This window comes from Corallococcus sp. AS-1-6, from assembly GCF_020037015.1.
Taxonomy (GTDB): domain Bacteria; phylum Myxococcota; class Myxococcia; order Myxococcales; family Myxococcaceae; genus Corallococcus.
This window is the reverse complement of record NZ_JAIQDE010000003.1, coordinates 343,870-400,545: the sequence shown is the minus strand read 5'-3', so window position 1 is coordinate 400,545 and position 56,676 is coordinate 343,870. Positions and strand designations below refer to the sequence as shown.

At 71.5% G+C, this 56,676-nt stretch carries 32 protein-coding genes (1 of these 32 only partly in view); 12 read left to right on the top strand and 20 right to left on the bottom strand.

The window, feature by feature from the left end:
* Window positions 1–274: 274 nt before the first annotated feature.
* The 6 genes from K8612_RS06980 to K8612_RS06955 all read right to left on the bottom strand — a co-directional run bounded on the left by K8612_RS06980 (window position 275) and on the right by K8612_RS06955 (window position 7,148).
* A complete protein-coding gene (locus K8612_RS06980; protein ID WP_223740214.1) occupies window positions 275–643 on the bottom strand; it encodes a two-component system response regulator in 369 nt (122 codons plus the stop codon).
* A gap of 2 nt (window positions 644–645) precedes the next feature.
* Entirely contained in the window at window positions 646–2,214 is a 1,569-nt protein-coding gene (locus tag K8612_RS06975) for an ATPase domain-containing protein (protein ID WP_223740508.1), read from the bottom strand.
* Between the two features lie 148 nt (window positions 2,215–2,362).
* On the bottom strand, window positions 2,363–3,142 hold the full coding sequence (locus K8612_RS06970) for a 1-acyl-sn-glycerol-3-phosphate acyltransferase (RefSeq protein WP_223761684.1): 780 nt from the start codon (window positions 3,140–3,142) through the stop codon (window positions 2,363–2,365).
* Between the two features lie 28 nt (window positions 3,143–3,170).
* Window positions 3,171–3,956, bottom strand: coding sequence for an exodeoxyribonuclease III (locus K8612_RS06965; RefSeq protein ID WP_223761683.1), 786 nt, complete (start codon window positions 3,954–3,956; stop codon window positions 3,171–3,173).
* Between the two features lie 86 nt (window positions 3,957–4,042).
* Window positions 4,043–6,025: a lamin tail domain-containing protein gene (locus K8612_RS06960; protein WP_223761682.1), complete on the bottom strand. Its 1,983-nt coding sequence runs from the start codon at window positions 6,023–6,025 to the stop codon at window positions 4,043–4,045.
* Window positions 6,026–6,185: 160 nt separating this feature from the next.
* On the bottom strand, window positions 6,186–7,148 hold the full coding sequence (locus tag K8612_RS06955) for an alpha/beta fold hydrolase (protein WP_223761681.1): 963 nt from the start codon (window positions 7,146–7,148) through the stop codon (window positions 6,186–6,188).
* A gap of 128 nt (window positions 7,149–7,276) precedes the next feature.
* On the opposite strand from K8612_RS06955, the gene K8612_RS06950 reads away from it, so the two are divergent.
* Entirely contained in the window at window positions 7,277–8,074 is a 798-nt protein-coding gene (locus K8612_RS06950) for a phytanoyl-CoA dioxygenase family protein (RefSeq protein WP_223761680.1), read from the top strand.
* Between the two features lie 20 nt (window positions 8,075–8,094).
* Window positions 8,095–8,943 carry a WbqC family protein gene (locus tag K8612_RS06945; protein WP_223761679.1) on the top strand — a complete coding sequence of 283 codons (849 nt, stop codon included), beginning with the start codon at window positions 8,095–8,097 and terminating at the stop codon, window positions 8,941–8,943.
* On the opposite strand, the gene K8612_RS06940 is transcribed toward K8612_RS06945, so the two are convergent.
* The gene (locus K8612_RS06940; RefSeq protein ID WP_223761678.1) at window positions 8,883–10,763 is read right to left on the bottom strand and encodes an ATPase; all 1,881 of its coding nucleotides are present in this window, start codon (window positions 10,761–10,763) and stop codon (window positions 8,883–8,885) included. The two genes, K8612_RS06945 and K8612_RS06940, sit on opposite strands and share 61 nt — an antisense overlap.
* Window positions 10,764–10,830: 67 nt before the next feature.
* Here K8612_RS06940 and K8612_RS06935 point away from each other — a divergent pair, with 67 nt between their 5' ends.
* Together K8612_RS06935 and K8612_RS06930 are read left to right on the top strand one after the other, a co-directional pair.
* A complete protein-coding gene (locus K8612_RS06935) occupies window positions 10,831–12,492 on the top strand; it encodes an acyl-CoA dehydrogenase family protein (protein ID WP_223740222.1) in 1,662 nt (553 codons plus the stop codon).
* 50 nt (window positions 12,493–12,542) lie between these two features.
* Entirely contained in the window at window positions 12,543–13,286 is a 744-nt protein-coding gene (locus K8612_RS06930) for a phytanoyl-CoA dioxygenase family protein (RefSeq protein ID WP_223761677.1), read from the top strand.
* A gap of 8 nt (window positions 13,287–13,294) precedes the next feature.
* Here the strand turns inward: K8612_RS06930 and K8612_RS06925 are convergent, their stop codons facing one another.
* From K8612_RS06925 to K8612_RS06915, 3 genes are all read right to left on the bottom strand, one after another.
* The gene (locus tag K8612_RS06925) at window positions 13,295–13,576 is read right to left on the bottom strand and encodes a hypothetical protein (protein ID WP_223761676.1); all 282 of its coding nucleotides are present in this window, start codon (window positions 13,574–13,576) and stop codon (window positions 13,295–13,297) included.
* Window positions 13,577–13,762: 186 nt separating this feature from the next.
* Complete coding sequence (locus K8612_RS06920) at window positions 13,763–14,518, bottom strand: hypothetical protein (RefSeq protein ID WP_223740225.1); 756 nt, start codon at window positions 14,516–14,518, stop codon at window positions 13,763–13,765.
* Between the two features lie 159 nt (window positions 14,519–14,677).
* A complete protein-coding gene (locus K8612_RS06915; RefSeq protein WP_223761675.1) occupies window positions 14,678–17,692 on the bottom strand; it encodes an error-prone DNA polymerase in 3,015 nt (1,004 codons plus the stop codon).
* Between the two features lie 295 nt (window positions 17,693–17,987).
* Here K8612_RS06915 and K8612_RS06910 point away from each other — a divergent pair, with 295 nt between their 5' ends.
* Complete coding sequence (locus tag K8612_RS06910) at window positions 17,988–18,266, top strand: hypothetical protein (protein ID WP_223740227.1); 279 nt, start codon at window positions 17,988–17,990, stop codon at window positions 18,264–18,266.
* Here K8612_RS06910 and K8612_RS06905 read toward each other — a convergent pair.
* Window positions 18,263–19,108: an alpha/beta fold hydrolase gene (locus K8612_RS06905; RefSeq protein ID WP_223761674.1), complete on the bottom strand. Its 846-nt coding sequence runs from the start codon at window positions 19,106–19,108 to the stop codon at window positions 18,263–18,265. The genes K8612_RS06910 and K8612_RS06905 overlap by 4 nt on opposite strands.
* Before the next feature lie 126 nt (window positions 19,109–19,234).
* Between K8612_RS06905 and K8612_RS06900 the strand changes: the two genes are divergently transcribed.
* From K8612_RS06900 to K8612_RS06880, 5 genes are all read left to right on the top strand, one after another.
* A complete protein-coding gene (locus tag K8612_RS06900) occupies window positions 19,235–19,738 on the top strand; it encodes an NfeD family protein (RefSeq protein ID WP_223740229.1) in 504 nt (167 codons plus the stop codon).
* Window positions 19,729–20,826, top strand: coding sequence for an SPFH domain-containing protein (locus K8612_RS06895; protein ID WP_223761673.1), 1,098 nt, complete (start codon window positions 19,729–19,731; stop codon window positions 20,824–20,826). The genes K8612_RS06900 and K8612_RS06895 overlap by 10 nt, the downstream gene beginning before the upstream one ends.
* 282 nt (window positions 20,827–21,108) lie before the next feature.
* Window positions 21,109–22,614 (top strand): ATP-binding cassette domain-containing protein, encoded by a 1,506-nt coding sequence (locus K8612_RS06890; RefSeq protein WP_223761672.1) that lies wholly within the window; start codon window positions 21,109–21,111, stop codon window positions 22,612–22,614.
* A 153-nt stretch (window positions 22,615–22,767) separates the two neighbouring features.
* A complete protein-coding gene (locus K8612_RS06885) occupies window positions 22,768–25,659 on the top strand; it encodes a CARDB domain-containing protein (protein ID WP_223761671.1) in 2,892 nt (963 codons plus the stop codon).
* Window positions 25,660–26,037: 378 nt separating this feature from the next.
* Window positions 26,038–30,168 (top strand): CARDB domain-containing protein, encoded by a 4,131-nt coding sequence (locus K8612_RS06880; RefSeq protein ID WP_223761670.1) that lies wholly within the window; start codon window positions 26,038–26,040, stop codon window positions 30,166–30,168.
* An 88-nt stretch (window positions 30,169–30,256) separates the two neighbouring features.
* On the opposite strand, the gene K8612_RS06875 is transcribed toward K8612_RS06880, so the two are convergent.
* From K8612_RS06875 to K8612_RS06855, 5 genes are all read right to left on the bottom strand, one after another.
* Window positions 30,257–31,231 (bottom strand): NAD-dependent epimerase/dehydratase family protein, encoded by a 975-nt coding sequence (locus tag K8612_RS06875; RefSeq protein ID WP_223740234.1) that lies wholly within the window; start codon window positions 31,229–31,231, stop codon window positions 30,257–30,259.
* A 1-nt stretch (window position 31,232) separates the two neighbouring features.
* Complete coding sequence (locus tag K8612_RS06870; RefSeq protein ID WP_223740235.1) at window positions 31,233–31,769, bottom strand: hypothetical protein; 537 nt, start codon at window positions 31,767–31,769, stop codon at window positions 31,233–31,235.
* A gap of 58 nt (window positions 31,770–31,827) precedes the next feature.
* Window positions 31,828–33,372, bottom strand: coding sequence for a DNA polymerase Y family protein (locus K8612_RS06865; RefSeq protein ID WP_223761669.1), 1,545 nt, complete (start codon window positions 33,370–33,372; stop codon window positions 31,828–31,830).
* 19 nt (window positions 33,373–33,391) lie between these two features.
* A complete protein-coding gene (locus K8612_RS06860) occupies window positions 33,392–34,246 on the bottom strand; it encodes an ImuA family protein (protein ID WP_223761668.1) in 855 nt (284 codons plus the stop codon).
* Window positions 34,247–34,502: 256 nt separating this feature from the next.
* Window positions 34,503–35,720 (bottom strand): vWA domain-containing protein, encoded by a 1,218-nt coding sequence (locus K8612_RS06855; RefSeq protein WP_223761667.1) that lies wholly within the window; start codon window positions 35,718–35,720, stop codon window positions 34,503–34,505.
* A gap of 270 nt (window positions 35,721–35,990) precedes the next feature.
* Between K8612_RS06855 and lon the strand changes: the two genes are divergently transcribed.
* Both lon and K8612_RS06845 read left to right on the top strand, forming a co-directional pair.
* Complete coding sequence (lon, locus tag K8612_RS06850; protein WP_223740239.1) at window positions 35,991–38,450, top strand: endopeptidase La; 2,460 nt, start codon at window positions 35,991–35,993, stop codon at window positions 38,448–38,450.
* 103 nt (window positions 38,451–38,553) lie between these two features.
* The gene (locus K8612_RS06845; protein ID WP_223761666.1) at window positions 38,554–39,534 is read left to right on the top strand and encodes an aldo/keto reductase; all 981 of its coding nucleotides are present in this window, start codon (window positions 38,554–38,556) and stop codon (window positions 39,532–39,534) included.
* Between the two features lie 25 nt (window positions 39,535–39,559).
* Here the strand turns inward: K8612_RS06845 and K8612_RS06840 are convergent, their stop codons facing one another.
* The 4 genes from K8612_RS06840 to K8612_RS06825 all read right to left on the bottom strand — a co-directional run.
* On the bottom strand, window positions 39,560–40,528 hold the full coding sequence (locus K8612_RS06840) for an FHA domain-containing protein (RefSeq protein WP_223761665.1): 969 nt from the start codon (window positions 40,526–40,528) through the stop codon (window positions 39,560–39,562).
* Entirely contained in the window at window positions 40,516–41,862 is a 1,347-nt protein-coding gene (locus K8612_RS06835; protein WP_223761664.1) for a serine protease, read from the bottom strand. Before K8612_RS06835 ends, K8612_RS06840 begins: the two co-directional genes overlap by 13 nt.
* 67 nt (window positions 41,863–41,929) lie before the next feature.
* On the bottom strand, window positions 41,930–42,598 hold the full coding sequence (locus K8612_RS06830) for a hypothetical protein (protein ID WP_223761663.1): 669 nt from the start codon (window positions 42,596–42,598) through the stop codon (window positions 41,930–41,932).
* Between the two features lie 54 nt (window positions 42,599–42,652).
* Window positions 42,653–56,676, bottom strand: partial view of a non-ribosomal peptide synthase/polyketide synthase gene (locus K8612_RS06825; RefSeq protein ID WP_223761662.1) — the final stretch only. 17,479 nt of this gene lie beyond the right edge of the window; 14,024 of the gene's 31,503 nt are visible here — the last part of the coding sequence; its start codon lies beyond the right edge, outside the window; it ends in the stop codon at window positions 42,653–42,655.

Sequence of the window (56,676 nt, the reverse complement as noted above, 5' to 3'; positions counted from 1 at the left end):
CTCCGTTTCGACGGGCCTGCCTGCTCGGCTGCACCTATGTCTTTGATTCTGCTTTGCTTTTCGCCGCCGCGTTAAACGGACGCGGATGCCCAGGAGCCAGGAGGACCGGAGACACACACACCAGAGAGATTTCAAGACGCCTTCCCAGTCGCTGACGGACGTGAGGGCGCCAATGATTGAAGTGTCCCCCAGTGAACACGGCGGCATAGATTGCCCATGACCTGGATGTCAAGGTCACGGACCACGTCTGCCTGCAATCCCTGGCAGGCGCACCTCAGTGCGTCAGCGGCGGTGGACCGCCCAGGCGCCGGACGATGGCGAGCAGTTGCTCGATGTCGAAGGGCTTGGGCAGGAAGCCCGCGCACGGCAGGTGCTGCCAGAAGTCCGGCGGGCTCGCGCTCATCATCACCACCGGGACGTCGCGCAAGGCCGGGTCCTTCTGCATCGACTCCAGCACCCCGGGCCCGTTGAGCACCGGCATCATGTAGTCGAGCAACACCAACGACGGACGCTCCTGGCGCATCCGCTCCAGAGCCTCGCGGCCGTTGAGCGCCGTGGCCGTGCGGTAGCCCTCGTCGGACAAGAGGTCCCGGACGGCCTCCACGATGCCGAACTCGTCGTCGACGATGAGGACGGGCCCCATGGTCACGTGCCTCGATGCTTGCGGACGTTCCGGCGCGACTTGGTCGGGGTCGCCCTGGCGGCGGACGTGGTGCCCGCGCGCGGCTTGCGGCGAGGCTTCGGCAACGGGGTCGGCTCCGGAGTCCGCGTGCGCGCGAGCCCCGTCATCAACATCTGCCCTTCCGCGAAGGGCTCGCCGACCTTGATCCCCTTGCCCGTGATCTCCAGCTCGCGCAGGGCGGGATCGTACGCGCTGTTGCGCACCTTGAGCGCCGCGATGAAGCGGCGCAGCCCGGAGTGCAGCTCCACCATGCGCAGGAACAGGATGTTCTCCGCCACCATGGAGATGCCCTTGAGCGGGAACTTCACCTCGGGGCCGAACGCGGCGGTCGCCTCCGCCGAGTAGAGGAGCGTCACCTCGCGCACCCGGCACTCGTTGACGAGCGCCGCCAGGAAGCGGGCCACCCGCGCGCGCCGCGTGGAGGCCCGGCGGAGCGCCTCGTAGCCGTCCAGGAAGATGCGGCGCACCCGGCCGCTGCGGACGATGGTCAACAGCTCCATGCCCAGCTTGTCGAGGATGTTCTCCGTGGGCGGCCGGAAGCTCACCTCCAGGTCCCCGCGCTCCATCAGGGGTTGCAGGTGCAGCCCCACGCCCGCCGCCTGCGCGAGCATCCGCTCCGGCGCGTCGTAGAAGGCGAAGTAGTGGCTGCGCTCCCCCTGGCGCGCGCCTTCCGCCAGGAAGCTCAGGCCCAGCAGCGTCTTGCCGCTGCCCGGCGGCCCCAGGAGGATGGTCGTGGAGCCCGCGGGCACGCCGCCCTTGAGCATCATGTCCAGGCCGGCAATGCCAAAGGCGTCGCGCTCCCGCGTCCCCGCCCCGGGCACCAGGTTGCCGTCCACCAGGGACTCCAGGCGGGGATAGACGGTGAGCCCGTCGCCGGTGATCTCGAAGCCGTGCTGCCCCAGCTTGTACGCGCTGCCCCGGAACTTGCGCACGCTCAGCTCGCGCAGGGTGCGCACCCCGAAGATCCGCTGCTGGAGCACCAGCAGGCCATCCACCATGGTGTGCTCCGCGCGCAGGCCCTTTTCGCCCCCGGTGGTGAGCACGATGGTGGTGCAGCCGATGAGGCCCGTCACGACCTGGAGGCCGTGGATGAACTTCTTGAGCGCCTGCCGCGACGGCGCCAGCTCCTCCGCCGCCAGCAGTCCGTCCAGCACGAGCAGCGAGGCCTTGTGCGCCTTGATCTCCTTGCGCACCAACTCCGCGAGCGCGTCCAGCCCGCCCTGCTCCAGCACGGTGAAGGCGCTCAGGTAGCTGATCTTCCCCGGCACGCAGGACGGGTCGAAGAACGACAGCGTCTGCAGGTTGCTCACCAGCTCGGTGTGCGACTCGGCCAGGAGCGTGAGGTAGAGGACGCGGTGGCCCTGGGCCGCCTGCTGGAAGCAGATCTGGTTGGCCAGGATGGTCTTGCCCGCGCCAGGCAGGCCCAGGACCATGTACATGCGGCCCTTGCGCAGGCCGCCGCACAGGACGGTGTCCAGGCCGGGAATGCCCGTGGCCACCCGCTGCTCTTCACGTGCACCGCCCGGCGTCATCACGCGCTTCCTTCCTGGGCGCCATGCGCCGAGCCGGACCGAGAGGAACAGCCCCGTGGGGACTCCATAGTCCAGGCCCCGCGTGAAGGTTCAACAATCTGGGATGCGTGCGTTCCTGGACAACACGCGGCCCCGGCCCGCCGGCCGCTCAGCGGGCGGCGTTGGCGTCCGTCGCCGGCACGGGGGCCGCGCTCCCCGTCAGCGGCTTGAGCGACGCCCGCAGCGCTTCAATCTGGGCACGCGCCTGGTTCTTGAGCGACTCCACGTCGTCCAACGTCATCCCCTTCGTGGAGATGGGCGTGCCCACGGTCACCAGCCCGCGCGACGTGGCGAAGCGCCACGAGTGCTTGGGCAGCGCGAGCCGCGTGCCGCTCACCGCCAGGGGCAGCACGTCCGCCTGCATCTCGATGGCGAGCCGGAAGGCGCCGTCCTTGAAGGGCAGCAGCTCGTCCGTCTTGGAGCGCGTGCCCTCCGGGAAGATCATCACCGGCATCCCCTTGAGCATCCACTCCTTGCAGCGCGCCATGGCGCCGGTGGCCGAGTCGCGGTCGCCGCGCTCCACCGGGATGTCGCCGGCGATGCCCATCATCCAGCCCACCACGGGCACCTTGAAGAGGCTCTTCTTGCCCAGCCACTTCATCTCCCACGGCAGGTGGGAGATGAGGAACGGATCCGCGTTGGACTCGTGGTTGCTCACCACCACGGTGTTGGCCGCCACGTGGTCCGGCACGTTGCCGTGCACGCCGAAGCGCCAGTAGGGCGTGAGCTTCGCGGCGGTGACGCCGACCAGGCGGAAGCAGCGGCCCACCACGTAGCGGCGCTTGTCGAACAGGAACGTGAAGATGAACAGGAAGAGCTGGACGAAGAAGCCCACCAGGGCGACGAGGCCCACCTCGACCCAGGTCCAGATGGAGAGCAGTGCGTTCATGAGGGGTGTCCCTTGGGCATGAGGGGTTTCAGGTGAGGACCGAGGGGTCCAGGTCCACGCTCACCGGGCAGTGATCCGACCCGTGGACGTCCGCGTGCACGGAGGCCTTCTTCACGAAGGCGAGCGCCGCGGGAGTGGCGAGCACGTAGTCGATGCGCCAGCCGATGTTCTTCTCGCGCACGCCGGCGCGCTGGCTCCACCAGGAGTAGTGGCCGCCCTCGGCGTTGAAGTGGCGGAAGGTGTCCACCCAGCCCGCGCGGATCCACCGGTCGAACTCCTCGCGCTCCTCCGGGCGGAAGCCGCTCGTCTCCCGGTTCTCTCGCGGGCGCGCCAGGTCGATGGCCTGGTGGGCGGTGTTGAAGTCCCCCATCACCAGCACGCGCTGGTTGTCACGCAGCGGCTTCTCCAGGCGCGCGAAGAGGCGGCGGTAGAAGTCCAGCTTGAAGGGGATGCGGGAGAGGTCCCGGTCCTTCCCGTTGCCGTTGGGGAAGTAGCCGTTGACCACGGTGAGCCTACCGAAGCGGGCGAACTGGAGGCGGCCCTCCGCGTCCACCTCCGGCGCGTCCAGGGTGGTGGTGAGCTCGTCCGGTTCGTGGCGGCTGAAGAGGCCCACGCCGCTGTAGCCGGGGCGCTCCGCGGCCACGAAGTGGGTCTTCCAACGGCGGGGGGCGCGCACCTCCGCGGGGAGCTGCTCCACGCGGGCGCGCACCTCCTGCAGCCCCACGATGTCCGCCCGGGCCTTGGACAGCCACGGGAGGAAGCCCTTGCGGTGGATGGAGCGCAGACCGTTGACGTTCCAGGAGACGACTCGCACGCCCCCGCTTATGGCGAAAGCGCGCGGGTATTTCCAGCCCCCACCGTTCCTGGACGGACGGTGGGGGCCGGTCACTGCTCAGTGCGTCAAGGGACTTCGAGCGCGCTGGCCTTGTTCTGCGGGCCGCGCGTGGTGCGGATGATGAAGTCCGCGCTGTTCACGTCCGTGTCCCGGCTGTTGCCCTTCGTCGCGTCCACGCCGCTGCCTTCCATGGTCGCGGCGGACGAGCCGGCGTTGGCCTTGCGCTCGTAGCTGCCGGCGGCGGCAGGGGTGCCGTTGATGGGGCTGTTGCCTTCGGCGGAGTCCGCGGTGGAGCCGTAGCCCACCGTGTCCACCGCGAGGGCGTCCACCTTCGCGGTGGAGATGCCGGGCTTGCCCAGGCGGATGTGGCCTGCCGTGCCGCCCAGTTGGATGGTGGTCCCGAAAGACGCGTCACTCGCGGCCGTGCTCCCGCCGGAGTAGGTGCTGCCCGTCATCAGGTAGAAGCCATGCGCGGCGATGGTCGCGCCCGTGGGAAGCGTATAGGCGTTGGCGTTATAGGTGTTGCCGGCCGCACTCTTGTACTGGAGCTTCCAGCCACCGATGTTCACTGCCTCGTTCGTCGGGTTGTAGAGTTCGACGAACTCGTCGTTCGCACCAGACGGACCCGCGGCGGCGAACTCGCTGATCACGACGTGGTCCGTCGTGGGGGCGGCGGTGACCTGCGCCTGGGCGGAGACGGACTGGCCGTTGAGCGTGGCCACGATGGTGCCCGTCGAACCGGCGGCGCCCGCGGTGAAGGTGAACTTCGCGGAGATCTCGTTGGCCGGCACCGTCACGGTGGCCGGCACGGAGCCCACGTTGCCCGTGGTGGACAGCGCCACGGACGTGGCCGCCGCGGCCGGGATGTCGAGCGTCACGGTGACGTTGGCCGTCTGACCGGCGGCCAGCGACACCGTCTCCGGCGACAGGTACGCCAGCGCGGCCGCTTCCGTCGCACCGAGCACGCGCACGGTGGCGGTGCGCGAATCCGCGCCCAGCGTGGCCGTCAGCGTCGCCTTGGCGGAGCCCGCCGCGTCGTCCGCCGTCACGATGACCGCCGCGGAGCGCGAGCCCGCCGGCACCGTCACCTGGCCGTTGTTGGCGATGACCACCGAGGGGCTGGACGAGGTGACCTGGACCACGACGTCCGTGGTGGCCTCGGCGCTCAGCGTCACCGCGAGCGGCTCCGGAATCGTCTCACCCGTGGTGCCCGAGCGCGCGAAGACCGCGGCCGGCTCCAGGGCGCTCAGCGTCGCCGTGGTGCCCGCGTCGGTGCCCGCGTCCGAACCCGTGCCCGCGTCCGGAGCCGGGCCGCCGTCAACGGCGCCGCCGTCGGTGCCCGCGTCCGTCTCCGTGCCCGCGTCGATGGTGCCCGCGTCCGTCTCCATACCCGCGTCGATGGTGCCCGCGTCCGTCTCCGTACCCGCGTCGATGGTGCCCGCGTCCGTCTCCGTACCCGCGTCCGTGCCCGCGTCGATGGTGCCCGCGTCCGTCTCCGTACCCGCGTCGCCCATGCCGGAGCCGCCGTCCGTCACCGTGCCCGCATCCGTCTCGGTGCCCGCGTCGGTGGTCGTGCCCGCGTCCGTCCCGGTGCCCGCGTCGGTGGTCGTGCCCGCGTCCGTCTCCGTGCCGGCGTCCGTGGTCGTGCCCGCGTCGGTGGTCGTGCCCGCGTCCGTCTCGGTGCCGGCGTCCGTGGTCGTACCGGCATCCGTCTCCGTGCCGGCGTCAGTGGTCGTGCCCGCGTCCGTCTCCGTGCCTGCGTCCTGCTCGGTGCCGGCGTCCGTCTCCGTGCCCGCGTCCTGCTCGGTGCCCGCGTCCGTCTCCGTGCCCGCGTCCTGCTCGGTGCCCGCGTCGGTCGTGGGCTTGGTCACCTGACAGCTATTGTTGCAGCGGTCGCCTTCGACGCGGTTGCCGTCGTCGCACGCCTCGCCACGCTCGATGATGCCGTTGCCGCAGACAGGGTTCTTGTCGTCATCACCACCGCACGCCGACAACACCAACAGCACCGCTGACAATGGGACCAGCAGGTGCCGGGAAGACCAGGACATGGAGACTCCGTGTTGAGTACTGAGCCTCCTCACAAACCACAAAATTACAGGCCGACGCAAACCCCTCCCGGTGACTTCCAGCTCACGGCCACGGAACCTTCCGGGTCACGGTTTTCTCAAGACCTGACAGTGCGGGTGGGTCGCCCGGACCAGCCCGGCTTCAGCCAGGAGTCCCGGGGGTTTGCGGGGACCCTGAATCCGCCAATCCATGCGCATCCAGGAAGCCCCGAACGGACTGGGCGATCTCCGTCCCGGCCTCCAGGAGGCCCGCGTGGCCGGCGTCGTCCACCTGGAGCCAGTGGGCCTGGGGCAGCGCGCGGTGCAGCCGCTGCACCTCCGACAGGGGCACGAGGACGTCGTCGCTCGCGGCGATGATCAGCACGGGCACCCGGATGGAGGGGAGCACGTCCCAGGCGTGGCCCTCCGTGAGGCCTCGCAGCGTGCGCCAATAGGCCTGCGCGCTCATGTGGTAGAGCGCGTCCAGGAACTCGGCGATGTCCTCGCGCGGAGCCCGGGGCCGCAGCGCCCCCACGGCCCTCGCCAGCGGATCCGCCAGCGGGGTGGCGAGGAAGGCCTTCACCGCGGGCGCCACCACCGGCACCCAGGGCGTTCCCGCGGCCAGCATCCCCTTCGCCGCGGACAACATGACGCGGGATCCCCAGCGCGGATCCGCCGCGCCCGGCACGCCCGGCGTCCCCGCGATGAGCGTCATGGACGGCACCAGCTCCGGCCGGCGGCGGTACAGCTCCAGCAGGATGCGCACGCCCATGGAGAAGGCGATGTGGTGCGGGGGCCGGCCGTCGCCGCGCGCCATGGCCGCCTCGGTGACGCGCTCCAGGTCGTCCACGTGCACCTTCACGCGGTAGTCCCCGTCTCGCGACTCCTCGCTCATGCCGTGGCCGCGGTAGTCCCAGTGCACCACGCGGTGGTCCTGCTCCAGGTCGGCGACGATGTGGCGCCAGAAGTTCTCCGACGTGCCGATGCCGTTGGTCAGCAGCACCGTGGGGCGGTCCGCGAGCGCGGCGTCGCGGCCCTCCTCCGGCATGCCCGAGCTGTGGGTGTGGACCGCCACCCGGGTGCCATCCGGGGCGGAGACGAGGTGCGTGGCGCGGCGGTAGGGCATCCCCGCCCACCATGCGGCCGGGCAGGCGCGGGTGCAAGGGCCGACAGCCCGTCCCCCCGAGGGCGCCCTCCCCCTGCCGCGCAAGGCCGGGCTGGACGCGCCCGGGCCTCCAGGCAATGGTGCGCGCGATGCTCAGCGTGGAGGCGGAAGGGTTGGACGTGGCGGCCGTGCTCGCCCACTACGAGGCGCACGGCTTCGCGCGCCTGGGCCGCGTGCTGGATGACGCGGGCGTGGAGTCCCTGCGCGAGCGGGCGGACGACCTGATGCTCGGCCGCGTGGTGTACCCGGGGATGTTCTTCCAGCCGGACGCCACCACCGGCCGCTACGAGGACGCGCCCCTGGGCCTGGGCTGGCAGGGCCCGTCCCTGGACTACCGCAAGCTGGAGAAGCTGGAGAAGGATCCGCGCTTCCTCGCGTGGCTGGAGAACCCGCTGTTCGAGCGGATCGCCCGCGCGCGCATCCCCGGCGACATCGTCCTGTACCGCGCCATCCTCTTCCACAAGGGCCCCGCGGGCGGCAGCAACCTGCCCTTCCACCAGGACGGCGGGAAGCTGTGGGGCCTCACGCGCGAGCCGGACCTTCAAATCTGGACCGCGCTGGACGACGCGCCGGAGGGCGGCGGCTGTCTGGAGGTCATCCCCGGCAGCCACCGCGCGGGACTGGTGACGTCGCTGGGCGGCGTGATTCCCCCGGACCGCGTGCAGGCGGCGGACGCGGAACGCCACGTGGTGCCCCTCCCGGTGCGGGCCGGAGAGGCGCTGCTCGTGCACAACCACGTCTGGCACCGCTCCGGGCGCGGCCGGCCCGGGCAGCGGCGGCGCGCGTTCTCCGCCTGCTACATGAGCGCGGACACCACCTGCGTGCGCAAGAAGAAGGCCCCGCGCGTCTTTCCTCCGGTGTTCCGTCACCCGGTGCGCGGCGGCTGAAAGGCCCTATCATCCCGGGCGTGTCCGGACACCCTGGAGTCCTCGTCGCCGAGCAGCCCCACTACCTGCCGTGGGTGGACTTCTACGAGCAGGTGGCCCGCGCCGGGACGCTGGTAATGCTGGACGACGTGCAGTGGCTCCGGCGCGGCTGGCAGCGCCGAACGCGCGTCGCCCTGCCCCACGGCGTGCCCACGCCGCCCCCATCCGAGCCGGGCTTCCAGTGGCTGTCCATCCCGCTGGAGGATCCGCACCGCGACACGCGCATCCGCGACCTGGCGGTGGACTCGAGCCAGCCCTGGGCGCGCAAACACCTGCAGACGTTGGTGACGCTCTACGGAGGCAGGCCCCACTTCCGCGCGCAGGTGTTGCCGCTCGTGGAGCCCTTCTATGACGCCGCCGCGCGCGAGTCCGGCCCGGGGTCGCTGCTGCGCGTGCTGCTGTCCAGCATGGCGCTGTTCCACGCACCGCTGGGGCTCACGCCGAACGTGGTGCTCTCCTCCACGCTGGAGCGCCGGGGCGAGGACAAGACGCAGCGGCTGGTGGAGTACTGCCTCCAGACGGGCGCGCACACGTACTACTCGGGGACGGGCTCCACGGTGTACCTGAAGCCGGAGCGCTTCCGCGCGGTGGACGTGCGCCTGTTGTGGCAGCGCTTCCGCCACCCGGACTACGCGCAGGGGCGCGAGGGGCGCTTCGTGACGGGGCTGTCCATCGTGGACGTGCTGGCCAACGTGCCCGTGGAGACGGTGCGCACGTGGCTCCAGCCGTCGCCGTGGGGGCCGTTCGCGGGGGACGGCCCCCAGCCGCTTCAGCGGGCGGACGCGGCGGTGGGCGAGGCGGACGCGGGCTTGTCGAAGCGCACGAAGTAGCTGCGCACGGCGGCGTCCAGCAGCGCGGGCTCCAGGCGCGGCGTCTGGCCCTGGTAGTTCGCCATGTCGATGACCTGATCCAACAGGTCGCGAGGCTGGCACGCGGCGAAGGGCCGGTGGTTCGGGCGGTAGTGCTCGTCGATGAGGTAGTCCACGGCGCGCGCGTCGTAGGGCACGCCGCGCTTCTTGCACATCACCTGGAAGATCTCGTGGAACTGCTCCTCGTCCGGGCGCTGCACCTCCAGCTTGTAGCGGACGCGGCGCAGGAAGGCGTCGTCCACCAGGTCGCTGGGATCCAGGTTGGTGGAGAACGCGGCGAACACGTCGAAGGGCACCTGGATCTTCTTGCCGGTGTGGAGCGTGAGGATGTCCACGTCGCTCTCCAGCGGGACGATCCACCGGTTGAGCAGGTCCTTGGGGGACACCTTCTGACGGCCGAAGTCGTCGATGAGGAGCATCCCGTTGGACGCCTTCATCTGGAACGGCGCCTCGTAGTACTTCACCTCCGGGGTGTAGACGAGGTCGAGCATCTCCAGCGTGAGCTCGCCGCCCACCACCACCAGCGGCCGGCGGCAGCGCACCCAGCGGCGGTCATACGAGGGCATGCCGGGCTCGTCATCCACCGCGCGGTGGATGTTCGCGTCGAACATCTTCACGACGAAGTCGTCGATGAGCAGCGCGTGCGGGACGAAGATGTCCCCCTCGTAGCAGTTGACCATGCCCTGGCAGATGGCCGTCTTGCCGTTGCCCGGGGGGCCATAGAAGAAGATGGCGCGCCCGGAGTTCATCGCCGGACCGATGCCGTCGAAGATGTAGTCGCGGATGATCAGGTCGCCGAACTTGTCCTGCATGCGCTGGCGGGTGATGCGGTTGCCGCGCACGGTCTGCTGCTTCACGGCGGCGACCCACTCGTTGAACGGCACGGGCGCCGGGCCGTTGTAGCGGTTGCGATCCAGGATCTGCCGCAGCACGTCCGTCACGAAGGTCGTGAGCTGGTAGATCATCGTGGAGCGGCCCACGCCGGACGCGCCACCGCCGCGGATGTCGATGTACTTCTGGCGGCGCAGGCCCTCGATGACCTCGTCCACCAGCGCGGTGGGCAGTTGCAGGCGCGTGGCCACGTCCATGCCGCGCATCTCGCCCGCGAAGAAGATGGCCTTGAGGACCAGCTCCTCCACGAACGTGGTGGTGAGGCCGGCCTCCTGGAGCGTCTTGGGCTGCGCGGGCCAGAAGCGGTTCGTCACCGGCGCGTCCGACGCCTCACCGCGCCGGAAGCCGCGCCGCTCCGGGCCCACGTAGCCCTGCGGCGGCGCCGACACCGAACCGCGACGGTCGGAGCTCGCGGGAGCCGCTCCACGGCGATCCGCCTCCGGGGGGCCACGGCGCTCCCCTTCCGGGGGCCCCCGGCGCTCCATGCCGGCGGCGGCGCGGCGCTCGGGATCCTGCGCGGGCGGAGGCGGGCCGGGGGGCGCGGTGCGCCGCTCGGTCTGCACGTCGAGCATCTCCTCGGAGAAGGGCGGCGGCGCGCCCGGCGGGGCCGCTCCCGCGGGCGGCACGCGGGGGCGCGGCATCGGATCGAAGATGACGGAGGGCAGCGGCGCGGTCTGCGCCGGCCGGGAGCGGGTGGGCTCCGGACGCTGCTCTCCTCCCAGGGGCGCGCCGGCCGGGGCGGGCGCGCGTGGACGGGGCGGCGCGGACAGGACGGGGTTCGCCTGCGCGGCGGGCGTCTCCAGCGGGGTGATGCTGCGATTCTCATCCTGCTCGGCGTCGAGGGAAGACGGACCTGGGCCAGGGGGGGGCCTGCGGGGAAAGTCAGCCATCACGGCTCCGGCGGGAGGGAGAGGCCACTGTACCCCACCGTCGTGTCGGCGGTGTTAACTTCGGGCCATGAGCTTCTTCCAGGCGCCCCCGGGTCTTGGCAATCAGTACGACGACGACGCGTTCCTGCAGGGCTACCTCGCCCGCACCCTTCCGAACGATTTGTTTCGCTCGCTCCAGGATGACTTCCGCGAGCTGGGGGAGCTGGGAGGCAAGTACTTCTACGAGTTCCAGCAGCGCGACCGGCTGAACGAGCCCGTGCTCACGCAGTGGAGCCCGTGGGGCCAGCGCATCGACCACATCGAGGTGTCCCCGCTGTGGAAGGAGGCGGAGGCGCTGACGGCGAAGAAGGGCCTGGTCGCGGTGGCCTACGAGCAGAAGAGCGGCGCGCTCAGCCGCGTGCACCAGTTCGCACTGAACTACCTGGTGCAGCCGTCGCTGGACGTCTACTCGTGCCCGCTGGCGATGACGGACGGCGCGGCGCGGTCGCTCCTGTCGCTGGGCAACCAGGCGCTCATCGACCACGCCCTGCCCCACCTGACGTCGCGGGATCCGGCGACGTTCTGGACGTCCGGCCAGTGGATGACGGAGCGCACGGGCGGCTCGGACGTGGGGCTGACGCTGACGGAGGCGCGGCAGTCTCCGGAGGGCTGGCGGCTGTACGGCACCAAGTGGTTCACGTCCGCCACGACGGCGCAGATGGCGCTGACGCTGGCGCGCCCCACGGGCAACGGCCCCGGCGGCAAGGGGCTGGCGCTCTTCTTCGTGGAGACGCGGGACGCGCAGGGCCGGCTCAACGGCATCCAGATCAACCGGCTGAAGGACAAGCTGGGCACGCGCAAGGTGCCCACGGCGGAGCTGACGCTGGACGGGACGCTGGCGACGCCGGTGGCGGGGCTGACGGACGGCATCCGCAACATGGCGATGATGCTGAACGTGACGCGCACCTGGAACGCGATGGGCGCCACCTGGAGCATGCGCCGCGCGATGGCGCTGGCGCACGACTACGCGAAGCGCCGGGTGCAGTTCGGCGCGCCGCTGTCGGAGAAGCCGCTGCACATGGACACGCTGGCGGGGCTGGAGGCGGAGTTCCAGGCGGGCTTCCTGCTGGCGTTCCGCGCCGTGGAGCTGCTGGGCAAGCTGGAGACGCGCACGGCGACGGAGCAGGAGCTGCTGCTGCAGCGGCTGGTGACGCCGCTGGCGAAGCTGACCACGGGCCGGCAGGTGGTGCACATCACGTCGGAGGTGACGGAGTCCTTCGGCGGCGCGGGCTACGTGGAGGACACGGGCCTGCCGCGCATCCAGGCGGACGCGCAGGTGCTGTCCATCTGGGAGGGCACGACGAACGTGCTGTCCTTGGACTCGCTGCGCGCGCTGGCGAAGGAAGGCACGCTGGAGGCGTTCTTCCACGAGGTGGAGGGCCGTCTGTCCAAGGTGACGGACGCGGGCCTGCGGCCGTGCGTGAAGACGGCGCACGACGCGCTGGAGCACGCGCGGGCCTGGGTGTCCGGCGCGATGGCGAACCCCACCACGATGGAGGCCGGGGCGCGGCGCTTCTCCCTGACGCTGGGGCGCACGCTGGAGCTGGCGCTGCTCAGCGAGCACGCGCAGTGGTGCCTGGAGCACGGGCACGGCCCGCGCAGCCGGGCGGCGGCGCGGCGCTTCCGGCAGAACGGCGTGGACCTCATCCAGGATGAGATCGACCTGGATGATTCGCGGCTGCTGGGCTGAGCATCGCGGCAGGTGCACGCGGCGGGCGCCCCCGTTAAGAAGCGGGCGCCATGTCCGTCCTGAGCCCCGAGCAGTGCCAGCGCTTCGCCACCGATGGGTATCTCGTCCTGCCGTCCTTCGTGGAGGGCGGGACGTGTGAGCGGATGCGGGCCGTCATCCTGGAGCAGTTGGCCTCCGGTGACGGCCCGGTGGAGTACGAGGCCGACGTGGCCTATCCGGGCTCACCGGCCAGCATCGAAGCCGAGGGCGGGCGGACGGTGCGGCGGTTGCTGAAGGCGCATGGGCGCTCGCCCCTGTTCGCGGCGTGGTTCGACGACGCGCGGATGCTGGAGGCGCTGGGGCAGCTCCTGGACGGGCCGGTGGTGCAGGCGCGGGCGCACCACAACTGCGTGATGACGAAGCAGCCGCGCTTCTCCTCGGACACGGGGTGGCACCAGGACGTGAGGTATTGGGCCTTCGCGCGGCCGGAGCTCATCTCCACGTGGTTGGCATTGGGCACGGAGACGCCGGAGAACGGCGGATTGAAGGTGCTGCCCGGCACGCACCGGATGCAGTTCGCGCCGGAGCGCTACGACGCGCGGCTGTTCCTGCGGCCGGAGCTGCCGGAGAACGCGGCGCTCATCGATGGTGCGCGCTACGTGAGGCTGTCCCCCGGGGACGTGCTGCTCTTCCATGCGCGGCTGTTCCACGCGGCGAGCCGGAACCACACAGCGGACACGAAGTACTCCGTGGTGGGGACGTACCGGAGGACGGACAACCTGCCTGTGCCGGGTTCACGGTCCGCGAGGGATTGAGGGCTGATTCAAGGCACGTACTGATATCGCTCGATGATTCGTCCCTCGGGCGAGACGGCATAGAGCTCGAACCAGTCGAACTCGAAGTTGCCACCGGGTCCGATTCCCTCACAGTGGTCGACGCGCCGGTTCACCCGAACGATGTAGACGCCCTTCCCCTGGCCCACGACGACCTCCAGGGCTCGCGCCGTGAAGATGCATTCATTCCGGCGCGCCTTGGGGAAGCGGCTCATGACGTCCTGGAGGGCCGCATGGGACGCCAGGATGGCAGGCCCATCCAGCGTCGCCATGGGCTCTACGTCATCTGGCCACTCAAAGGCAGCAGAGGAAATGGCTTTGCTTGAGTCAGCCTGAGTCTCCGGCTGAAACCCGCTCGTGGCGCAAGACACCATGCAAGCCATCGCTGCCCATGCCCAAACACGGCGGATGCCGCGTCTGGGTGGGCAGCGATGACGCGGCATCGGGTCCGGCAGGAGCTACTTCGCGGCCTGCGCGAGGGCTTCTTCCACGTAGCGGATGCCCTTGGCGGTGATGGCCTTGCCCTTCTTGGTGTCCTGGGCGTAGCCCGCGTGCAGGCGCAGGGCCTTGGCCGCGTTCGGCGCGGCGTACGTCACGCCCAGCCCGCTCCAGAAGCGCGACGTCGTTCCCGACGTCACCTCCACGTCCAGCGACTTCGCCAGGTAGAGCGGGATCAGCGAACGCAGGAGCTGGTCCTTCTCCTTGCCCGCGGAGACCAGGTCCTTCTGGCGCGCGTGGCCTCGCAGCGCGGTCTCCAGCACCGACACCGCGTCCTCGCTCGCGGCTCCGGACGTGGCCGCCTTCTTCGCGGCCGGGGCCTTCTTCGCCGCGCTCTTCTTCTTCGCGGGCGCCGCCTTCTTCGCGGCCGGGGCCTTCTTCGCCGCGCTCTTCTTGCTCGCGGCCTTCTTCGCCTTCGGCGCCGTCTTGCGGCGGGCGGAGGGCACCAGCTCCATGCGGCCCTCGAACGGCACCTCCACCACCGTCGCGTCCACCTGGCGCTCCGGCATCGCGTTGCGCAGGGACTCGATCACCTCATGCACGGACGCGCGCGGGGGCTCGGAGTGCACCGGGCGGGAGACGCGCGTCGCGGCAGGCTCGCTCACGGGCGGCTTGCCCTGCGCGTAGTACCGCACCCAATCGCTTGCCTCCTCCACCACTTCCGACAGGCCCACGCGATCGAGCAGCGACCCCAACCACCGAAGACTGTTGCGCACTGAGAACCCTCCCGTTCTGATCCACGCTACTACACTCCAGACAGAAGCAACCTATATCGCCAGCAATACGGGTTGTTCCATGCCCCCGTGGGTCCTCCCGTCCCCTCACCCACGGATCACAGGAACAGACGTGCAGATGTAGCGCGCTGTTCCCTGGCCTCACTGACGCACGGACACCACGCTGCGCGTCTTCACGTTCGTCACCTTCCCCGAGCGCTCCAGCATCCCCTCCCCCACGAGGAACAACGCGCCGTGGATCTCCTGCCTGCACCGCGCATACACCTCCGAGGGCACCACCAGGTTGGCGATCCCCGTCTCGTCCTCCAGCGAGATGAAGCAGATCCCCTTCGCCGTGGGCGGCATCTGCCGGCAGATCATCATCCCCCCCACCTTCACCGGCCGCCCCGCGGACACCCGCTTCAGCCCCTCCGCCGTCACCGCCCCCATCCGCTTCAACGTGGGCCGCAAGAGCTCCAGGGGGTGCTTCTCCAGCGACAGCCCCACCGTGTCGTAATCCGCCACCACCCGCTCCCGGACGCCCATGGGCGGCAACTGCACCGCGGTGCCATCCATGGGCATGCCGAAGAACAGGTCGTCCGCGTCCAGCGGCCCCAGCGCCTGGATCTCCCACAGCGCCTGCCGCCGCGCCCCGCACAGCGACGCCAGCGCCCCTGACAACGCCAGCCGCGTCAATTCATGGCGGGGAATGCGCGCCCGCCGCGCCAGGTCTCCCACGCTCGTGTAGTGCCCCCGCCTCGCGGTCTCCACCGCCCGGCCCGAGGACTCGCCCAGCCCCCGCACCATCCTCAACCCCAGCCGCACCGCCCCGTCCTCCAGCGTGCAGTCCCAGTTCGAGCGGCGCACGTCCACCGGCCGCACCTCCACGCCGTGCCGCTGCACGTCCGCCACCAGCGTGTGCGGCGCGTAGAAGCCCATGGGCTGGGAGTTGAGCAGCGCCGCCGTGAAGGCCGCCGGGTAGTGGCACTTCAACCAACTGGATGCATAGGCAATCAACGCGAAGCTCGCGGAGTGGCTCTCCGGGAACCCGTAGTGCGCGAACCCCCGGAAGTGGTCGAACCACTCCTCCGCCTGTTGGCGCGTGTAGCCCTTCGCCTCGCAGCCCTCCACGAAGCGGCCCCGGTACGGGAGGATGCGCGCCTCCGCCTGCTTGTGGCTCAGGGCCCGCCGCAGGCCGTCCGCCTCTCCCGCGCTGAAGCCCGCCGCCACCATCGCGAGCCGCATCGCCTGCTCCTGGAAGAGCGGCACGCCCAGCGTCTTCTGGAGGATGCCCCGCACCTCGTCGCTCGGGTACGTCACCGGCTCCTGGCCGTGCCGCCTGCGCAGGTACGGGTGCACCATGTTGCCCACGATGGGTCCCGGCCGGATGAGGGCGATCTGCACCACCAGGTCGTAGAACTCCCGGGGCTGGAGCCGGGGCAGCATGTTCATCTGCGCGCGGCTCTCGATCTGGAACACGCCCACCGTGTCCGCCTCGCACAGCATGTCGTAGACCTTCGGATCCTCCGGCGGCACCGTGGCCAGGGACAGCTCGCGGCCGTAGTGCTTTTGAATCAAGGCGAAGCAGCGCGACAGCGCCGTCAACATCCCCAGCGCCAGCAGGTCCACCTTCAGGAGCCCCACCGCGTTGATGTCATCCTTCTCCCACTGGATGACCGTGCGCCCCGGCATCGCCGCGTTCTCCACCGGCACCAGGTCCACCAGCGGCTCGCGCGTCATCACGAAGCCGCCCACGTGGATGGACAGGTGCCGGGGCACGCCCTCCAGCTCCTTCGCCACCGACAGCGTCCGCAGCACCCGCCCGTCCGTCGGGGACAGCCCCGCCTCCTGGAGCACCTCCGGCGTCACCTGGAAGCCGTGCGACGACGCCACCCGCGACAGCCGGTCCACCTGATCCAACGACAGCCCCAGCGCCTTGCCCGCCTCCCGCAGCGCGAGCCGCCCCCGGTAGCAGATGACCTCGCACACCATGCCCGCGTGCCGGCGGCCGTGCTTCTCGTAGACGTACTGGAGCACCTCCTCGCGCCGCTCGTGCTCGAAGTCCACGTCGATGTCCGGCGGCTCCTTGCGCTCCATGCTGAGGAAGCGCTCGAACAACAGGCCCATGCGCACCGGATCAATGGCGGTGATCCCCAGCGCGTAGCAGACCGCCGAGTTCGCCGCGCTGCCCCGCCCCTGGCACAGGATGCCCCGCCCCCGCGCGAACATCACGATGTCCCACAGCGACAGGAAGTACCCCGCGAAGTCCAGCGCCGCGATGAGCCGCAGCTCATGGTCGATCTGCTTCGTCACCTCCGGCGGCACGCCCCCGGGATAGCGCGCGCGCAGCCCCGCCTCCGTGAGCACCCGCAGGTGTTCATCCGCCGTGCGGCCTTGCGGCAGGTCCTCCTCCGGGAAGCGGTAGTGCAGCGCGTCCAGGGACGCCTCGCAGCGCGACGCCAGCTCCACCGTGCGCGCCAGCGCCTCCGGCCGATCCGCGAACAGCCGCGCCATCTCTCCGGGGGACTTCAGCGTCCGCTCCGCGTTCGGGAACAGCCGCGTGCCGGCCTGATCCACCGTCACCCCGTGGCGGATGGCCGTGAGCACGTCCTGGAGCACCTGCCGGTCGCGGTGGTGCGTGTGCACGTCGTTGTGGACCACCAGCGGCACGCCCAGCGCGCGGGCCAGCGCTTCCGCTCGCGCCTCCCGGGCCGCGTCCCCCGCCGACAGCGAGCGGCTCAGGCCCACGTGGAAGCCGCCGGGGAACGCCTCCGCCAGCGGAGCCACCGCCTCCAGCGGCGCGGGGCCCGGCAACAGCGCGAGCAGCCCCGACGCGTGCTCCGCCACCTTGCGCCAGGGCACGCCCGCCTCGCCCTTGGGGTGCGTCATCCGGCCGTGGGACACCAGCCGGCACAGGTTCGAGTACCCGGTCGCGTCCCGCGCGTACACCACCACCGGCGGGCCGTCCTCCAGCGTCAGCTCCGCGCCCAGGAGCAGCTTCACGCCGTGCTCCTTCGCCGCCAGGTGCGCCTTCACCACGCCGTAGAGCCCATCCCGATCCGTCAGCGCCAGCGCGGACAGCCCCAGCCGGGCCGCGGTGGCCACCAGCTCCTCCGGATGGGAAGCGCCGTGCAGGAAGGAGAAGTGGGACCGGCACACCAGCTCGGCGTAGCTCACGCCGGATCAGGATACTGAGCGGGCGTTCAGGCGCTAGATTGGATCGACGTCCAGCGAGAGGGCGACTTCATGGGTTGTTCCAGGCGCGCGGGCTGAAGGCAGACATCCCTCCTCCGCCCCGGGCCTGGCCTTTCATCCAGATGGAGTGGCGCGTCACCCCATCCAGCCCTCGCGGATCTTTCCGTGGCGTCTGTCATTGAGCAGTTTTTGAACCCCGCCACGACCCGGACAGCGATGGGATTTCGTATGGATTTCTGCTGGACGCTGTTCAACCCACGCAGACAGGAGCCACACCATGAAGCTCTCCAAGACCCTTCTCGCTGGTGCCGTTGGCCTCATCCTCGCGCCCCTGACCGCGCTCGCCGCCCCCCGGCCCTGCGAACTGCAGTGCAAGCCGACCTCGTCCTGCGCCTACCTTTGTGACAACGGTGGCGAGGTGATCACCTGCGCGGAGTTCGGCATCTGCAGCGGCCTGTCGCCGGCCGCCCCGTCCGAGCCGCAGGCCTCCGTGCAGCCCGCGCCCTCCGACGACGTGCCGGAGGCCGCCTGCCGCGCGCCCGAGGCCCGGGGCTAACCCACCGCCGCCAGCACCGCTTCCTGGAGCGAGGTGCGCTCCACCTCCTCCAGGAAGTCTCCCAGCGCGACGTTGACCGCCTGGGGCTGCTCCAGGATGCACATGTGCCCGCCGCAGGGCAGCCGCTTGAGCCGCGCGCCCCGGATGCGCTGGTGCAGCCGCTCCGCCACCGCCGGCACCGTCACCGCGTCCTCCTCCCCCACCAGCACCAGCGTCGGCGTTTCGATGCGGTGCAGCTCCCCCTCCACGCTGCGGCGGTGGATGACGCCCTGCATGGCCCGCCACACCGCGCGCGGGTTCTCCACCAACTGCCGGCGCAACAGCGCCCGCTCCGCGGCCCGCTCCGGGTCCCGCATGAACGTGCGCCCGAAGTAGAGCGACATGATCCGATCCACCACCGGCCTCAGCCCCAGCCAGTGCGTGAGCGCCGTCAGCACCCGGTAGCGCGCCAGCGTCAGTGGCAGCTCCGCCGCGGCGGACGAGTCCAGGAGCGCCAGCGAGCGCAGCAGCTCCGGGTGCCTGGCGGCCAGCCTCAGGCCCACGAAGCCCCCCATGGACTGGCCCACGAAGTGGCACGGCGCCAGCCCCAACGCCTGGATGACCGCCACCGCGTCCTCGTACACCGTGCGCAGGTCGATGACCGAGTCGCCAGGCGGGGGCTCGCTCTGCCCCTGGCCCCGGTGGTCGTACACGATGCAGCGGTAGTGACCCCTCAGCGCCTCCACCTGCCGGTGGAACAGCCGGGAGTCCCAGAGCAGCCCGTGGCTGAAGAGCACCGGCTCCCCACTTCCTCCGGTGTCCTCGTAGTACAGTCGCGCACCACGGATGGACAGGTATGGCATCTGCTTTTCCCCCGGCTTGGGCCCCTTTAGGGTCTTGCCCGGAACCCACCCTCCGTTTCGATTGATTCCGGATGCCCGGCCGCCCGGTTTGACAGGGGGCCGAAGCCGCTGCCAAACAAGGACCCCATGGACACCACCGCCTGGCAGCTCTGGCTGATTGCCGCGATCGTCCTGGGCGCGCTGGAGATCAAGCTCTCCGGCTTCGTGACGCTCTGGCTCGCCGTGGGCGCGCTGATGGCCTCCCTGACGGCCGGGGCGGGCCTGGGCCTCAACAGCCAGCTCTTCGTCTTCACCCTGGTGTCCGCCGTCCTCTTCGGCGCGTCCCGCACGATCTTCAAGAACGTTTTCATGCGGGACGCCGTGCACTTGAAGACGGGCGTGGAGGCGATGGTGGGCCAGGAGGCCGTGGTCACGGAGGCGCTGGCGGACGGACACGGGGGCACCGTGCGCATCAACGGCGAGCTGTGGATGGCGCGCTCCCTGTCCGGGCCCCTGCCCGAGGGCGAGCGCGTCACCGTGGAGCAGATTGAAGGCCTCAAGTTGTGGGTGCGACGCCCGTCGGCGTCCAACGAAGTCGCGCTGCAACAGCCGGCGCGTCGCAAGAAGAAGGAGAACGAAGGATGGGACTGACGATTGTTCTGCTGTTCCTCGCCGCCGCCGTCGTGTTCGGCATCGTCACCGGGGTGCGCATCGTTCCCCAGGCCAAGGTGATGGTCGTGGAGCGGCTGGGGAAGTTCCACCGCGTGGCCTCCAGCGGCCTCAACATCCTCATCCCCTTCATGGACAGCCCCCGCGCCATGGAGATGCGCGCCGGCAACCGCTTCACGCGCAACACCCTGGTGGACCTGCGCGAGCAGGTCATGGGCTTCGAGACCGTCCAGGTCATCACCCATGACAACGTCAACATGGAGGTGGGCTCGGTCATCTACTACCAGATCGTCGACCCCGGCCGGGCGCTCTACCAGGTGGAGAACCTGGCGCTCGCCATCGAGCAGCTCACCATGACGAACCTGCGCAACGTCATGGGCGGCCTCACGCTGGACCAGACGCTGACCAGCCGCGAGACGGTCAACACCAAGCTGCGCATGGTGCTGGACGAGGCCACGGAGAAGTGGGGCGTGAAGGTGACGCGCGTGGAGCTGCGCGAGATTGAACCGCCCCAGGCCATCAAGTCCGCCATGGCCAAGCAGATGACCGCCGAGCGCGAGCGCCGCGCGGAGGTCACCAAGGCCGAAGGTGACAAGGCCGCCGCCATCCTCCAGGCCGAGGGCGAGAAGATCTCCCGCATCCTGCGCGCGGAGGCGGAGCGCGACGCGGAGATCGCCCGCGCGGAGGGCCACAAGCGCGCCGTGATGCTGGAGGCCGAGGGCAAGGCCGAGGCCACCCGCCTCACCTTCGAGGCCATCCACACCGGCCGGGCCACCCCGGAGGTGCTCGCGCTGCGCTACCTGGAGACGCTCCAGGAGCTGGGCAAGGGCGACAACAAGATGTTCGTCCCCTACGAGGCCACCGCCGCGCTGGGCTCCATCGCCACGCTGAAGGAGGTCTTCGCCAAGGACGACGCCCCGGCCGCCGCGCCCCAGCCCCAGCCCCAGCCCCAGCTCCGCGCGCCCGCTCCGTCGGCCGCCGCGCTGAGCGCCCAGGCCCTGGCCCGCAACGCGGCCGCCAGCGCCACCCTCCCCGCCACGCGCCGGGTGCAGCCGCCTTCGGACGAGTAGCGCGGGAATCGCCGTCAGGGCACCGGCGTTTCCCCGTCGGTGCCCTTTGCTTCACGGCGCGCGCGCCCGGGCCTTGTCATCCGCCCGGCCCGTGCCACATGCTTCACCTGAAGCACCGGCTGTCGGCTGTCCACGTGGGGAGAGGTCAGAGCTCTTCCCCTGAACGAGGTCCGCGGAACCTTGAAGCTGTTCGCCTGAAAACCCGGTCCCTGGCTGTACCCCGCCGCCGCGCGTCCCCACCGGACGTGCGCGCTGGCTTCCGGTTTCAGGAGTCGCTTCAACATGCCCTCGTCCTCCTCCGTGCGCGCGCACCGCGTCTGCTTTTCGTTCACTGATGCCATCCCCGTCCTCACCGACGTGGAGTTCCACCTCGCCCCGGGCTGGACGGGCCTCGTCGGCCCCAACGGCGCCGGCAAGTCCACCCTGCTGCGCCTGCTGTCCGGGGAGCTGACGCCCACGTCCGGGCAGCTCCAGTTCGAGCCGGACTCGCCGCTCGTGTGCCTGTGTCCGCAGGGCGTGGAGGCGCTCACGCCCGACATCACCGCGTTCGCGGACGCCTGGGACGCGCTGGCGCGCAGGCTCCAGGGCCAGTTGGGCCTGGACGTCACCGCGCTGGAGCGCTGGCCCACGCTGTCCCCGGGGGAGCGCAAGCGCTGGCAGGTGGGCGCGGCGCTCGCCCGCGATCCGGACGTGCTCCTGCTGGATGAACCCACCAACCACCTGGACGCGGAGGCGCGCACGTGGCTGGTGGCGGCGCTGCGCCGCTTCCGGGGCGTGGGCGTCGTCGTGTCCCACGACCGCGAGCTGTTGGAGACGCTCACCCAGGCCACGCTGCGCGTGCACGGCGGCGAGGCGCACCTGTACCCGGGCGCCTACTCCGCCGCGAAGGGCCACTGGGAGGCGGAGCGCGAGGCGGAGGTCGCCGCCCACCAGCAGTCCAAGGCGGAGCGGGACCGGGCCGCGCAGCTCCTGGCCAACGCCCGGCGCGAGCACCAGGGCGCCACCCTGTCGCGCAGCACCGGGCGGCGGATGCGCAACAAGTACGACAGCGACGCGCGCGGCCTGGGCCCGTCCACGCTGGCGAGCTGGGCCGAGTCCCGCCTGGGCCACCAGGTCACCGTGAAGCGCCGGGAGCTGGAGCGCGCCGAGGCCGCGGTGGGCACCTTCACCGTGGACAAGACCGTGGGCCGCTCCGTGTTCGTGGACTACGTGCGCTCGCCCAACCCGTGGCTCTTCACGTTCGACACTCCGGGCCTGAAGGCCGGCGACGTGGAGGTGCTGGGCCCCACCCGCCTGGACGTGGACCGCGAGGCGCGCATCCGCATCGAGGGGCCCAACGGCGCCGGCAAGACGACGCTCCTGAAGGCCCTGCTGAAGCAGGCGCGCGTGCCTCGCGAGAAGCTCCTGTACCTGCCCCAGGACCTGGGCGCGGAGGAGACGCGCGCCCTGCTGGACGCGGTGCGCGAGCTGCCCCCGGAGGAGCGCGGCCGGGTGATGTCCCTGGTGGCCGCGCTGGGGGTGGATCCCCACCGGCTGCTCGCGTCCGAGCAGCCGTCGCCCGGCGAGGCGCGCAAGCTGGCCATCGCGCGCGGCCTGGGCCAGCACGCCTGGGCCCTGGTGCTGGACGAACCCACCAACCACCTGGACCTGCCGTCCATCGAGAGGCTGGAGGCGGCGCTGCACGACTACCCTGGCGCGCTGCTGCTCGTCACCCACGACGCGCCCTTCGCCCGCTCCTGCACCACCACGCGGTGGCTCGTGGCGAACGGACGCGTCGAGGTGGAGTGAGACACCGGCGGGCGGATTGAAGACACAGTCCGTTGGGGAAGACTGAAACATGTTTTCCCCGCCTGGGTTTCATTCCTAGAAGAGACGTGCAGGTCCGGTGGATGTCACACCGGGCCTGTATCGTCGCCTTCACCCCCCAGCCCAGGAGTCTGCATGTCTCGGCGTACGCCGCCATGGCGGTATTCGTGTCTCTTCATCACGGGCGCGCTCGCGCTCACGGGTTGCACGGACGGCTCCGTGCCAGAGGAAGCGCCCACGTTGGAGCAGCAGGCCCGTGCGCTCCTGCCCGGCCCGGACCTGCGCATCACGGAGCTGAGCGCTCCGGACAACGCGGAGCCCGGCCAGTCCATCACCGTCACCGCGAAGGTCTGCAACGCCGGTGACCAGAATGTGTATTCCAACACCACGCTCCAGGTGTACCTGTCCACCACGTCCACGCAGCAGGTGCCGGGGCCGGGGACGCCGCCGCTCACCGTCCAGAGCACCCAGGGACAGACGGACGTGGGTCCGGTGTACGCGGGCCAGTGCGTCAGCCGTTCGCTGAGCATCTCCGTCAGCCCGCCCTCGGGCTTCACGGGCAACGGCGCCTACTACCTGGGGGCCAGCATCGACACGCAGAAGGGGGTGTCCGAGTCGGACGAGACGAACAACGGCTTCGTCCGCGGCCTGATGGGCGTGGGCTGGCGGCCGGACCTGGTCGTCACCCGGGTGGACGCGCCGGCGAACCTGGCGCCGGGCCAGTACGTCACCGCCTCCGCGACGGTGTGCAACGTGGGCACGGATCCCAGCCCCAGCGGCTCCGTGCAGCTCTACCTGTCCACGGTGAACGGACTGACGGTGCCGCCGCCCTCCGGTCCGCCGCCCACCACGCAGGTCCTGATTGGCGCCGCGAGCGTGAGCAGCCTGAACGAGGGTCAGTGCCGCACGGTGCCCGTCAGCGGCACCGTCCTGCCGCCGCCCACCTCCGTGCCGCCCGGCACGCCCCTGTACCTGGGAGCCATCGCGGACGCGCCGGGGAGCGTGCTGGAGCTGCGCGAGGACAACAACACGTTCGTGCAGGGACCGGTGGGCGTGGGCAACGGCCCGGACCTGATCATCCGCTCCGTGACGGGGCCCGCGAGCGTGCGCCCGGGGGATCCGCTCCAGGCGACGGCGACGGTGTGCAACACGGGCTTCCAGTCCGCCAACACGGTCGACGTGCGGGTGGTCCTGTCCTCGGCGCCATCGCTGGCGGCCCCGTCGACCCAGCCCCGCCCCATGACCGAGCTGCCGGTGGCGAACTTCAGCGTGCCGTACCTGGGCGCGGGCCAGTGCGCCACCCGCACGGTGCAGGGCCCCGCCAACAGCCCGTACGGAAGCCCCGTCGATCAGCCCCTGTACCTGGGCGCCATCGTGGACCTGCCCCAGGGCGTGCTGGAGCTGCGCGAGGACAACAACACCCGCGCGGACTCGCGGGTGGGCGTGGGGTCCCGGCCCGACCTCACCGTCGTCGCGCTGGAGGCCCCCTCCCTCGCGCCGCTCTACGGCCCGTTCACGGTGTCCGCGAAGGTCTGCAACGTGGGGACGACGCGCTCCGCCGAGGTGCCCGTGGAGGTGTACGTCACGAACGAGTCCTCGCTGAACATCGCTCCGTCGGGTCCGCCGCCCATGACCGCCGTGCTGATGGGCATGGCCCAGGTGCCGGCGCTGGAGGCGCGTGAGTGCGTCACCCGGCGGGTGACCGGGAGCGCCGGCCTGCCTCCCGGAGCGGTGATGCCGAACCCGGTGCTGTCCGTGGGCGCCGTCGTGGATCCGCGCGCGGCGCTGCCGGAGCTGCGCGAGGACAACAACGTGTCCGCCCTGTCCCGCATCGGCCTGGGGTCCGGCCCGGACCTCGTCGTGCGCACGCTGACGGCGCCTTCCAGCGTCAAGATCGGCACCTCACTGTGGACGGACGTGCAGGTCTGCAACGAGGGCACCCTGTCCACGGGGCCCTCCACGGTGGGGCTCTTCCTGTCCACCACGCCCACGGCGGTGTCCCCCACGCTGGCCCCTTCGCCGTTGTCCCAGGCGCCGGTGGGCACGGTGGAGGTGTCTCCGCTCGCGGCGGGCGCCTGCGCGCTGTACCCGAAGACGGTCTCCGTCATTCCCCCGCCGGAGGCCACGCCGTCGCAGCCGCTGTACCTGGTGGCCCTGGCGGACGTGAACCAGCAGTCCATGGAGCCGCGTGAGGACAACAACCTGCGCGCCGCGGGCCCCATCACGCCAGGCAACGGCCCGGACCTGGTGGTGACGGACGTCACCGGCCCCTCCACCGCCAGCCCCTACGGCCCCGTCACGGTGAACGTGACGGTCTGCAACGTGGGGACGGAGCCGGCGGGCCCCGCGCAGGTGATGGGCGTCCTGTCCACGGAGGAGGCGCTGTCCACGCAGTCGCCGCCTCCCGCGCCCTCCGAGACCGTGGTGAACGTGGCGCCCGTGCCGGGGCTCGCCGTGGGCCAGTGCGTGACGACGCCGCTGAGCGGCCCCGCGTCCCTGCCCTATTCCGCCGACCCCAGCAGCCCCCTCTTCCTGGGGGCCCGCGTGGACAGCGCCAACCAGGTGATGGAGCTGCGCGAGGACAACAACGCCCGCGTGACGTCGCGGCTCATCCTGGGCAACGGGCCGGACCTGGTGGTGCGCGCGGTGACGGCGCCCACGGGGCTGCCGCAGTACAGCTCGTTCAGCGCGCAGGTGCAGGTCTGCAACGAGGGCAACCAGCCCCTGTACGGCTCCGTGCCGCTGGACCTGGTCATCTCCACGGAGACGTCCCTGTACGTGCCCGGCCAGGGCCTGCCCCCCTACACCCAGGTGCAGAGCCCCGTGGGGAACGTCATGGTGTCCGCGCTGGCCTCGGGCCAGTGCACCACGCTGCCGGTGCAGGGCTTCGTGGTCCGCCCCTCCTCGGCCCTGTCCGGGCAGCCCCTCTACCTGGGCGCCCTGGTGGACGCGCCGGGCTCGCTGCTGGAGCTGCGTGAGGACGACAACGCGCTGACGATGGCCGCGCCCATCAGCCAGGCGCAGTAGGCCTTCCGAGAGGAATCACAAACCTCCTCACCAGGATGCGCCGGCCGGGATGCCCAGGCATCCCGGCCGGCGTCTGCCTTTTTTCAGGGCCGCGATGGGTTGGGTTTGAATACCCCGGGCTGTCCGCCGTTAAGGGAATCCCCTGGATGTCCCCGCGACGTTGAACCGGGCCCGGCGGCCAGCGCGCGTGGGGACGTGGGCCGGGGTCTTCACGAACCCCGGCCGGCGTTTGCCTTTCCCAGGCCACGCCTCCGTCACGATTGGTTTGAACCGCATCGGCTTTTCGCCGGCGAGGGCGGCGCTTTAGTGCCCTCACGGCGTCGGTCCCGGCCCGGCTGCCGGCGCTTCACGGATTTCACACACCCCCAAGGAGAACACATGCAACGGCTCTCGCCGTCCTGGAGACGCGCATGCCTGCTCATCGCTGGCACGCTCGTCATCACCGGCTGTGGAAGTGAGGGCGCGTCGTCCGGCGCGAACCCCGCCCGCGGTCAAAGCCATTCCCTGGACCACGGCTCGGACCTGGTCATCACCGCGCTTCGCGCCCCCGACAGCGTTCGCGACGGGGACCCCTTCACCGCCACCGTGAAGGTCTGCAACCAGGGCTCCGCGGCCGCGTATCCGCAGAGCGGCGGCACGTTCCTGCAGGTATACCTGTCCACGACCGCCACCCAGCAGGTGCCCGACCCCAACGCTCCGCCCCCGACCCAGCAGATCACCGTGGGCGAGACGGACGTGGGGCCGCTGGAGGCCCAGCAGTGCGTCACGCGCACCGTGACCGCCAACGCGCTGCCGCCCCCGGGGCAGCCCGGCACCGCCTTCTATCTGGGCGCCAGCATCGACACGCAGCAGCGGGTGCAGGAGCTGGATGAGACGAACAACGGCTTCGTCCGCGGCCTGATGGGCCTGGGCCTGGGCCCGGACCTCGTGGTCTCCGAGGTGAGCGTCCCCGCGAGCGCCCGTCCGGGAGCGCCCTTCCTCGCCGACGTGCGCGTCTGCAACGTGGGCACGGCGCCCTCGTCCGACTCCGAGGCGGAGCTCTACATCTCCACGCTGGACACCCTGAGCCTGCCCACGCCGGGCGCGCCGGTGGATGTCCAGGCGCCGATGGGCGTCGTCCCCGTGCCGCCGCTGGAGGCGGGCCGCTGCCTCACGGTCCGGACGCAGTCGTTCGCCCAGGTTCCCCCGGCGGCCACGCAGCCCGAGCAGCCGCTGTACGTGGGCGCCATCATCGACCCTCAGCAGCAGCACACCGAGCTGCGCGAGGACAACAACACGCGCGTCGCGGGCCGGATGAGCGTGGGCTTCAATGCCGACCTGGTGGTCACCGGCATGACGGGGCCCTCCAACATCGATCCGGGGCTGCCGTTCTCCGGCTCCGTGACGGTGTGCAACGTGGGCACGGACCCGGCCTCGGGTGTTCGCGTGGACATGCTGCTCTCCACGCAGGCCTCGCTGTCCGCCTCGCAGGAGCCCGGCTCCCCGACGGAGTCCTTCGCCGGGGAGGCGTACGCACCGGGGCTGGATGCCGGACGGTGCGCCACGCTGCCGCTGTTCGGGAACGCGTCCCTGCCCGGGGCCTTCCAGCCGGACGCGCCGCTGTACCTGGGCGCGCGCGTGGACGGGATGCAGTCCATCTCCGAGCTGCGTGACGACAACAACACCTTCACGAAGGGCGCCGTGGGCGTGGGCCATGGCCCCGACCTGGTGGTGCGGGCGCTGAAGGGGCCCGCCAACCTCCCGGAGCACTACTCGTTCCCCGTGGAGGCGCAGGTCTGCAACGTGGGCACCAGCGACATGATGGGCTACACCCGCCTGGAGCTGTTCCTCTCCACGGAGGACACGGTGGCGCTCCCGCCGCAGTACGGGCCGTACCCCACGTCGACCCAGGTGTCACTGGGCGAGACGGAGGTGCCCTTCCTCGCCGCCGGCCAGTGCCGGACGCTGATGGTGGGCGCCCACCGCGACCTGCCCTGGGGGGCGCAGCCGTGGCAGCCCCTGTACCTGGGCGCGGCCATCGACACGTTCAGGAACGTCCAGGAGCTGAACGAGGACAACAACACGTTCACCCAGGGGCTGGTGGGCACGGGGCCGGAGGCGGACCTGGTCATCACCGGCCTGAAGGCGCCCGCGAACCTCGAGGATGGCCAGGCCTTCACCGCGACCTACACGGTCTGCAACCAGGGCAACTCCCCCGCGTCCTACTACGGGGTGTCGCTGTTCCTCTCCACGGAGACGGCGCCGCCCGTGTCGCGGCCGTATCCGGCGCCGCCCGTGTACTCGGAGTCGCAGCGGGCCTACGCCCTCCAGGGCCGCGCCCAGCCCGACCTGCCGCTGGCGCCCGGGCAGTGCACGACCCAGCGCTCCACGTTCTACGCCACGCGTCCGGTGGACGTTTGGCCGTCGCCGTTCGCGCGCCCCCTGAACCTGAGCGCGGTCGTGGACCTGCAGGGGTTCGAGCCGCGCCTGGACAACAACGGCTTCGCCGCGGGCATCCTGGGCCTGGGCTACGGGCCGGACCTCGTCGTCAAGGAGTTCCAGGGGCCCGCCAGCGTGCGGCCCGGGAGCACCTTCACCAGCACCGTGAAGGTCTGCAACGTGGGCACCGCGTCGATGAACCAATCCGCGAGCGTGGCGGTCTACGTGAGCACGGAGGACACCCTGCTGGCGCCCAACCCCCTGCCCTTCCCGTCCACGCCGATGGGGGGCGGCCAGGTGCTCGTGGGTGACGTGTCCCTGCCGCCGCTGGGCGCGGGCGCCTGCACCACGCGGCAGGTCACCGGCTCCGCGAACCCGCCGCCCTACGCGGCGCCGTTCCGCCCGCTGTACCTGGGGGCCGTCGTCAACCCGGACGCGGGGCCGTACGAGCTGCGCTGGGACAACAACACCCGCGTGGCGGGCCCCCTGAGCGTGGGCTACGGGCCGGACCTGGCGGTCACCGCGCTGGAGGCCCCCGCCACCGTCGCGCCGTGGGAGCCGTTCGCCGCCACCGTGCGCGTCTGCAACCTGGGAACCGATCCCTCCAGCTCCACCGAGGTGGCGCTCGTCGTGTCCCCGGAGGAGACCTGGGCCCTGCCGGATCAGGGCCATTCGTGGCTGTTCCCCTACCCGAACCAGAGCGTGGCGGGGTACCTGAACGTCGCGCCGCTCCAGGCCGGGCAGTGCGTGAGCTCCATGGGGATGGTGTCCGCCGACCAGCCCTATGGGAGCACGCCGGGGCAGCCCCTGTACCTGAGCGCCGCCGTGGATCCGGCCCTGAGCCGGATGGAGCTGCGCGAGGACAACAACGTCTTCGTGCGGGGGCGTCTGGGCGTGGGGTGGGAGCCGGACCTGGTCATCACCGCGGTGACACCGCCCGTCAGCATCCAGGAGGGCCGGTCCTTCACCAGCACCGTCACCGTCTGCAACCAGGGCTCCCAGGCCACGTCGTACGGCCCGCAGGTGACGTTGCACCTGCTGAGCCAACCCGAGCTGTCCCTGCCGGCGCAGTACGGGGCTCCGCCTCCTCCCGAAAACCTCCTGGGCGAGGTCTCCCTCCCCCAGTTGGGAGCGCACGCCTGCATCACCACGCCGGTGCCCGGAAATCTCTACGGGAGCACGGGGCCGGAGCCGCGGACGTACTACGTGGGGGCCATGGTGGACCGGAACTGGAACATCCAGGAGGTGCGCAAGGACAACAACACCTTCGTCGGGCCGCGCGTCGGCGTGGGGTCCGCGCCGGACCTCGTCATCACCGCGATGGGCGGGCCGGCGAACATCGAGCCCTCCGGCCAGGCGCAGGTCTCCGTGACCGTCTGCAACCAGGGCACGCAGCCCTCCTCCTCGCGGATGGTGGAGTTCTTCCTCTCCACGGAAGCCACCCCGCCGGAGCTGGACCTCCCCGGAGGGTTCCCCGCGCCGGGCTCCAGCGTGTCCCTGGCGGGGACGGTGGACATCCCGGGCCTGCCGGAGAACGCGTGCATCACGCGGGAAGGCACCTTCCAGGCCAACACGCCCCCCGCGGAGCCGGAGGCGCCCCTCTTCGTGGGAGCCATCGTGCGCGCCGGGTACTCCGGTGAAGAGCTGCGCACGGACAACAACGCCTTCGTGCGGGGCCGCATGGGCGTGGGGTTCGCGCCGGACCTGGTCGTCACGGAGGTCGCCGCGCCGTTCGCCGTGCGTGGGAGCGAGATGTTCTCCATCACCGTGACGGTCTGCAACCAGGGCACGCAGCCCACGGGGGGGACCAGCCAGGTGGAGCTCCTCCTCTCCACCCAGCCCACCCTGGCGTTCTTCGACGAGTTCCCGTCCTCCTCCACCCAGGTGACCCTGGGCGCCCTGGACGTGGGCTACCTGGAGGCCGGGGTCTGCGCGACGCGCCAGCTCTTCACCTCCACGTCCACGCTGCCCGGCTACCAAAGCTCCGGGCTGTTCTACCTGGGCGCGCTGGTGGACTCGCAGCGGTCGGTGATGGAGCTGCGCGAGGACAACAACGCCTTCGTCGAGAACTTCCTCGCGGTGCTGCCGTAGCCACACGCCGTTGAACGGGAGGACGCGCGGGCGTCGGCCGGGGCCTTCACGAGCCCCGGGCGGCGCCCGCCGCCGTTTCACGCGGGCTTCAGCGCGAGGTGGCGCTCCACTCGCGGTACCACGCCACCAGCCGGGCCACGCCCTCGTCCACGGACACGCGCGGCCGGAAGCCCGTCAGCGCCTCCAGCCGCGAGGTGTCCGCCCACGTGGAGACCATCTCCGCGGGCGCCGGGGGCACGGACGTCACGCGGGCCTTGGCGCCCCAGTGCCGCTCCAGCAGGCCCACGAAGTCCCCCAGCGCCACCGGCTCGCCATGGCCCACGTTGAGCAGCCGGTGCGGGGGGCTTTCCGACGGCGGCCGGTCCAGCACGCGCAGCACGGCCTCCGCCACGTCGTCCACGAAGGTGAAGTCGCGCCGCATGCGGCCGTCGCCGTGCAGCCGCAGGGGCTCCCCCTTCGCCAGCGCGCGCAGGAAGAGCAGCGGCGCCATGTCCGGGCGCCCCCACGGGCCGTACACCGTGAAGAAGCGCAGGCCGCTCGTGGGCAGCCGGTGCAGGTGGCTGTACGCGTGCGCCATCAGCTCGTTGGCGCGCTTGGTGGCGCCATACAGGTTGAGCGGCTGATCCACGGGCGCGTCCTCGCGGAACGGAGCGGGCGTGGCCGCGCCGTACACGGAGCTGGAGGACGCATGGACGAGGTGCTGGACGCGCGCCTCGCGGCAGGCCTCCAGCACGCGCACGAAGCCCGTGACGTTGGTGTCCGCGTACGCCGGGGCCTCCGCGTCCGGGGCCCGCACGCCCACGCGCGCGGCCAGGTGCACCACGCCCTCCGGACGCGCGGCGGTGAAGGCCTGTCCGAGCCGGGCCGCGTCGGTGATGTCCCCGGCGAGGAAGGTGAAGCCGCGCGCGCCGGCCAGCCGCTGGAGGCGCGAGCGCCGCAGCGCCACGTCCCCGGGGGCCGCGTCCAGCGCGTCCAGGCCCACCACCGTGTCGCCCCGGGAGAGGAGCCGCTCGCAGACGTGGGCGCCGATGAAGCCCGCCGCCCCCGTCACCAGCACCCGCATGTCACGGCACCACCTTGACCGCGTCGATGACGGCCCGGCGCAGGAACGAGTTCCAGTCCGTCGCGGACTGGTAGGCGCTCACCACGGGCTGCGAGCGGAACGTGTCCGTCCAGAGCACCTGGCCGTTGGGGTCCACCATGCCCAGCCGCAGCACCACGTCCACCCGGTTCAGCACCGCCGCGCCGGACACGTCCAGCCAGTCCAGGATGACCACCACCGCGGCCTCGGCCTTGTTCTGCTGGATGAAGGACGCCACCTCGTCGGTGAGCGGCACCGGGGCCTGGGACTGGCGCGTGGCCACGACCTCGAAGCCGCGCGAGAGCAGCTCCGCCTCCGTCTGGCGGGCCAGCACCGTGCGCGGGTTGCTCTCACCGATGATGTCCTGGCGGAACGAGCCCGTGGGAAGCACGTCCACGCGCGAGCCCGACACCACCACCACCTTGCGGATGGCTCCCTCCGGGCGCACCTGCCGGGCGGCGCAGGCCGGAAGGACGAGGAGGGACACGAGGAGCAGCGGGAGGAGTCGTGCGGGGCGCATGCCGTCACGCTAGGCCACAAGCGGCGGGGCCTCCACCCCGACCGCACCCGCCCGCCCCTCAATCGAACAACCCCTGCAGGTAGAAGTCCCCGTCCCGCCCGTCCCGGTACACCCAGGCGGGCCCCAGCCCCTCGAAGTGCACGCGGTAGTAGTCCCGCTGGTACGGGGTGTCCGTCCACCACTCACCCCCCAGGCGCTCCGGCCCCGCCATCGCCGTCACCCGGTGCCGCCGCCCCGCGAGCCGCGCCGCCAGCAGCTCCCCGGACGCCGCCACCTCCGCGTCCAGGCGGGCCGGCCGGGCGAGCAGCCGCGACGGCCGCTCCCGGGCGGCCCCCGCCTCGCGCCAGACGGTGATGGGGGCCCCGGGCCTCTCACCCTCCGGCGCCGGAGCCAGCGCGCCGGACGGGGACAGCAGGCCGCGCCGCGTCTCCGGAGGATGGAAGGCCCGGGGCGTGTGCGCGGACTCCGGCCGGTGCACCGCCTCCAGGGACGCGGCGAACAGCGCCTCCTCGCCCAGCGTCGTCGCCAGCCGCGACAGCACGCCCTCCAGGGCCGCGTCCCCCTCCGGCGCGTCCCCCAGCGCCAGTTGCTGGCCCAGGTCCTCGTCGTGCGCGTCCACCCGCACGGCGACCTCCGCCACCGGCCGCTCCAGGCGCAGCTCCCCCAGCCGGTGCCGCGCCAGGTCCAACAGCAGCTTCGCGCGCGCCGTGGGCCGCGCCAGCAGGAGCGGCACCTCGGCCTCGCCGGTGGGGTCCAGGCGCAGCACGAAGGTGAGCCGCACCGCCGCCCGCTGCCGCCCGGACAGCCGCGCGCCCAGCCTGTCGAGCAGCGTCTTGAGCGCGAACTGCACGGGCTCGAAGGTGTCCGCGGGCGCGTCCAGCACCACCCGGTCCTCCAGCGCCTCCTCCAGCGGCTCCGGCGTGAAGGGCGTGTCGTCCACGCCCCGGCACCGGGCATGGGCCCGGGCCGCGGCCGCGCCTCCGCGCGCCGTCACCGCCCCGGCCGGCAGCGCCGCCACCTCGCCCAGCGTGGACAGCCCCAGGGCGCAGAAGGCCTTCGCCGCCGCGTCCTCCAGCGCGCCCAGCGGCAGGGGCGCCAGCGCCCTCGCGCCCTGCCCCTGGGGCACCACCTCCACCCGCCGGGAGCCATGCCGCGCCAGCGCCCGCGAGGTGAACGCCTCCGACGCCACCGTCACGTGCGCCCGGTAGCCCTGCTCGCCGCAGACCTCCAGCACGCGCGCGCCCAGCTCCCGCTCGCCCCCCACCAGGTGCGCCGCGCTCGCGTCGAACCACAGCCCGTCCGGCGCGTCGCGCTGGAAGCCGGGGCACAGGCCGAGCAGCGACTCCCCCAGCGCGGCCAGCGCCTGGGCCTCGTCCTTCAGCCGGTACGGGAAGTGCCGCAGCCCGGGCTCCAGCGCGGTGGCCGCCGTCAGCGTCATCCCCGGCCGCACGCCCACCTTCAGCGCGCGCGTGGAGGCGAAGGCCACCCGGCGCTGGCCGCGCACCTCCTCCACCAGCACCAGCGGCTGTCCCGCGAGCGCGGGCGATTCAATGACCTTGCGCTGCACCGGGAAGCGCGTGACGTACAGGTAGCCCCTCCGCATGGCCCCCCCTCCTTACGTGTCAGCGGCCGGCCGGGGACAGCGCGCTCCCCAGCGAAGGCATGGGCGCGTCCCGGCCGGGGCGCTGGCCCAGGATGCCCAGGCCGTTGCGCACGCGGTCGGCGGCGTCCCGGTAGAAGCCCGGCCCCGCGTCCCCGGACGCCTCCACGTCCACGTCCAGCAGCCGCGCCCCGGCATCCAGCCCCACCTCCGGGTAGAGCTCCCGCCAGGGGCTCACGACGCGCGTCCCCACGCCCCCGCCCCGGCTGCGCTCCAGCTCCACGGACCAGCCCTGGACGCCCCGGGCCTCCAGCCGCAGCCGCGCGAGCCCGTCCGCGGGCGCCTCCGGCGACGTCAGGAGCAGCACCAGCGTCCCGCCCCGCGCCGCCGCGTCCGCGAGCTTGCGCGCCTCCGTCAGGGCCAGCCGCTCCGGACGCCCCGGGGCGCCCACGCCGAGCGTCAGGTCCACCACCACCGCCGTGAAGGCGCCGCTGCGCGCGAGCTGCACGGCGGCCCACACCCGCTGCGCGAAGGCCTGGGGCCGCACGACGAGCAGCCGCTCCAGGTCCACGCCCAGCGCCGCCGCCGCGGGGGGATAGAGCTCCTTCGGGCCGTCCACCCACGCGCACAGGCGCAGCTCCCGGTGCGCGGACGCCACCGCGCGCAGCGCCAGGCTGGTGCGCCCCGACGCCGCCTCGCCGCACAGCTCCACGGAGGTCCCCAGCGGCAGGCCCCCTTGAGGCAGGAGCGCGTCCACCGCGTCCACGCCCGTGCGCAGCACCGACAGCGCGCGACGGGGCGCCGCCTGCAACTGGCGGATCCGTTCGCGCAGCTCCTCCACCACCGCCAACCCCGACCGTTCGACCGCCGCGCCCATGGGGCCTCCTCGAGTCGCGCACCCGCCAGCGGTGCGCGCATGGGGCCAGTATCCGAAGCCGTCTGACACCCGAGCAGGCGGCGTTCCGGGCGCGCCGGACCTGTCGCGTCGGGTGCTCCGCTCGACGGACCGGGGCGGATCCGCGCGCATGATTTTTCTGGCACCGGACATGACAGGTCACGTGCGGGGCCACGAAAAAGGGCCCCGCGTCCTTCGCGGGGCCCTCCGGGTGCGGCGAGCGCGGATCAGCTCCGGGCTACCCGGCGCACAGCACCTTCACCTCCACCTTCGTGTCGCCCACGCGCCGCAGGCACGGGCCCAGGAAGAAGATGCGCGCGGAGCGGTCGCCGCTGGGCGGCTCGTAGCGGAAGTCGCCGTTGGCCGCCGTGCACGTCTGCACGGAGCCGTCCGCGCGCGTGACGTACACCACCGCCAGCCGCGGATCCGGCAGGTTCACCACGGCCACGCTCTGCGCCACCGTGGCCAGGTCCGCGATGTCCAGCAGCGTCTGCCGGTAGCTGGGCTTGCAGATGGAGTCCAGGTTCGCCCGGGTCGCGTCGAACGCCTTCGCCATGTCGCTCTGCCGGTAGCCCGGCCCGTAGGACGTCGGGCAGTCGACGTTGCGCACGTAGGCGGTGCCGCCCGTCGTATCCACGGTCAGCTCCGCGCGCTTGTCCGTCACCGCCACCGGCCCGATGGTCGCCCACAGCACCTCGCGCGACGCGCCCCGGCTGTCATGCAGGCCCTGGAAGTCCTGGTAGTACTCCCCCACCGGGGTCAGCTTGTCCCCCTGCTCCGTGCACGAGTCCACGGTCCGGTCCACGCCCAGCCCCACCGGGGGCGGCCGCTGCTTGGAGCTGCAGTCCTCCTCGTCGGACACCACCACCACCAGCAGGCGGGAGTCGTCCCGCAGGAAGCCCCCGTTGCCCCCCTCCTCCAGCGGCTGGGTGGCCAGGGGCGAGGCGACCGCCAGCCGCACCGCCTCGAAGGGCGCCTCCTGACCGCTGCCGGAGGTCCCCTGGTCCACCAGGCGCTGGAACTTGGGCAGCAGCAGCGGATCCGACCCCTCGATGAAGCGCTCGGCGGTGGGCTGGTTCGCGTCGTCCCGCACCGGCTGCAGGCGGCCCTCCTGATCCGGGAAGGAGCGGATGACGTCCCCCCCGTCCGGGAAGAGCTGGCGCTGGTACACGGAGGTGGTGATGACCCCCACGCGGAAGTCCTGGGACACGCCGTTGCCCTCCTTCAGCGCGGCCAGGAAGGCGGGCAGCTCCGTCGCGATGCCCTGCTGCTCCTCGCTCATGGATCCCGAGTTGTCGATGACGAAGAGGATGTCCGTCTTCTGGGGGGCCACCACCGGAGGGGTCGCCTCGCAGGCGTCCGGGACCGTGGAGCCGTCGTCATCCACGGGGGAGTGGCAACCGAGCGCCAGGAGCGCGGACAGCGAGAACAGGTGGGCGCAGGTGTGGAGCTTCACATCGTCCTCCAGTGCGGGGACGCGCGCTCGCGCACCGCATCAGGCGTGAGAGGGGGCGAGCATGCCCCACCCCCTCGCCGGACGCGAGACTTCTGGGCCGTTACATAGAGGAGCGTCGTACAGAAGACGAGGCACGGAAATAACGCACATCGCGTTTGCCATGTCCCGTTTGGTTGTTACGTTGGTTCATCCGCCGCAGAAAACAACCGGATGGTTCACCGGCCCGGCCGCTTGCTGACCGGGTTCAAGCAAGGAAGAGGCCGAACTCCTATGTCTGACGAGAAGAAGAAGGGCACCGCGGCCAGCGCCATGCCCACCGCGATGGCCCCTCCGGGGCTCATCAACAAGGAAGACATCCCGCAGGTGCTGCCCATCCTGCCGCTGCGCAACAGTGTCTTCTTCCCTGGCGGCGTGCTGCCCCTGGCCGTCGGCCGCCAGAAGACGATCGCGCTGATCAAGGACGCCGTCCGTGACGACCAGGTCATCGGCGTCGTGACGCAGCGCCGCGCCGAGGAAGAGGATCCGGGCGCGTCCGACCTGTACACGATGGGCACCGTCGCCCGCATCGTGAAGCTGTTGAAGATGGGCGAGGACAACTACTCGCTCGTGGTCCAGGGCCTCGCGCGCTTCCGCGTGATGGAGCTGGTCCAGGAAGCGCCCTACCTCAAGGCCCGCGTCGACGCGGTGGAGGACAAGACCTCCAGCGAGAACGTCGAAGTGGAGGCCCTGGGCATCAACCTGAAGAAGCTGGCGCGCGAGGTCATCGAGCTGATGCCCGAGCTGCCGGCCGCCGCCACGGAGCTGGTGGAGAGCATCACGCACCCGGGCCACCTGGCGGACCTCATCGCCGCCAACGTGGACGTGCCCATCGAGGAGAAGCAGGCCGTGCTGGAGACGGTCGACCTCAAGGCGCGCATGAAGCTCGTCCTGGAGCTGCTCAACCGCAAGCGCGAGATCCTCAAGCTCTCCAACAAGATCGACTCCGCCGTGAAGGGCGAGATGTCGAAGACCCAGCGCGAGTACTACCTGCGCCAGCAGCTCAAGGCGATCAAGGAAGAGCTCGGCGAGATGGGCGAGGAGGAGGAGGAGCTCGACGAGCTCCAGGAGCGCCTGAAGAAGGCCGCCCTGCCCCCCGAGGTGGAGAAGGTCGCCCAGAAGGAGCTCAACCGCCTGAAGACGATCCCGGCGGCCTCCAGCGAGTACACCGTCGCGCGCACCTACCTGGACTGGATCGCGGACCTGCCGTGGTCGAAGGTGTCCGAGGACAACCTCGACATCGAGAACGCGCGCCAGCAGTTGGACAAGGATCACTTCGGCATCAAGAAGGTGAAGAAGCGCATCCTGGAGTACCTGGCCGTCCGCAAGCTCAAGAACGACATGCGCGGGCCCATCCTGTGCCTCGTCGGTCCCCCGGGCGTCGGCAAGACGTCGCTGGGCCAGAGCGTGGCCAAGGCCACGGGCCGCAAGTTCGTGCGCCTGTCGTTGGGCGGCGTGCGTGACGAGGCGGAGATCCGTGGCCACCGCCGCACGTACGTGGGCGCGCTGCCGGGCCGCTTCATCCAGAGCATGAAGAAGGCCGGGACGAAGAACCCGGTCATGATGCTGGACGAAATCGACAAGCTGGGCGCGGACTTCCGCGGCGACCCGAGCGCGGCGCTGCTGGAGGTGCTGGACCCGGAGCAGAACAGCACGTTCAGCGACCACTACCTGGACGTGGCGTTCGACCTGTCGAAGGTCATGTTCGTCGCCACGGCGAACCAGTTGGATCCCATCCCCGGTCCCTTGCGTGACCGCATGGAGATCATCGAGCTGACGGGCTACACGTTCGAGGAGAAGCAGGCCATCGCCCGCATCCACCTCGTGCCGAAGCAGCTCAAGGAGCACGGCCTCAACGGGGACCACATCGAGGTGCAGGACGACGCGCTGCTGATCCTCACCACGTCGTACACCCGCGAGGCGGGCGTGCGTAACCTGGAGCGCCGCATCGCGGACATCTGCCGCGCGGTGGCGGTGGAGGTGGCCGGTGGCAAGCTGGAGAAGCAGGTCATCGGCGCGGAGCGCGTGAAGGAGATCCTCGGGCCCGAGACGTTCTACTCGGAGGTCGCGGAGCGCACGGAGGTTCCCGGTGTGGCGACGGGCCTCGCGTGGACCGCGGCGGGCGGCGACCTGCTCTTCATCGAAGCGACCAAGATGGCGGGCAAGGGCGGCATGACGCTCACCGGCCAGTTGGGCGACGTGATGAAGGAGTCCGCCACGGCGGCGCTGAGCTACCTGCGCAGCAAGGCGGAGGCGCTCGGCATCAACCCGAACTTCCTGGAGAAGACGGACATCCACCTGCACTTCCCCGCGGGCTCCATCCCCAAGGATGGTCCTTCGGCCGGCGTCACCATCCTGACCGCGCTCACCAGCCTGCTGACGGGCATCCGGGTGCGGCACGACACGGCGATGACGGGCGAGGCCACGCTGCGTGGCCTGGTGCTGCCGGTGGGCGGCATCAAGGAGAAGGTCCTGGCGGCGCACCGCGCGGGCATCAAGCGGGTCATCCTGCCGGAGCGTTGCCGCAAGGACCTGATCGACGTGCCGGATCAGGCGAAGAACGAGCTGGAGTTCATCTTCGCCACGAAGATGGACGAGGTCCTCAGCGCCGCGCTGGAGACGTCTCCGTTCAAGGAGGGCGCCGCCATCCAGGCTCCCACCACGGACACGCCCCCGGCGGAAGTCCGGGCGTAACGGAGTCCAGGGTTTGAAGTGACGCGGGCAGGTTCCCTTCACCGGGGACCTGCCCGTCGTCTTTTGCGAACATCCCTGGCACCCCACACGAAGGAGCGGACCCATGAAGTACACGAACCTGGGACACACGGGCCTGCGGGTCTCCCGCATCTGCCTGGGCTGCATGAGCTACGGCACCCCGAAGTGGCGCCCGTGGGTGCTGGACGAAGAGGCGGCGCAGCCCTTCTTCCGCCGCGCGGTGGAGCTGGGCGTCACCTTCTTCGACACCGCGAACATGTACTCGGACGGCGTCAGCGAGGAGGTGACGGGCCGCGCGCTGCGCAAGTACGCGAAGCTGGACGAGGTGGTGCTGGCCACGAAGGTCTACTTCCCCATGGGCAGCGGCCAGAACGAGCGCGGCCTGTCGCGCAAGGCCATCACCCAGGCGTGCGAGGCGAGCCTCAAGCGGCTGGGCGTGGACACCATCGACCTCTACCAAATCCACCGGATGGACCCGAACACGCCCATCGAGGAGACGCTGTCCGCGCTGGATCAGCTCGTGCGCCAGGGCAAGGTGCGCTACCTGGGCGCGAGCTCCGCGTACGCGTGGCAGTTCATGCGCGCGCTCAGCGTGTCCGAGCGCAACGGCTGGGCGCGCTTCGTGTCCATGCAGAACCACTACAACCTCGTCTACCGCGAGGAGGAGCGGGAGATGCTGCCCCTCTGCGAGGCGGAGGGCGTGGGCGTCATCCCGTGGTCGCCGCTCGCGCGGGGGCTGCTGGCCGGCTCACGCAAGTCGCTGGACGACAAGGAGGCCACGACGCGCGCGGGCTCCGACACGCTGTCGCCCATGCTCTACAACCAGCCCGGGGACTGGGACGTGGTGGAGGCGGTGAAGCAGGTGGCGGAAGGACGCAAGGCCCCGCCCGCGCAGGTGGCGCTGGCGTGGCTGTTGTCCAAGCCCGTCGTCACCGCGCCCATCATCGGCGCGACGAAGCCCGCGCACCTGGAGGACGCGGTGAAGGCCGTGAGCCTCAAGCTCACGCCCGAGGAGGTGAAGGCGCTGGAGGCCCCCTACAAGCCGCACGCGGTGCGCGGCCTGTAGGCGGCGGCCAGGGGTGGACGCGCCTTCAGCGCTCCTTCACGAGCGCGTCCACCTTCTTCTCCAGCGGCCGCACGTCCTCGAAGAACGAGTCCATGGAGTGCGCCGGGGCCACGCGCAGCACCGGCGGCAGGAGCGAGCGGGGGAACTCCAGCGCCTCGCTGAAGGGCTCGTTGCCCAGCAGCTCCGACACGTTGGTCAGCGCCAGCACGCCCAGCGACGCGATGACGAGCCCGCGCACCAGCCGCTTCGAGCTCCAGCGCGTCACGTAGCGCAGGTGCCAGTAGAGCCCCCACCCCACCAGCCCCAGCACCCCCAGCGTGCGCACGAAGCCCAGCCACGCGCCCAGCGAGAAGCTGAAGCTCAACAGCGCGAACAGGGGCGGCGACACCGCGAAGCCCAGGAGCAGCAGCGCGCCAATGGTGGCGTGCACGCGGAAGTGGAAGCTGCGCCGGGCGATGCGGCTCGCCAGCGACCAGCCTCCGGCCCACAAGAGCGCCAGTCCCAGCGGCAGCACGCTGGACAACAGCAGGTCGCCCCAGTCCGTCTTCCCGAACTGGGTCACCCGCTCGGAGATGAAGGACATGACCACCAGCGCCTGCATCGCCAGCGCGAAGGCGCGGGGGCGCTCGAAGAGGCGCTCCCGTGGCGCGGCGGAGGCTTCGTTGACGACGGTGTCCTCCACCACGAAGGAGCGCGGGCGGAAGCGCAGCACCGTGTCTCCCACGGACACGCGCGTGTCCGGGGTGAGCACCCGCTCCTTCAGCGCCGCCCAGGGCTCCACGCTGAAGGTGCCGTTGACGCTGCCCACGTCGTGCAGCACCACCGCGCCGTCCTCGCGCCGCTCCAGGCGCAGGTGCTCGGCGGAGACCTTCGGGTCGTCCAGGATGACGTCGTTGGCGTAGCCGCGCCCCACCGTCACCGGGAACCGGTCCAGCTTGTGCCGCGCCTGGACGGCGTCCCCTTCCAGCACCTCCAGGAAGATCACTTCGTCCACGACAGGCCCTCCAGGTAGCGGCGCGCCAGCTTGCGCGCGTTCTCCGCGGAGAAGCCGCCCAGCGTGAGGCTGGTGTCCACGCCGTGCGTGGTCGCGTTCAGCGTGGCCGCGCGCAGCACCAGGTCGTAGAGGCCCGGGAAGCGGCGGTAGGCGCGCAGGCAGATGGCGGCGCGCACCGTGAGGCCCTTCACGTCCACGAACTCCGACTTGCAGCGGAAGTTGGTGACGTCCTCGCGCGTGGCCGCCACCGCGTCCGGGTCCTGGGAGAAGAGCGTGCTGTAGAGCGCGGAGAAGCGCATGGCGCCCAGCTTCTGGCTCTCCACGTGCTGGTGCAGGTAGGCCACCACGCCCGTGCGGTGGCTGGAGGACAGGAAGATGTCCTCCTCGGAGGAGCACTGGTAGCTCGTGACCGTGTAGGGCGTCTCCGGATCATGCGGCGTGTCGCCCCAGCACTTGAGGAAGGGGCTCCAGCGGCCGGGGACGCGGTACTCGCCCAGCGACTGCTTCGGCAGGTCCGTGGCCATCAGCCGGTCGGTGATGCGCTGCTGGTTGGCCAGCAACTGCTCCTTCACGGACGTCATCAGCGTGGCCGGGTCCGGCGGAGCGCCCTGCTCCAGCGCCCGGTCCAGCAGCGCCCGCGCGCGGGCCACCGGCACCAGGAAGCCCACCTGGTTGCCCATGGTGGCCACGTTGACGCCCACGACGCCGCCCTCGCCGCTGAGGGTGGGCCCGCCGCTCATGCCGGGGTTGATGGCGCCGGTGAAGTGCACGCGCTCGTAGAGGGCGTCGCGCACCAGGCCGTTGTAGGTGCCCTCCACGATGGTGGTGCCCAGGTCGCGCGGGTTGCCCATGGCGAACAGTCGCGTGCCCTGCGGCGGCTCGTGCTCCTCCAGCTTGAAGAAGTCGCTGACGGGCGAGTCCACCTGGATGACGGCCAGGTCGCTGGCCACGTCCACCGCGAGCAGGCGCACCGGCACCGTCGCGTCGCCGCGGTCCAGCTCCGCCGTGTAGTCCTCCGGGTGGAGCACCAGGTCGGAGACGACGTGGTAGTTCGTGAGGGCGTGGCCCTTCGCGCTGACGAAGAACGCGGAGCCGATGGAGGACTTCGTCCCGGAGCGGCGCTCGATGATGCGCACCTGCGCGACGCGGCCCTGGATGCGGCGGAACAGCTCGTGCGTGGCGGGAGGCAGCGACGCCACCGGCAGGGGCGGCACCACCGCGTCCGCGACGCCGGCGTCCGGCACCGGGAGGACCGGCGGGGCCGGGGACGCCGAGGGCTCCGGCGGGGCCGAGGGCCCCTGCGCGAGCACGGCGACAAGGAGGAGGGAGAACATGGGCGGCGGCACCGTATCCCACCGCGAGCCCCTCCGGGGGACGCCTTGGCCCTGCTCTCAGGCCGCGCTACGGACCGGCCGGCTCCTCCCCCTGCCGGCGGCGGCGCCAGGCCGCGTACGACACCAGCAGGGCCCCGGCCAGGGTGCCCGCCAGCGCCCCCGCGAGCCGCCGGGAGACGACGCCCGCCACCGGGGCCTCCATGCGGAAGGTCTCCAGCGAAGCGCGCACCCCGGGGGCCAGGGCGTCCCAGCGGGCGGCGGGCGCGCTGACCGTCACCACGGCGTGGCGGCCCTCGGAGGCCAGCCCCGTCACCAGCACCGTGCGCACCTGCCCTGCCTCGCGGAGCGTCCCCAGCACCTCCACCCGGGGCACGGGCCCGCCCACGCGGTCCACCCGCTCCGGCGTCAGCGCCACGCCCAGCTCCCGTTGGAAGTGCTGGACCACGGCGGTGGAGAACGCATCGCGCTCCGAGGGGCTGGCGGAGAAGCCCCCGTCCACCACGGCGATGAGGAACGTGGCCGCGTCCGGGCCCTCCCCATCCGCCAGCGCCGCGGACAGGCCGCGCGTGCGCACGCCGTCCTCCGACACCGCGCCCACCTGCGAGCCGGTGTAGCGCTCCCAGCGCGTCATGCGGAACGTGTCCGGAGGCCGGAAGCTGTAGCCATCCCGCCGCAGCTCCGTGCCGAGCGCGCCGGACAGCGACAACCACACACCGGTGAGGACGGGCAGGAGCACGGGCCCCGAGGATAACCCCGAAGCCCGCGCCACGCCCGCTCCCCTGCCCCGCCGCTACCCGAGCTTCTTCTTCAGGTCGTCCACCGGCGTCGTGTGCGTGACGATGCGGGACTGGAGCTCCCGCGCCACGTTCGTGATCAGCGGCTTGCGCATCATCGTCATGTGCGTGCCCGGCATGTCCACGATCTCCACGCCGCCGGTGACCAACTCCTCCCAGCCGGTGTGCTCACGCGTGTCCGGCCGCTGGCTGGCGCGCAGGAGCACGAGCTTCCCGTCGAGCGGCTTCGCGTCGTACTGCGTGAAGGCGCGCGAGGTGGACTCGAACACCCGGTACAGGTTGCGCACGCGCTCCACGCCCACGTCGGCGATCTGCGTGTCGCCCTGGCTGCCCACCTCGTAGAAGTAGTTCACGCGCTCCGCCTGCGTCATCTTCGAGATGCGCTCGCGCAGCTCCATGGGATCGCGGCCGGTGGTGGCCGCCAGCATCATGGTGAGCTCGGAGGTGAGCATGTCCTCCAGGACCTGCTCCGGCGTCTTGTCCGGCACCATGTGCTGCACGGTGTACGCGTCGATGCTCGCCAGCAGCGCCACCTCTTCGCCCACGGCGCGCAACTGCCGCGCCATCTCGAAGGCGATGATGCCGCCCAGCGACCAGCCCGCCAGGTGGTAGGGCCCGTGCGGCTGCACCTCGCGCACGGCCGACAGGTACAGCGCGGCCATCTCCGCCACGGTGCCCAGGGGCTCCTCGCCCTCGGTGCCCCGGGCCTGCAGGCCGTAGCACGGCTGATCCGCGTCCAGCTCGCGCGCCAGGTCCACGTAGCAGAGGACGCCGCCGCCCGCCGGGTGGATGGCGAAGAGCGGAGGCTTCGTCCCCTCCGGCTTCAGCGCCACCAGCGGCGACCAGGCGCGTGAATCCGCCTCCAGCAGCGCGGCCAACTGCTCCACCGTCGACGCCTGGAACAGCGACGCCAGGGGCAGGTTCTTGCCGGTGAGCTGCTGGATGCGGCCCATGAGCTGCACCGCCAGCATGGAGTGGCCGCCCAGGTCGAAGAAGTCGTCGCGGATGCCAATGGGCGACATCCCCAGCGTCTCCTCCCAGACGCGGACCAACTGCAGTTGCAGCGGCGTGCGCGCCACCACCAGCGTGGAGGCCTCCGCGCGCGTGGTGTCCGGCGCGGGCAGCGCGCGGCGGTCCACCTTGCCGTTGGACGTGAGCGGCAGCGTGTCCAGCGTCACGAAGGCGGACGGCACCATGTACTCCGGCAGCGTGCGCCTCAACTGCTCGCGCAGCTCCTGCGGTCCGGCCACGGCCTGGCCCGGCGCGCCCACCAGGTACGCCACCAGGCGCTTGTCGCCCGGCACGTCCTCGCGCACCAGCACCACGGCCTCGCGCACGCTCGGGTGCGAGAGCAGGCCCGCTTCGATTTCGCCCAGCTCGATGCGGAAGCCGCGCACCTTCACCTGGAAGTCCGCACGGCCCAGGTACTCCAGCGTGCCGTTGGGACGCCACCGCGCCAGGTCGCCGGAGCGGTAGAGCCGCGCGCCCGGAACGGTGCTGAACGGATCCGGGATGAAGCGCTGCGCGGTCAGCTCCGGCCGGCCCAGGTAGCCGCGGCTGAGGCCGTCGCCGCCCACGTACATCTCCCCCGTGACGCCCGGAGGCACCGGCTGTCCGTGCGCATCCAGCACGTACACCTGGAGGTCCGGGATCGCGACGCCCACCTCGCTGCCGCGCCCGCCCTCCGCGTCCGCCGCCTTGAGCGCGCGGTAGGTCACGTGAACGGTCGTCTCCGTGATGCCGTACATGTTGACGAGCACCGGCGCGTTGTCCGCGTGGCGCGCGTACCACGGACGCAGGCTGCCGAACTCCAGCGCCTCGCCGCCGAACACGACCGTGCGCAGGGACAGGCCCTCGTGGTCGCCCGTGCGCTCCTCGTGCTGGATGAGCTGACGGAACGCGGACGGCGTCTGGTTGAGCACCGTGACGCCCTCGCGCTTGAGCAGCGCGTGGAAGTCCGCGGGCGTGCGGCTGACCTCGTACGGCACCACCACCAGCTTGCCGCCGTACAGGAGCGCGCCCCACATCTCCCAGACGGAGAAGTCGAAGGCGTACGAGTGGAACAGCGTCCACACGTCCTTCGCGCCGAAGTCGAACCAGTGCTTCGTGCCGTCGAAGAGGCGCACCACCTGGGCGTGCTCGATCTGCGCGCCCTTGGGACGGCCCGTGGAGCCGGACGTGTAGATGACGTACGCCAGGTGATGCGGCGCCACGCCGCTGTCCGGCGTCGTGGTGGGCGCGGAGGCCCACGCGGCGGCCTCCGAGTCCAGGCACAGGCGCTTCGCCGCGCCCGACGGCACCACGTCCAGCAGGTGCTGCTGCGTGAGCACCACCGGCACGCGCGCGTCCTCCACCATGAACTCCAGGCGCTCGCGCGGGTAGGCCGGATCCATGGGCAGGTACGCGCCGCCGGCCTTGAGGATGGCCAAGAGGCCCACCATCAGCTCCAGCGAGCGCTCCACCGCGAGGCCCACCAGCACCTCCGGCCCCACGCCCAGCGTGCGCAGGTGGTGCGCGAGCTGGTTCGCCCGCGTGTCCAGCTCGCGGTACGTGAGGCGCTGTTCAGCGTAGGTGACCGCGACGGCGTCCGGGGTGCGCGCCGCCTGACGCTCGAACAGCGTGTGCAGGCACGCGTCCACCGGGAAGCGCGCGTGGGTGTTCCAGCCGGCCACCACCTGCTCGAGGTCCTCCTCCGCGAGCAGCGGCAACTGGTGCAGCCGCGCGTCCGGGTTCGCCCCGATGCCCTCCAGCAACACGCCCAGGTGACGGGCGAGCCGCTCGGCGGTGCTCGCGTCGAACAGGTCGGTGTTGAACTCGAGCCCGCCCTCGATGCCGTTCGCCGTCTCCGTGAGGCCCAGCGACAGGTCGAACTTCGCGGTGCGGTGCTCCACCTCCACGCCTTCCAGGGTGAGGCCCGTCAGGTGGAACGACCCCTCCGGCGCGTTCTGCAGCGTCATGGACACCTGGAACAGCGGCGTGCGGCTGGTGTCGCGCGTGGGCGCCAGCTCCTCCACCAGCTTCTCGAACGGCACCTCCTGGTGCGCGTACGCGCCCAGCGTCGTCTCCCGCACGCGGCCCAGCAGCTCGCGGAACGTGGGGTCGCCGTCCAGCTTCGTGCGCAGCACCAGCGTGTTGACGAAGAAGCCGATGAGGCCCTCCGTCTCCGCGCGCTGGCGGCCCGCGATGGGCGTGCCCACGCTGATGTCGTCCTGTCCGGAGTAGCGGGACAGCAGCGTCTGCCACGCGGCCAGGAGGACCATGAAGGGCGTGGTGCCCTCCTTCAGCGCCAGCGCCTTGAGCGTCTCCGTCAGCTCCCGGCCGACCTTCACCGGGACGCTGGAGCCGTGCGACGTCTGCACCGCCGGACGCGGACGGTCCGTGGGCAGCTCCAGCGCGGAGGGCGCGCCGGTGAGCTGCTGCTTCCAGTAGCCGAGCTGCTTCTCCAGCACCTCGCCCTGGAGCCAGCCGCGCTGCCAGCCCGCGTAGTCCGCGTACTGCACCGGCAACTGCGGCAGGGACGGCGTGCCGCCGTTGGAGAAGGCCTCGTAGGACGCGGCCATCTCGCGCACCAGCACGCCCATGGACCAACCGTCGGAGACGATGTGGTGCATGACGAGCAGGAGGATGTGCTCCTTCTCATCCAGCTTGAGCAGCTTCACGCGCAGCAGCGGACCGGTGGCCAACTGGAACGGGTGCACCGCTTCTTCGTCCGCGAGCCGGCGCGCCTCGTCATGGCGCTCGGGGTCCGGGATGTCGGAGAGGTCCACCACCGGGAGCGGCAGCGACACCGCCGGGTGGATGACCTGCGTGGCCTGGCCGTGGTCCAGGTGGAACGACGTGCGCAGCGATTCGTGCCGGCGCACCAGCTCCGTGAAGCTCTGCTCCAGCGCCGTCACGTCCAGCGAGCCCTTCAGGCGAAGGACCATGGGCACGTTGTAGGCCGGGCTGGACGCGTCCAACTGGTGCAGGAACCACAGGCGCTGCTGGGCGAAGGACAGCGGCAGGCGGCCTTCGCGCGGCAGCGGCACGATGGCGGGCGCCTGGGTGCCCGCACCGGCCTGGAGCGCCTGGTCGATGAGGACGGACAGCTTCTGCACCGTGGGCGCGTTGAAGACGTCCCGCAACTGCAGGTCGATCCGGAAGATGCTCCGCACGCGCGACAGCACCTGCGTGGCCAGCAGCGAGTGTCCGCCCAGCTCGAAGAAGTCGTCCGTCGAGCCCACGCGCTCCACGTTGAGCAGCTCGCTCCACGCTCCGGCGAGGAGCTGCTCCGTGGGGGTGCGCGGCGCGATGAACGCCTCGTCCTGCGCGCGCTCGTCGCTGGGGACGGGCAGCGCCTTGCGGTCCACCTTGCCGTTGGAGGTCACCGGCAGCGCCTCCATCACCACGAAGGCGGACGGCACCATGTACTCCGGCAGCGTGCGCTCCAGGTGCTCGCGCAGGCCCTTGCGATCCAGGACCTCCACGTCACCCGCGACGTAGGCCACCAGCCGCTTGTCGCCGGCCACGTCCTCGCGGACGACGACCACGGACTCGCGGACGCCGTAGGCGCCCATGAGGGCGGATTCGATCTCCCCCAGCTCGATGCGGTAGCCGCGCACCTTCACCTGGTGGTCGACGCGGCCCATGTACTCCAGCGTGCCGTCGGCGCGCCAACGGGCCAGGTCGCCGGAGCGGTACAGCCGCGCGCCGGCATCCGTGCTGAACGCATCCGGGACGAACTTCTCCGCCGTGAGCTCCGGGCGGCCCAGGTAGCCGCGGCCCACCTGCACGCCGCCGATGTACAGCTCACCCGGCACACCCACCGGCACGGGCTGCGACTGCGCATCCAGCACGTACATCCGCGTGTTGGGCAGCGGCTTGCCGATGCGCACCGCGCCGGAGCCCGAGTCCTCCGGGGCCACGACGTGCACCGAGCAGCCCACCACCGTCTCCGTGGGGCCGTACTCGTTGATGAGCCGCGTGGCCGGCGCGTGCTTGCGCCAGAACGCCAGCTCCTCCGCGAAGAGCGCCTCGCCGCCGATGACGAAGGCGCCCGTGCGCCCCGCCGCCGCGTCCGCGCCCAGGAGGTCCGACAACAGCCGCAGGTGGCTGGGCGTCAGCTTCACCAGGCTGAAGCCCGTGCCCTCACGCAGCACGTCCGCCAGGCCTTCCACGCCCCGCGTCTCCGACACCATCACCACGCCCCGGCCCGCGACCAGCGGCGCCAGCATGCTGGTGACCGTGAGGTCGAACGCGAGCGACGAGTGCACCGGCGCGCCCGCGCCCGTATCCAGCCCGTACGCGGACAAGCACCACGTCAGGTAGTTGGACACGCCGCGGTGTTCGATGGCCACGCCCTTGGGCCGGCCCGTGGAGCCGGACGTGTAGATGACGTAGGCCAGGTTGCCGGCGGACACCGCCGTCACGGGCGCGTCCTCGCGCTCGCGGGAGATGCTCCGCTTCCAGTCGCCATCCAGGCTGATGAGCTGCTGGGTGGTGACGGGCAGCTCGTCCGCCAGCGAGTCCTGCGTCAGCACCACCGGCACCTGCGTGTCCTCCAGCATGAAGGACAGGCGATCCAGCGGGTACTTCGGGTCGAGCGGCACGTAGGCGCCGCCGGCCTTGAGCACGCCCATCACGGCGATGACCATCTCCAGCGAGCGCTCCAGGCACAGGGCGACCTTCACCTCCGGCCCCACGCCCAGCCGGCGCAGGTGGTGCGCCAACTGGTTCGCCTTCGCGTCCAACTGCCGGTACGTGAGCGTCTCACCCTCGAAGGTCGCGGCGATGGCGTCCGGGGTGCGGGCCACCTGCTCCTCGAAGCGCTGGTGGATGCAGGCGTCGCGCGGGAAGTCGGCCCGCGTGTCGTTCCACGTCGTCAGGAGCTGCGTCTTCTCACCCTCGGTGAGCAGCGGCAGGCGCTGCACGGGCACGTCCGGCCGGGACGCCACGCCTTCCAGCAGGACGCGGAGGTGCTCCAGCATCCGCTCGGCGGTGCCGGCGTCGAACAGGTCGGAGTTGTACTCCATGGCTCCGCGCAGCTCGCCGTCCACCTCCGACAGGGTCATGTTCAGGTCGAACTGGGCGGTGCGGTGCTCCAGCGGGACGGCGCGCAGCGTGAGGCCCTTGACCTCCAGCTCCGGCACCGGCGCGTTCTGGAACGACAGCAGCACCTGGAACAGCGGCGTGCGGCTGGTGTCGCGCGTGGGCGCCAGCTCCTCCACCAGCTTCTCGAAGGGCACCTCCTGGTGCGCGTACGCGCCCAGCGTCGTCTCCTTCACCTGGGCCAGCAGCGCGCGGAAGGACGGGTTGCCGTCCAGCTTCGTGCGCAGCACCAGCGTGTTGACGAAGAAGCCGATGAGGCCTTCGGTCTCCGTGCGGCCACGGCCCGCGATGGGCGTGCCCACGCTCACGTCGTCCTGACCGGAGTAGCGCGCGAGCAGCACCTGCCACGCGGCCAGGAGCACCATGAAGGGCGTGGCGCCTTCCTTGAGGGCCAGGGCCTTCAGCGTGTCCGTCACCGGCTTGCCCACGCGCAGGTTCACGCTGGCGCCCCGGTACGTCTGCACCGCCGGACGCGGGCGGTCCGTGGGCAGCTCCAGCGCGGCGGGCGCGCCGGTGAGCTGCTGCTTCCAGTACGCCATCTGCTGGGCCAGCACGTCACCCTGCAGCCAGCCGCGCTGCCAGCCCGCGTAGTCCGCGTACTGCACCGGCAGCTCCGGCAGGGACGGCGCGCGGCCGGAGGCGAAGGCCTCGTAGAGGGCCGCCATCTCCCGCACCAGCACGCCCATGGACCAGCCGTCGGAGACGATGTGGTGCATCGTCGCGAGCAGCACGTGCCGCTGGGCCTCCAGCTTGAGCAGCTTCACGCGCAGGAGCGGGCCGTTCGCCAGGTGGAACGGGCGCTGCGCCTCTTCGTTGGCCCGGCGCTGGGCCTCGGCCTCACGCTCGGCCTCGGGCCGCGCGGACAGGTCCACCACCGGCAGGGACACCGTCACCGCCGGGTGGACGACCTGCGCAGGCTGGCCGTCACGCATGGGGAACGTGGTGCGCAGCGATTCGTGGCGGCGCACCAGCTCCGTGAAGGCGCGCTCCAGCGCGGACACGTCCAGCGTGCCCTCCAGCCGCACCGGCAGCGGGAGGTTGTAGAAGGCGCTGTCCGGCTCCAACTGGTTGAGGAACCACAGGCGCTGCTGGGCGAACGACAGCGGCATCCGCTCCGCGCGCGGCAGCGCCACGAGCGGCGGCGCCTTCACGCCCCTGCCCTGCGCCACGAGCGTGTCCACGCGCCGGGCCAGGTCCGTCGCCGTGGGCGCCTCGAAGAGCGTCCGCAGCGGCAGCTCCACGTCGAAGGCCTCGCGGATGCGCGACGCCAGCCGCGTGGCCATGAGCGAGTGGCCACCCATCTCGAAGAAGTGGTCCTCCACGCCCACGCGCTCCACCCCAAGCAACTGCGCGAAGAGGGCCGTGAGCAGCTCCTCCGTCGGGGTCCGCGCGGCCACGAAGGCGCGCGAGCGCGACACCTCGCCCGTCGGCGCGGGCAGGGCCTTGCGGTCCACCTTGCCCGCGGGAGTCAGCGGCAGCGCCTCCAGCACCACGAAGGCCGAAGGCACCATGTACTCCGGCACCTCCGTCTTCAGGTGGCGGCGCAGCTCCACCGCGTCCAGCGTGCCCTGCCGGGGCACGACGTAGGCCACCAGGCGCTTGTCGCCCGGCGCGTCCTCGCGCACCACCACCGCCGCCTCACGCACCTCCGCGTGGTGCAGCAGCACGGACTCGACCTCGCCCAGCTCGATGCGGAAGCCGCGCACCTTCACCTGCGAGTCGATGCGGCCCAGGTACTCCAGCTCCGCCGAGGACGTCCACCGCACGCGGTCGCCGGTGCGGTACAGCCGCGCGCCCGGCTCCTGGCTGAACGGGTTCGGGATGAACCGCTCCGCCGTCAGGTCCGGCCGGCCCTGGTAGCCACGCGCCAGTCCCACGCCCGCCACGTACAGCTCGCCCGGGACGCCCGCCGGCTGCGGCCGGAGCGCGGCGTCCAGCACGTACACCTGCACGTTCGCCCACGGCTTGCCAATGGTGAGCCGCTCCGGGTTCGCGCCGTTCTCGGTCAGCGTCGCGCAGACCGTGGCCTCCGTGGGGCCGTAGGCGTTGATCATCAAGCGCCCTTCGCCCCACTTGCGCGCCAGCTCCACGCTCAGCGCCTCGCCCGCGGAGATGACGGTGCGCAGGCCCTCCAGCCCCTCCGTGCCCAACTGCGCGAGCACCGACGGCGTCAGGGTGACGGCGGTGATGCGCTGCTGCTGGAGCAGCGTGCGCAGCGGCTCGTCCGGCAGCAGCCGGTCGCGCGGCGCGAGCACCAGCGTGGCCCCGGCGACGAGCGTGCCGAAGACCTCGCACACGCTCGCGTCGAAGCTGGACGCCGCGTACTGCAAGACGCGGCTGCCCGGCGCGTAGCGGTGCGCGCGGCCCGCCTGCAGGGCCGTGTTCACCAGGCCCTGATGCTGCAGGAGCGTGCCCTTGGGACGGCCCGTGGAGCCGGACGTGTAGATGACGTACGCCAGGTTGGCGGAGGTCATGTTCACGGACGGCGCCGTGGTGGGCAGGGCCTGGAGGACGTCGCGGACGTCATCCAGGTGCAGCCCCACGCGGTCCTCCGCGTGCAGGCCCGGCATGGGCTCGCCGCGCGTCACGAGCACCGTGGCGCCGCTGTCCTCCAGCATGTAGTCGAGCCGGTCGATGGGGTACGCCGGGTCGAGCGGCACGAACGCGCCGCCGGCCTTGAGCACGCCCAGCATGCCGACCACCAGGTCCAGCGAGCGGTCCAGGCAGAGCGCCACGCGCACCTCCGGCGCGACGCCCAGGGTGCGCAGGTGGTGCGCCAACTGGTTCGCCTTCGCGTCCAGCTCCGCGAACGTGAGCGACGTGTCCTCGTAGACGAGCGCCACCGCGTCCGGCGTGACGCGGGCATGCGCCTGGATGAACGACTGGATGCACGCCTCGCGCGGGAACTCCACGCGGGTGTCGTTCCACACCACCAGCGCCTGCCGCGCCTCGTCCTCCGTCATGAGCGGCAGCGCCATCACGCGCTGGTCCATGTCCGCGGCGATGCCCTCCAGCATCATCACGAGGTGCTGCACCAGCCGCTCGGCGGTGGCGCGGGAGTACAGGTCGGAGTTGTACGCGAGCCGGCCCAGGAAGCCCTCGGACGCGTCCGCCAGCGACAGGGACATGTCGAACTTGGCCGTGCGCGCCTCCGCTTCGAACGTCTTCAGCGTGAGGCCGGCCACGGACACCTGACCGGACAGCTCCTCCGCCTGGAGCACGAACATGGCCTGGAAGAGCGGCGAGCGGCTGGTGTCGCGCACCGGGTGCAGCTCCTCCACCAGCTTCTCGAACGGCACCTCCTGGTGGACGTGCGCGGACAGCACCGTGTCACGCACCTGGGTCAGCACGTCGCGGAAGGATGGGTTGCCCTCCAGCTTCGCGCGCAGCACCAGCGTGTTGACGAAGAAGCCGATGATGCCCTCCGTCGACGAGTGCCCGCGGCCCGCGGCCGGCGAGCCCACGCTGATGTCGTCCTGGCCCGCGTGGCGCGCCAGGAGCACCTGCCACGCCGCCAGCAGGAACATGAACGGCGTCACGCCCTTCTCGCGGCACAGCGCCTTGATCCGCTGCGACAGCGCCTGCGGCACCTTCACCGCCACGCCGCCGCCCGAGTACGTCATCACCGCCGGGCGCGGGAAGTCCGTGGGCAGCTCCAGCGCGGAGGGCGCGCCGGAGAGCTGCTGCCGCCAGTACTCCACGTGCTTGCCCATCACGTCGCTGCGCAGCCACTCGCGCTGCCAGCCCGCGTAGTCCGCGTACTGCACCGGCAGCTCCGGCAGCGGCGAAGGCTTGTCCTCGCGGAAGGCCGCGTAGATGGCGGCGATCTCCCGGACGAGCAGGCTCATGGACCAGCCGTCCGTGATGATGTGGTGCAGCGACAGGAGCAGCACGTGCTCCGTCTGGGACATGCGCAGGACGAGGGCGCGCATGAGCGGCCCCGTGTCCAGCTTGAAGCCGCGGTTGGTCTCCGCGTCGGCCAGGCGCTTCGCCTCGGCCTCGCGCTCCGCGTCCGGCAGGCCGCTCAGGTCCACGACGTTGAGCGACGCCGGCGCGGGCGCGTGGATGCGCTGCACGGGCTGATCGCCCTCCGCGTGGAACGTGGTGCGCAGCGATTCATGCCGGCGCACCAGCTCCGTGAAGGTCCGCTCCAGCACGCCCAGGTCCAGTTCGCCCTCCAGACGGACGGGCAGCACGATGTTGTAGAACGCGCTGTCCGGCTCCATCTGGTCCAGGAACCACAGGCGCTGCTGGGCAAGCCCCAGCGGCAGCGAGCCCTCGCGCGGCAGCGGCACGATGGGCGGCGCCTGGAGCCCCTGCTCCGAACGCACGGAGTGATCCACGCGCTGGGCCAGGTCCGCGATGGTGGGCGCCTCGAAGAGCGCGCGCAGCGGCAGCTCCACGCCGAACGCCTCGCGGATGCGCGAGGCGACCTGCGTGGCCAGCAGCGAGTGCCCGCCCAGGTCGAAGAAGTTGTCGCGCACCCCCACCCGCTCCACGCCCAGGACCTCCGTCCAGACCGTGGCGAGCAGCTCCTCTGTCGGCGTGCGCGGCGCGGCGAACTCCGCCTCGCTGCGCTCCGTGCGGGCGTCGGACGGCGCGGGCAGCGCCTTGCGGTCCACCTTGCCCGCGGGCGTCATCGGCAGCGCGTCCAGCACCACGAAGGCGGACGGCACCATGTACTCCGGCACCTCGCCCTTCAGGTGACGCCGCAGCTCCGCCACGTCCAGCTCGGTGTCCTCCTGCGCGACGACGTAGGCCACCAGGCGCTTGTCGCCCGGCGCGTCCTCGCGCACCACCACCGCCGCCTCACGGATGTCCGTGTGGTGCAGCAGCACGGACTCGACCTCGCCCAGCTCGATGCGGAAGCCGCGCACCTTCACCTGGAAGTCGATGCGGCCCAGGTACTCCAGCTCGCCCGTCGCCAGCCAGCGCACGCGGTCACCCGTGCGGTACACGCGGGCGCCCGGCTCCTGGCTGAACGGATGCGGCACGAACTTCTCCGCCGTCAGGTCCGGCCGGCCCTGGTATCCGCGCGCCAGCGCCACGCCGCCGATGTACAGCTCACCGGCCACGCCCACCGGCACCGGACGCCGCGACGCGTCCAGCACGTACACCTGCGCGTTCGCCCAGGGCTTGCCAATGGTGATCCGCTCCGGGTTCACGCCGCCCTCGGTCAGCGTCGCGCAGACCGTGGCCTCCGTGGGGCCGTAGGCGTTGAGCATGAGGCGCCCCGCGCCCCACTTGCGCGCCAGCTCCACGCTCAGCGCTTCACCGGCGGACACGACGCTGCGCAGGCCCTCCAGCCCCTCCGTGCTCAACTGCGCGAGCACCGACGGGGTCAGCGTGGCCGTGGTGATGCCCTGCTCCTTCAGCAGCGTGCGCAGCGGCTCGTCCGGCATCAGCCGGTCGCGCGGCGCCAGCACCAGCGTGGCGCCCGCGGCCAGGGTGCTGAAGATCTCCCAGACGCTGGCATCGAAGCTGGACGCCGCGTACTGCAGCACGCGGCTGCCCGGCCCCACCCGCTTCGCCGCGGCGGCGCGCAGGGCCGTGTTCACCAGACCCTCGTGCTGGAGCAGCGTGCCCTTGGGGCGGCCCGTCGAACCGGACGTGTAGATGATGTACGCCAGGTTGTGGGCGGACACGCCCGAGCGCGGCGCCTCCTCCGGCATCCGCTCGATGGCGTCCACGTCCATGTCCAACTGGATGGTCAGGCGGCCGTCGGTGGGCAGCGAGTCCATCAGCGACTCCTGCGTCACCAGCACCGGCGCGCCCGAGTCCGCCAGCATGTAGTCGAGCCGCTCGACCGGGTACGACGGATCCAACGGGATGAACGCGCCGCCGGCCTTGAGGATGCCGAGCATGCCCACCACGAGGTCCAACGAGCGCTCCAGGCAGAGCGCCACGCGCACCTCGCGCCCGACGTAGCGGCGGCGCAGGTGGTGCGCGAGCTGGTTGGCCTTCACGTCCAGCTCCGCGTACGTGAGCGACTGGTCCTCGTACACGAGCGCCACCGCGTCCGGCGTGCCTTCCGCGTGCGCCTCGATGAGCGAGTGGATGGTCGCCTCGCGCGGCAGCTCCGCGCGCGCGCTGTTCCAGCCCACCAGCACCTGGTGCCGCTCCTCGGCGGACAGCAGGGGCAGCTCGCCCACGGGCGACTCGGGCGTCGCGACGATGCCCGAGAGCAGCACGTGCAGGCGCGCCATCATCCGCTCCGCGGTCGCGCGGGCGAACAGGTCGGAGTTGTACTCCAGGCGGCCCACGAAGCCGTCCGCCGCGTCCAGCATGGACAGGGCCAGGTCGAACTTCGCGGTGCGCGCCTCCGCCTCGTAGGCGCTCAGGGTGAGGCCCGGCACGGACAGCTTCGCCGCCAGCTCCTGGTGCAGCACGAACCACACCTGGAAGAGCGGCGAGCGGCTGGTGTCGCGCACCGGCTGCAGCTCCTCCACCAGCTTCTCGAAGGGCACTTCCTGGTGCGCGTGCGCGCCCAGCACCGACTCCCGCACCCGCGCGAGCACCTGGCGGAACGAGGGGTCCCCTTCCAGCCGCGTGCGCAGCACGAGCGTGTTGATGAAGAAGCCGATGAGGCCTTCGGTCTCCATGCGGCCACGGCCGGCCACGGGCGAGCCCACCGTGACGTCGTCCTGGCCCGCGTGGCGCGCCAGCAGCACCTGCCAGGCGGTGAGCAGCAGCATGTACGGCGTGACGCCTTCCTTCAGCGCCAGGGCGCGCAGGGCCTCCGACAGCTCGCGCGGCAGCGTGAAGGGCAGCGTCTCACCGCGGTACGTCTGCACCGCCGGGCGCGGGAAGTCCGTGGGCAGCTCCAGCGCGGAGGGCGCGCCGGACAACTGCTGCTTCCAGTAGCCGACCTGCTTCTTCAGCACGTCGCCCTGGAGCCAGCCGCGCTGCCAGCCCGAGTAGTCCGCGTACTGCACCGGCAGCTCCGGCAGGGGCGACGGCTTGCCCTGGCGGAAGGCCTCGTAGAGCGCGGCCACTTCGCGCACGAGCACGCCGCGCGACCAGCCGTCGGACACGATGTGGTGCACCGTGAGCAGCAGCATGTGGCGCACGTCCGAGATGCGCACCAGCGTGGCGCGCAAGAGCGGGCCCGTGGCCAGGTTGAACGGCCTGCCCGCGTCCTCGTCCGCCAGCCGCTGCGCCTTCGCCTCGCGCTCGGCCTCCGGCAGGTGCGTGAGGTCCACGAGCGGCAGCGGCATGGGGGCCGCCGGGTGGACGACCTGCACCGGGTTGCCGCCCTCCGCGCGGAAGGTGGTGCGCAGCACCTCGTGACGGCGCACCAGCTCCGTGAAGGCCTGCTCCAGCGGGGCCACTTCCAGCGCGCCGTCCAGCATCACCGGCGCGGCGATGTTGTAGAACGCGCTGTCCGGCTCCAACTGGTCCAGGAACCACAGGCGCTGCTGCGCGAACGACAGCGGCAGCGTGTGCTCGCGAGACAGCGGCACGATGGCCGGCGCCTCCAGGCCGAAGCCCTGGCGGACCGCCTCGTCCACGCGGGCGGAGAGCGTCTCCACCGTGGTCGCCTCGAAGAGCGCGCGCAGGGGCAGCTCCACGCGGAACGCGCTCCGGATGCGGGAGATCATCTGCGTCGCCAGCAGCGAGTGGCCGCCGAGCGCGAAGAAGTCGTCCTTCACACCCACGCGCTCCACGCCCAGCAGCTTGGACCACAGGCCCGCGATGAGTTCCTCGGTGGGAGTGCGCGGGGCCACGTGGGCGCGGCCGGCTTCGGTCTCCTTCTCCGGCGCGGGCAGCGCGCGGCGGTCCACCTTGCCATTGGACGTGAGGGGCAGCGCGTCCAGCACGACGAAGGCGGACGGCACCATGTAGTCCGGCAGCCGCGACTTCAGGCCCTGGCGCAGCGCCCCGGCCTCCAGCGTGTGGCCGGGCACCGCGACGACGTAGGCCACCAGGCGCT

What these genes read in the sequence shown, in the direction of transcription:
- K8612_RS06980 (WP_223740214.1), bottom strand. Translation starts at nt 643, where the DNA reads ATGGGGCCCGTCCTCATCGTCGACGACGAGTTCGGCATCGTGGAGGCC.
- K8612_RS06975 (WP_223740508.1), bottom strand. Translation starts at nt 2,214, where the DNA reads ATGACGCCGGGCGGTGCACGTGAAGAGCAGCGGGTGGCCACGGGCATT.
- K8612_RS06970 (WP_223761684.1), bottom strand. Translation starts at nt 3,142, where the DNA reads ATGAACGCACTGCTCTCCATCTGGACCTGGGTCGAGGTGGGCCTCGTC.
- K8612_RS06960 (WP_223761682.1), bottom strand. Translation starts at nt 6,025, where the DNA reads ATGTCCTGGTCTTCCCGGCACCTGCTGGTCCCATTGTCAGCGGTGCTG.
- K8612_RS06955 (WP_223761681.1), bottom strand. Translation starts at nt 7,148, where the DNA reads ATGCCCTACCGCCGCGCCACGCACCTCGTCTCCGCCCCGGATGGCACC.
- K8612_RS06950 (WP_223761680.1), top strand. Translation starts at nt 7,277, where the DNA reads ATGCTCAGCGTGGAGGCGGAAGGGTTGGACGTGGCGGCCGTGCTCGCC.
- K8612_RS06940 (WP_223761678.1), bottom strand. Translation starts at nt 10,763, where the DNA reads ATGGCTGACTTTCCCCGCAGGCCCCCCCCTGGCCCAGGTCCGTCTTCC.
- K8612_RS06935 (WP_223740222.1), top strand. Translation starts at nt 10,831, where the DNA reads ATGAGCTTCTTCCAGGCGCCCCCGGGTCTTGGCAATCAGTACGACGAC.
- K8612_RS06930 (WP_223761677.1), top strand. Translation starts at nt 12,543, where the DNA reads ATGTCCGTCCTGAGCCCCGAGCAGTGCCAGCGCTTCGCCACCGATGGG.
- K8612_RS06925 (WP_223761676.1), bottom strand. Translation starts at nt 13,576, where the DNA reads ATGGCGACGCTGGATGGGCCTGCCATCCTGGCGTCCCATGCGGCCCTC.
- K8612_RS06910 (WP_223740227.1), top strand. Translation starts at nt 17,988, where the DNA reads ATGAAGCTCTCCAAGACCCTTCTCGCTGGTGCCGTTGGCCTCATCCTC.
- K8612_RS06905 (WP_223761674.1), bottom strand. Translation starts at nt 19,108, where the DNA reads ATGCCATACCTGTCCATCCGTGGTGCGCGACTGTACTACGAGGACACC.
- K8612_RS06900 (WP_223740229.1), top strand. Translation starts at nt 19,235, where the DNA reads ATGGACACCACCGCCTGGCAGCTCTGGCTGATTGCCGCGATCGTCCTG.
- K8612_RS06895 (WP_223761673.1), top strand. Translation starts at nt 19,729, where the DNA reads ATGGGACTGACGATTGTTCTGCTGTTCCTCGCCGCCGCCGTCGTGTTC.
- K8612_RS06890 (WP_223761672.1), top strand. Translation starts at nt 21,109, where the DNA reads ATGCCCTCGTCCTCCTCCGTGCGCGCGCACCGCGTCTGCTTTTCGTTC.
- K8612_RS06885 (WP_223761671.1), top strand. Translation starts at nt 22,768, where the DNA reads ATGTCTCGGCGTACGCCGCCATGGCGGTATTCGTGTCTCTTCATCACG.
- K8612_RS06880 (WP_223761670.1), top strand. Translation starts at nt 26,038, where the DNA reads ATGCAACGGCTCTCGCCGTCCTGGAGACGCGCATGCCTGCTCATCGCT.
- K8612_RS06875 (WP_223740234.1), bottom strand. Translation starts at nt 31,231, where the DNA reads ATGCGGGTGCTGGTGACGGGGGCGGCGGGCTTCATCGGCGCCCACGTC.
- K8612_RS06870 (WP_223740235.1), bottom strand. Translation starts at nt 31,769, where the DNA reads ATGCGCCCCGCACGACTCCTCCCGCTGCTCCTCGTGTCCCTCCTCGTC.
- K8612_RS06865 (WP_223761669.1), bottom strand. Translation starts at nt 33,372, where the DNA reads ATGCGGAGGGGCTACCTGTACGTCACGCGCTTCCCGGTGCAGCGCAAG.
- K8612_RS06860 (WP_223761668.1), bottom strand. Translation starts at nt 34,246, where the DNA reads ATGGGCGCGGCGGTCGAACGGTCGGGGTTGGCGGTGGTGGAGGAGCTG.
- lon (WP_223740239.1), top strand. Translation starts at nt 35,991, where the DNA reads ATGTCTGACGAGAAGAAGAAGGGCACCGCGGCCAGCGCCATGCCCACC.
- K8612_RS06845 (WP_223761666.1), top strand. Translation starts at nt 38,554, where the DNA reads ATGAAGTACACGAACCTGGGACACACGGGCCTGCGGGTCTCCCGCATC.
- K8612_RS06835 (WP_223761664.1), bottom strand. Translation starts at nt 41,862, where the DNA reads ATGTTCTCCCTCCTCCTTGTCGCCGTGCTCGCGCAGGGGCCCTCGGCC.